The following is a 41,033-nucleotide window of genomic DNA, read 5'->3' on the forward strand; positions in this document are numbered from 1 at the left end:
GTTTGACACACTATTTTGCAAAGCATTGACACTAGAGATGACTTTGCCATCTTTTATGGTAGCTTTCAAAACACCCCAATGCGCACCCGTAATCACCTCTCCATCTATCACGAGATTTTCACTAAATGCTTTTAGTCCAGATTCTACACTCGCCTTTTTGCTTGAATCATCACAGCCCACAAAAGGCACAAGGGCAAAGACTGCTAGTCCTTTCCCCATTGCTTGAAGTATTTGTCGTCTGCTAATATTACTCATCACACCCCTCCTTACTTATCTTTTGGCATATCTTTGGCATTTTTTTGCAAATATTGAGACACAAGATATTCTTGGTTACTATCATACCCCACGCGGCTTTTCATTGACTTTACAACGCTTGGCCACTGATTAGCATTAAACTCCTTTGGCGGGTGTAATGCGTGGCATACAGAGCAGTTTCCAAAAAGCTCTTGTGCTTCCTTATAGAGTGGCTCTACACTCTCCACCAAATCCGCATTTTCACTCCATAGCTCAACACTCGCCTTCACCCACTCTTGCTTACTTTCACTCTCTTTAAAAGACTCGGTAATCTTAAATTCCACATCTGCATTTTTAGAAAATCCAGCATTTAAGATTCTGCGATTTGAGACATAATATAAAGCCACTTGTTTATCAGCCTGTGCGTAGCCTTCAATCCTTAAAAGCACCTTATCACCCTTTTGCTCTAGCACTTCCACTTGAGCTGTTGGTAGCAACCGCCCCACAACCTTATCACTCCCATCTTTGTAAAGGGATTTTACCTTAGAAGCATACTTCACATCACCCGCATACGAATATGCAAATACCATACTTACAAGTATCATCACTCTTGCAAATACTCTCATTTACCCTCCTTGACTTTTGGTATTATTCACTTAAGGAATGTTTTGATTTTAGTCAAAGTTTATTAAAATCAACTGAAAAAGCGTTATTTTAAGAAGTGTGTTTTAGTGGCTATGTAGCCTTTTGTATCGTGGAATAATCGTTATTTATAAAAAAGCCTATCGTTTATCTTGGGCTTGAGATTCTGTATTTTGTTCTTTATCAGCAGGGTTTTCATTTATGGAAGAATCTTTAGTGGAAGATTCATTAGTAGGATTTTCATTTGTAATAGAATCTTGCGTATCTTGTGTGGGCTCTTGGTCTAATTCTTGGCTTGCTTCATTCTCTTGCAAATCTCCTGTCTGCGTAGAATCTTGCGTGTTAGAATCTTGGCTTGACTTAGAATCACTTTTTTGTTTCAAGCGGTTTGGTTCTACTTGGCGGATTTGCGATGTGATTTTAGCTGCTTTTTGAGTATCCATTTTGCCTAGAATCTTTGTCATATCTTTCACTTCCATTTGTGAGAGAATCTCCACGGCTTCAGATTCTGGCATATCAGCCAGAATAGCTGCTGCCTTAGCTTCTTTCAAGCCTTTATAAGCTTTGACTATTTTATCATCTTTAGCCTGTTTAATTTGGGCCAGAATCTCCTCATTTCGCGTAATTAAATCTTGCAATTCCTGCTCTCTTTGCTCTAGCTCTTGGCTATTTTTCTCTTTCAAACTCGCTAATTCCACCTTTGCCTTCTCTTGCTCTTCAGCAAAAATAACGATTTTTTCATCAATCTCTTTTTGCTTATCTTGGAGCTGTCGCTCTTTCTCATCAAGTAGCACTTGCGTAGCATTTTGCAATACTTGCAGGGCTTGTTGCCGCTCATCTATCTCATCAAGTTGGGCTTTTATCTCGTTTTTACGCGTTTCAAAAATAATACTGCAATCAAGCAACTGCGAGTTTTCAGCAAAGCTCTGCACCCACACACATAAGCACAATACACCATAGAAAAAAGAAGCCCTCATATCACTCTGCCTCCTATTGTCTTATCTCCAGCGTTATTATAAAGCATAAGTGCGATTTCATCACTTTGAATCTTCTCTTGCGTTTTTAGCTTTTGTAGCACAGAATCTTGCTCTTTTTTTTCCAAAAACTTTACCTTTTCATATTCAATATGCGATTTTTTATACTGCTCTTGCAAAAGGGCTTTATTTGCTTGTAAAGATTCTAACTCCGCACAATGCAAGGCGATATGGGCTAAAAGCATATTTTTTGTTTCTTCAAATGCCCTAAAAGCATAAAATGCCCCGCCACTTGGCATTTTAAGCCCTAAAAATTCTTCTTGCAACGCCGCTATTTGACTTTGCTTGCTGGCGATTTTATTTTCATTTTGCATAATGCCACGCTCAATCCTTTGCATATCATTTTTGCGAAGATTCACAATCGCACCGAACTTTGTTTTCATTCTTCTTAAAGCCTAATCGTATCTTCTCGTTCAGCACTTGTAGAAATCATAGAGATTTTCACACCTATGAGCTTTTCAAGCTCTTTGATATAGATTTGTGCATTTTTTGGTAGGGCGTTAAAATCGCGGATTCCACAAGTTTTGTCCCAGCCTTCAAACTCTCTGTAAATAGGCTTCACACATTCATAATCTGTTGGGATATAATCTATCTCCCTGCTCTCATATTCATAGCCCACACAGACTTTGATACGCCTAAATCCATCAAGTACATCAAGCTTCATAATACTCAAACTCTCACAACCATTCAACGCACACGCATACCGCACCGCCACAGCATCAAACCACCCACATCGCCTAGCCCTGCCTGTTGTCGTGCCAAACTCACCTCCAGATTCTCTTAGTCTCTCTCCTGTCTCGCCTAGCTCTTCGGTTGGGAACACGCCATTGCCTACTCTCGTGCAGTATGCCTTAGCAATGCCAATGACCTTTTGTATATCTCGTGGGGCAAGTCCGCTACCACTACAAGCCCCTGCAGCAATGGTGCTAGAGCTTGTTACATACGGATATGTGCCGTGATCAATATCTAGCATACTGCCCTGCGCCCCCTCGCATAGAATCTTCTCGCCCCTTTTTTGAGCCTCCCATAAAAGCTGTGTCGTATCTGTGATAAAAGGCAGAATCTGCTCCCTTAAAGATTCTAAATGCGAAACCACATTTTCCACACTTGGTAGCTCCACACCATAGAGACTTGCTGCGTATTTGGCTTGTTGATAGATAGATTCTATTTTTGTTTTTAAGATTTGAGGGTGCTTTAAATCCATTAGTCGCACACCATTGCGTGAAACCTTATCGCCATAGCAAGGTCCTATACCCTTGCCTGTCGTGCCAATGGCACTTGTATTTTTACTCTTTTCTTTTGCCTTGTCTAAAATCTCGTGGTATGGCAGAATGATATGTGCCTTATCACTCACAAACAATCGCCCCTGCAAATTTTCAAACGCACTCATCTCTTTTAACAATGCCTCAAGGTTAATCACAACGCCATTGCCGATGACATTTTTGCACTGCGGATACAAGATTCCAGAGGGAAGCAAATGCAAAGCAATTTTTTTAGAATCCACCACGATTGTATGCCCTGCGTTATGTCCCCCTTGGTAACGCACCACATAGTCATACCCACTCGCAAGTAAATCAACAATCTTTCCCTTGCCCTCATCGCCCCACTGAATCCCCACAATCAAATCAGCCATATTTAATCTCCTTAAAAATATAGAATCTCAAAATTTACGCCAAAAGGCTTTCAACCACTTCATCAGTGTATATAGCAAACCCACACGAGCTTACACTCTCTACCCCATCTTCAAACACGCTATATTTGCCCCCTTGAAGTAAAGTCGCATTCCCTAAAAACATTCTAAAAAATAAATCGCCATAATACGAGCTAGGCGCATACGCAAGGGGAGAGAAAATGCTATTTTCATACTCGCAATAACTCGCACACTCTAGCAGTCTTTCAAGCTCCCCTTTTAAAAACACAGGTGAATCTGCTATGGCTGCAATCAAATCTTGCTTTGTTTTTACGCGTGTGAGATTAGCGATGTATGAAGGCATTTGCAAAAGTTGCTCCACATTATTTGAAGCAAAGACTTCAAGATTCACGCCACTATGTTTAGCACATAAAAGCGGAATCTTCATATTTGAGATTTGTAAAAATGGCTTTAGTCCAAGCTCGGCTAAGATTCCAATACCTAGGCACATTACCGGCGACAGACTTTCTCCGCCTAAATGCTCTGCCCCAATCTGGTGAATTTCAGTCGTAGGATAGCTAAATACCGGCTGGATATAAAACCACTTCTTATGCTCACTGCTACGCATTATCCGCTTTGTAACAATACGCACAGCATCAAGTGTTGTGTCATACCTTAGCCCAATTTGATGATTGCTTTCACTGCTTAATCGCACAAGCTCACGATTAAAAATATCGCCCTGATGTTCTAAAAAGCTAAAAGTAGGCGTTACAATCTCTTTGTAATCATTCTCATAAAACGCCCTAATGGCACAAGATTCTATATCTCGTTTTAACTTTGCTGCAGTATCAAAATATAACTTGCTCCCTTGTGGTAGCTCGTGCTCTAAAACCACCTTTGCACCCCTATTTTTCACCTAAAATCGCATATAAAAAGGCTAGATTATAGCATAAAATCGTTTTTATGCGATTTACATAACTTTTACTTGCAAATGCTACACTCGCCATTTTTTTAATCCAAAACTATAAGAAACACAAAGGATTTTCAATGAAAAAAGTAGCATTACTTATGAGTGGGGGCGTAGATAGCTCCTATTGTGTTCATTTGCTTTTATCTCAAGGATATGAAGTTATAGGCTTGTATCTCAAGCTCCACGATAAAGAAAAAAAGCACGAGATTTATATCAAAAATTGCGAACAAGTCGCCAGTCAGCTTGGAATCCGCTTCGAAGTAGTAGATTTGCGTGAGGAATTTAAAAAGAATGTTTATGACGCATTTGTGAAGTCTTACAAAGCAGGGCAGACGCCAAATCCTTGTGCAGTGTGTAATCCGCTAATGAAATTTGGCTTAGGGCTACAAAAGGCTGATGAGCTAGGCTGCGAGTTTATCGCTACGGGGCATTACGCACAGATTAAAGAGATAAATGGCATTAAACGCATAGCAAAAGCAGTTGATGACACAAAGGATCAAAGCTATTTTCTCTACGCTCTCCCACAAAGTGCGATAGATAGAATTATCTTTCCACTTGGGGGATTTACCAAAGAAGAAGTAAAAAAGACCGCCCTTAAACTCCTGCCTTTCCTTGGGACATTAGAGACTTATAAAGAATCTCAAGAGATTTGCTTTGTAGAAGATAGCTATATTGATATTTTAAAACTCCACGAAAAGGTGGATATGGAGGGCGTTGTAAGAGATAGCAATGGTAAAGCCGTTGGCACACATAAGGGCTATATGCACTACACTATCGGCAAACGCAAGGGCTTTAGTGTCTTTGGCTCACACGAGCCGCATTATGTCAAAGCGATTAACCCACAAAAGAATGAAATCATTGTTGGCACAAAAGAAGAGCTTGCCATAGATTCTATACAAGCCCTCAATAAAAGTCTCCCACAAGCCTTTGATGGCGGAGTGTATGATATTAAGGTGCGGTATCGCAGTGTGCCTTTAAAAGCAGAAATCAACATACAAGGCGAATATATCCACGCAAAATTACTAGAATCTGCCTATGGTGTAGCTCAAGGACAAGCTTTAGTGCTTTATCAAGATGACTGCGTTTTGGGCGGAGGAGTTATCACTCAAGCGAACTAAGGGATTTGATAATCCGTGTCAAATAAATCTTTAACAATAAAACCCTATGTCTCTCAAGCTTGGATCTAGCTCAAGCCCCAATTTTATCTAGGATCTAAAAATCCTAGCTCTTTTCCACATTTGACATAATGTAAGAGTTTATGAAAACTCTTATTATTTTTATCTTTTTATTTGCCGAGTTGTTTATTAAGATTCTAAAATACCTGAAACAAACCTATCTCCATTCTCATTTTGGTTTATCTTTAAAAATTTGATAATTATTCCTATAATTAAATTATATTTTAAGCTGATTTATATTATTCTCGCACTTTCACACATAATTCACACAAAGGAGTAAAATGAAAACGATAAGCAGAATTTTAACGAGTGGCAAAATCTTAACAACAGGAGGGGCAGTTTGTCTTTTTGGCTCATTTGCCCTAGCTGATACACTAAGCCAAAACTCCACACAAGCAGAATCTCAAGTAGATTCAGCCTCTCGCAATGTCAGGCTTAACAAATCTGTTGTTACCGCCGCATCAGGGAGCGAAAAGCTTGTCAAAGACGCTCCGGCTTCCACTACCGTGATTAGCCAAGAAGAGTTGCAAACTATGCCCTATCGTGATTTAGCCGAAGCAGTAAGAAATGTCCCGGGCGTTGAGATTGATGCAAGTGCGGGGAAGCTTGGAGGATTCTCATTCCTTATACGCGGTATGCCAGCAGACTATACGCTTTTACTTGTAGATGGCAGACGCACCAAGCCCGGAGGACAAATCGCCACAAATAATAATGGTATGGAATCTATGTATAATGCCTTTATGCCCCCTTTAAGTGCGATTGAAAAGATAGAGGTTATACGCGGACCTATGAGCACACTCTATGGCAGTGATGCAATGGGTGGTATGGTGAATATCGTAACGAAAAAAATCCCAGAAAAATGGGGAGCGACATTAAGCCTTGAGGCAAATATTCCTGAATCTAAAGCTTATCGATCCACCTATCAAGCCTCGTTTTACGCCGCAGGGGCATTAAGCAAAAGTGTAGGTATGAATTTTAGATTACGAGATCTCTATCGCACTGAAGCGGGAAATACCTTTAAAACAAATGATGGCAATACAACTACAAGCTTCTTTGGCGCTCAAAGCAATGCTTATAATATCGGCACAAGGCTAAACTATACGCCAGATTCTAAGAATACCTTTATCTTTGATGTGGATTATACAAAAATCACTTTTGACAATCGCAAGGCACAAATTGGACGCCATACCGCACCAAATGAAAAAAGTGATGGGCTGACAGGTGGATATACTGATTATATGAATGTTTCTAAGCTTGTGGGGTTACTTGGACACGATGGGGATTATAGCTTTGGGAAATGGAAAACTTCACTACAATATATGGATACGCGGAATCTTGGACGCAAGGTTGTGGGCAAATACACCGCCGATCCTGATGTGGGCAAAAGTCGCGATATTATAGGACAGGATATTTATCTAGATTCACGCTTGTTGCTCCCATTAGGAGATTATAACAATCTCAATGTTGGGGCAGAGTATCGCAGTGAGCAAATGCACGATAGAGCGGCAAATCCAAATAGATTTGGCTTCCACACTATAAGTGCGTTTGTAGAAGATGAGTGGAATATTTTTGAGCCTTTTACAATTACACTTGGATTGCGAGATACTTATAATACAAAGTTTGGCAATCACATCTCGCCTAGAATCTATGGTGTGCTTGATATAACAGATAGCCTAACGCTCAAAGGTGGTGTATCCACAGGGTATAAAACCCCTTATACCAACCAGCTTGTAAGCGGTGTGTATGGCTATGGGAGTCAAGGGGCTTTGGGCTTTTTAGGGAATCCGGACTTAAAGCCAGAGACTTCAATCAACTACGAGCTAGGCTTAGTATTTGATAATGACTATGTGGATTTTAGTGTTACAGGCTTTAGGAATAATTTTTCAAACAAAATCACTTCGCAAAGTATAACTTCAGGGGCGGTATTTGACACTCATTGTAGTGGTGTATATGACAGAGGTTGCAATCAACTCTATAACGCCGATACTGCCTACACACAAGGGGTTGAAAGCACCTTTGGGATTAAGCCCATTTATGGTGTAGGCTTTGATATAAGCTATGTTTGGACAGACACAGAAGTAACTTCAGGCAAGACAAAAGGGCAGAAACTCTCCTTTATCCCCGAGCATTCACTCAATGCAAAGCTTAGCTATGTGTATAAAGACTTCAGTGCTTATTTACGCACAGAATACAAAGCAAAAACGCCAAATAATAGTTTTTACAGCAACACAAACAAAGTTGCTTACAAAGAATACTACAAAGACTATGTCGTGCTTACCCTTGGCGCACAATATAGGATTAATGACTTTGTTCGCCTAAATGCTGGAATCTACAATCTCTTAAATCATACTTTTATTGACTTTGATAATGTCGCTATAAATGGCAATGCTGCTACATACGCCAACAACTACCGCTTTATCCTTGATGGCAGACGATATTGGCTTAATGTAACACTTGATTTTTAAATTAAGAGCATTGAAAAAATAGAATCTAGGTAAATCCGCAATGTGTGAGCCAAAAATTTAGGGGTTTCATTATTCTAAGTTTTGGCTATAAGATTCTAATGTTTTTAAAGGATTTGTAAAAAATATCTCACTTATCTTAAAACAATGTAAAAAATTATAGCTTTTAGATTCTTTTCAGTCTCTAAGGCATAGAATCATAGCCGAAGTTATCATAATGTAATAACACCATCTCACCCAAAGGAGTTTATTATGGGAAAACGCGTAGAACACGATTTTATAGGCGAACTAGAAATTGCTGATGATGTGTATTATGGAGTGCAAACTTTTAGAGCTTTGCAAAACTTCAACATCACAGGTGATAAGCTTAGTAGCTACCCAAGCTTTATTAAGGCTTTCGCACAGGTAAAAAAGGCAGCGGCTCTAGCAAATAATGAGCTAAAACTACTTGATGATAAGAAAAAAGAAGCGATTTGTAAGGCTTGTGATAGGCTTATCGCTGGGGAATTACGCGATCAATTTGTCGTAGATATGATTCAAGGCGGGGCTGGAACTAGCACAAATATGAATACAAATGAAGTGGTAGCAAACCTTGCTTTAGAGATTATGGGGCATAAAAAGGGCGATTATCAGCACTGCCACCCAAACGACCACGTGAATCTCTCTCAATCTACAAACGACTCTTACCCAACAGCTATCCACGTAGCCCTTTATGATGAGTTATCCGCCCTTGCTAAAGATATGGAAGTGCTTAAAAAATCCTTTGAAAATAAATCAAAAGAGTTTAAAGATGTGCTAAAAATGGGACGCACACAACTTCAAGATGCCGTGCCTATGACTTTAGGGCAAGAGTTTCATACATTTGCGGTGATGATGGGCGAAGATATTGCTAGAGTGCTTGAGGCAAGAAGCCTTGTAACTGAAATCAATATGGGCGGAACAGCGATAGGAACAGGCATAAACTCACACCCTGATTATCCTAAAATTGTCCAAAAAAAGCTTTGCGAAGTTACAGGACACCCATTTAAAACTGCAGATGACCTTATTGAGGCTACACAAGATACAGGTGCGTATGTGCAAGTGAGCGGAGTGCTCAAAAGAGTAGCAGTGAAACTCTCTAAAGTCTGCAATGACTTGCGATTACTTAGCTCTGGACCAAGAGCAGGATTAAATGAAATCAATCTCCCCAAAATGCAGCCCGGAAGCTCTATTATGCCCGGCAAAGTCAATCCTGTAATCCCTGAAGTTGTGAATCAAGTATGCTACGCAGTTATAGGCAATGATGTAACAGTGAGCTTTGCAAGCGAAGGTGGGCAGCTTCAGCTTAATGTATTTGAACCTGTGATTGCCTATGGGCTCTTTAACTCTATCTCTATGATGAGAAATGCTATGCTTACTCTTGCAAGCAAATGTATTGATGGTATCACTGCAAATGAAAAAGTATGTAGTGATTTTGTGTATAATAGCATTGGCATCGTTACGGCGCTTAATCCTTATATCGGCTATGAAAATTCTGCATCAATCGCTAAAGAATCTTTACAAACAGGCAAACCTGTCAAAGACATTGCACTAGAGAGAAAACTCCTTAGCGAAGAGCAACTCAATGAGATATTCCAACCTAAAAATATGCTTAATCCTCATATGAGTGCGGAAGATAAAGCGAAGTTTCAAAAAAATTCGCCATTTGCGTAAGTAGCTTAGGTTAGGTTTAGTGTTTATAGAATCTGGATTCTGCGTTGTCTCTTTGTCGCTTTTAGCGGATTGTTCGCTCAAGGCTCGGTCATTACCTTTAGGTAACTTCCTTCGCCTTTCGCTCCAAAACCGCTAAAATCACTCAAAGATACTTCCGCAGTATTCCTTATTTAGTATCTCTGTGCAAGTTCCAAATCCCTTGTAAGTAATTTACGCTTAAGGCACGCCCTTAAGCGTGTTAAAATTAATCGCACGCAGTGCCACCTCTTAAAGCGTCGTAGGGGTGGGGGATTTTTAAGGGGGAGGGAGCGACTTCGCGTGCAGACGAAGTCAAACCCGTTTTACCGCAAATTCAAGCCCCTCCCCCTTAAAAAAGACTTTGGTGCAGATTAACTTAAGAAGCTATGGATTATCACAACTTCCTAGCGGAAGTTTCGCAATGACAAGAACTACATTGCACCTAAGACAATGAGCAGAATCTAGATTCTAAAATTGAAATACAAAACAAAGGATTACAATGGAAATGTTAGTGCTTATACTTCAAGTTGCCGTGCTGCTTGGAGCTATTTTTATCGGTATTCGGCTTGGCGGTATGGCGATAGGCTATGCCGGTGGATTTGGTGTCGTTGTGCTTTGTCTCTTTTTGGGTATGAAGCCCGGGGCTATTCCTTGGGATGTTATCCTTATCATTATGTCAGTTATTGCGGCGATTGCGGCAATGCAGCTTGCTGGTGGGCTAGACTATATGGTGCAGGTGGCTGAAAAGATTCTAAGAAAGAATCCAAAATATATTAACTACCTTGCCCCCACCGTTACCTACTTTTTGACATTTTTAGCAGGGACTGGACATACTGCGTTTTCTATGATACCTGTGATTGTGGAAGTGGCAAAAGAGCAAAATATTAAGCCCTCCGCCCCCCTTTCAATCGCTGTTGTCTCTAGTCAAATCGCCATTACCGCAAGTCCTGTAAGTGCGGCGGTAGTGTATATGACCGGTGTGCTAGAGCCGCTTGGCTGGAGCTATCCTACCTTGCTTTTAGTGTGGCTTATCACAACTTTTAGTGCGTGTATGCTGACTGCCTTTGTGGTGAGTAAGTTTTTCCCGCTTGATTTGAGTAAAGACCCTGTGTATCAAGAGCGACTAAAGGCTGGGCTTGTGAAATCAACAAATGGTGCAGCACACATTGAGCTAAAAAAGGGAGCAAAGCTAAGTGTTGGGATCTTCCTTGCGGGTGTGCTTTGCGTGGTGATTTATGCGACTTCAATATCTGATGTCGTGCGTAAGCCTATGCTAGATTCTGTTAGCAAAAATATCCCGGTTTATGTGGATAATGAGCTAGATTCTATAAAGAAAGAAGCAACTTCACTTTTAGCATTCAAAGATAGCGAACAAGCAAAGCTAGAAAAGCAAAATCTTATCGCACCGCTAGAATCTTTGAAGAAAGCTTATGTAGATTCTATCCCCGCCATTAAGGCAAATCCAAATGAAGTGCAGAATCTTCAAAATGCCTTTGCCACTGCAAAAAGCGAGATAGATTCTATTGCTAAAAATGAGCAGAATGAAAAAGCCATTGCATTAATAGAATCTAAGCTAGATTCATTAAGTAATGAGCTAGATTCTATCCTACCCGACTTCGCACAAAAAGATGGAATGCTAGCAAACTTATCAGCAATGGTGAAAAGCTATATTGACCCTGTGCGATTGCCACGCGATGGGGCGATTATGAGCTTTATGCTGATGATTGCGACTTTGATTGTGATTTTCTGCAAGGTAGAAACGGGCAAACTGCTTGATGCAAGCACATTTAAGGCGGGAATGACAGCTTGTGTGTGCGTTTTAGGTGTGGCTTGGCTTGGCAATACTTTTGTTGATGGCTACAAAGCAGAAATCGGCGATTTAGCTGGCAAACTTGTGGGCGATTATCCCGCACTTTTGGCAGTAGCCCTTTTCTTTGCGAGTATGTTGCTTTACTCACAAGCGGCTACGGCTAAGGCGATTATGCCGGTTGTGATTGCTGCACTCGGTATCACCGCTACAAATGCGGATTCTGCGTATATTTTGGTAGCAAGTTTTGCGGCTGTATCAGCGTTATTTGTGCTTCCTACTTATCCTACGCTACTTGGTGCGGTGCAAATGGACGACACCGGCTCTACACGCATTGGCAAGTTTGTTTTCAATCATAGCTTCATACTTCCGGGTATTATAGCTATCGTGTTTGCCGTAGCCCTTGGCTTTGCCATCGCTCCGCTATTCTAAAAGCCACAACATAGAATCTTTTTAGATTCTATGTTGCGTTTTTTATCCTTTTACTTAGTCTTACGCCAAAACTATTATTTTGCCTACCTTTCTTTTGGCTCTAAATTTTGTAGCTCCCTGATATGCTTATGCAAATCTTCAACAATCTCATCATATTTAAAACTTAGCAACACACGCTTATAAAGCTCTGGCTTATGCTTTCGCCAATTTCTCAAAGTCTTTGGTGTAACATCAATAATACGCGCCATATCCTGCTGTGTGTATTTCATTATGTCCCTTAGATTCTTTTGGGTTAGAATCTACACAAAAAGTTTTTTAAATCAAATTAGGTAAATATTTTCTAAATAAATATTATTTTAAGTATTTTTTACCTAGAATCTCGCACTCGCCAAGAGAAAATACAAAAACAGGGAGAAAAAAATGAATACAAAAATTGTATCTCATACGCATAAAGTCGTTATAGGAGCAACCTTAGCTTTGTTTATGGCAGGTTGTTTTGGACCAACCGTGCCTTATGTGCCAAAAGAGCTTGAAAAACAAGCAAGAAGTGTAACTGTCGCCAAAAGCACACCTTATAACTGCAGACTTTTAGGCGAAGTGGAAGGACAAGATGATGCTGAGGGTAAAATTGGACCTTCTTATGAGAAAATAAGAGAAGGGGCATTGAATGACCTACGAAACACAGCTGCTGATGTAGCACACGGCAAAAGAGCATTAGTTGCACCTACACACGAAAAATTAATGTGTAGTTCCGTTGGTTTCTTTGGTGGTAGAAGCACACCTTTTGAATGCAAACCCAATGCACTAGGCAAAAAAGTAGTTGCTCAAAGTTATAGAATCCACGCTCAAGTTTTTGATTGCGGGGAAAAATAAACTTACTTTTTACACTGAAAGCTTTCAAACAAAGGGGATTGTATTGCAAAATCCCCTTTTTTAGAATCCCACACAAACGCACAAGCAACCTAGCCACAATATAAAATACTCAATGTCTCACACTCCGCACCCTAGAATCCCAAGCAATTTTGCTTCATTTTTTCAAATGCGTTATTTGCCTTTTGGACAAGATTAGGCTCAAAACTAAAAAGCAGGGTTTCAAAGTTATTTTCAAAAGCGTTTCTGCTCCAATTTGCCGAGCCAAGCACTAAAATCTCATCATCAATAATCGCCATTTTTTGGTGCATTATCCCATAATACTTGCCATTTCTAGCCTTCACCCCGCTTAGCAGACACACGGAAATATTATTATATTTTGCTAGATAGCCAATGACTGAACTTTTATTCTCCATATTACTTTCTTTATCAAAGATAATCTCCACGCTCACGCCCCTTTTTGCCACATCTCTTAGAATCTTAGCAATATCATTATTTGTAAAGCTATAAATGCTGATTTTTATCTCACGCTTTGCATTTCTTAACGCCTCCTGCAACGCACCCAAAGCTTGTTTTTGCTCATAGGGCAGTATATAAAGCGTATCATTTGGAGCAGAAAACGCAAATGAAGCAAGTAAAAAAGTGTGAATTATCCCCACAAACACATAATTCTTACATTTTCTCAATATTTTTGCCATTTTTACCTGCATTTTATTCCTTTGTGCTGTGGATTTAGTTATAATCATAGGTTATTATTACACAAAAAGCAATAAAAGCGGGGAATGTATATGAAATTTCTACTCATCAATACCAATCAAATCGTTCAAAAACTCGTTGAAATCACAGCCAAAAAAGCTGGGGCAGATCTCACCACAATCACAGAATCTAGCCAACTTACTAACCTAGAGCAGTATGATTATATCCTTGTTGATGATGATTGCTTTGGGCTAGATTCACAAGCCTATACAGAAGCACTCAAAGACAAACGCAAATGCCTTATTTACAACAAGCAAGGCAAAAGGATTGAAGGGTTTGATGACTATGTGCAAAAGCCCTTTTTGCCAACAAGCATTTTGGATATTTTCACCGCACAGCTTAGCAAACAAGCCCCCGCACAAAACCCTGAAAAAACGCCTTTGGATTCGGTAGATTCAGCACTTGGAGCAGAGCTTGATGCGGCATTAAATGGGGAAAGTTTAGACAACGCAGGAAATGCTCCTATTGAGCTTGATAACCTAAATGAAGGGCTAGAAGAGATTGATAACTTGCTTGATGATAACCTTGAAAGTTCTAGCAGTGGGGATTCTAATGTAGATTCTAGCAATGTAATAAAGCAAGAATCTATCCAAGCAGAAAGTGATGATAGCGGGGATTCTCAAGCAGAAAATACTGAAAGTGAAGAAATGGCAAAAGAAGTAGCACTTGAAGAGCCAACACTTGATATAGAACAAGCGACCGATGAGCTAAACCCTGAAGCGACTTTAGATGAGGGGCTAGATATTAATCTTGATTTGAGCGGACTTGATGAGCTTGATGGTTTTAGTGATGATGAAAATACTGAATCTATGACAGATTCAGTAGAGACGGAAGAAAAAGCAGAGGCAGTAAGTGAAGCGGGGGATATGGCGGATTTGGATAATTTGGATAGTTTGGGAGATTTGGGGGATCTAAGCGATTTAGATGACTTGACACAAGATGAAAGCTTGACTGAAAGCACTGCAGATTCTACAACTGAAGAGAATTCTACCGACACACAAGATGAAACAGAATCTTTAAGCTTAGATGATGAGCTAGATTTGGCAGATGAGACAAAAGAAGATTCTAAAGATTCAGAACAAGAAAGTATAGAGACAGAATCTCAAGGCTTAGATGATTTGGGGGATTTGGACGATGAGATGGCACATTTAGATTCTGCACAAGAAATTGCAGAAACACAAAGTGCCGAATCTACACAAGATGAGCTGGGTGGTTTAGATGATTTGGAAACTCTCAATGATGACGCAGGGGAAAATGACAATCTAGGGGAAACAAAACAAACACAAAACGCTGATGATTTGGGCGAGTTAGATAACTTAGATGATTTGGATAGTTTGGGAGATTTGGCAGGGCTTGAAAATGAGCTAGGACAAACAGAGTTAGACGACATAGAATCTCAAAACGAAATGGAACACAATATAGAATCTACAGATTCTGCTGATGAAAACTTAGGTGGAGAATCTTTGAATGAAGAGAATGAAGAAAACTTGGAAGCAGAAAATACAGAATCTTTAAGCGATTTAGGCGATGAAGCACTTAGCCTTGATGGGCTAGATGAGCTAGATTCCCTTGATACAAATGATGAAACACAACAGGACACCACACAAGAGGCTACAGATTCACATATACCGCTTGATGATGAGTTTTCAAGTGAAGGTTTACTAGAAAATGACTTGCTTGATAATGTGGAAAAAGTGAGCTTAGATGAGCCTGTGCTTGACAAGGAGCAAGTAAATGAAGTCAGCAAAGCCCTTCAAGCTATTGATGAAGAGAGTGCTGATTTTACTTCGCTTAAAGAGCCACAAATCGCAGAAGCACTCGGCGAGAAACTCCCTGAAGAGTTGTTATCCCTTGATGAAAGCCTTGAAAATATGTCCCTAGATTCACAAGATATGACAGAATCTGCTTTGGCACAAAATAGCCACGAGCAAAGCACCCAGCAGGATACACAGTCCCAAGAGATTGTCAAAAATATGATAGCAAACTCCGTGCAAAGTAGCATTTCAAGCTTGAGTTCCAACAATCTCAAATCAATGCTTGATGGGCTTGAAGTAACCATAAACATTAGCTTTAAGGATAAGAGCAAATGAGCAGAGAAGCTCTAGAGCAAAAAGGAGCGGTGCTTATCATATCTGGACCAAGCGGTTGTGGTAAAAGCACACTTACAAAGGCAATTATGGATTCTATCCCTGATGTGTATTTTTCAATCTCCACCACCACGCGTCCTATCCGCGATGGTGAGATTGATGGGGTGCATTATCATTTTGTTGATAAAGATAAATTTTTAGCTGATATAAAAAACAATGTCTTTTTGGAATGGGCGGAGGTGCATACAAACTTTTATGGCACTTCATTAGAGCCTGTTAAAACCGCCTTAGCACAAGATAAAATCGTGCTTTTTGATGTAGATGTGCAAGGACATCACAGCATTAAGGAATATTTTGGCGATTTTGCAAAATCTGTGTTTATTACCACAAAAAATAAAGAGATTCTAAAACAAAGGCTTGTGGCTAGGCAAACTGATGACTTGCAAACCATTGAGTTTCGCTTGATACAAGCACATAATGAAATGCAGCATATTGATGATTTTGACTATCTTATTATTAATGATGATATACATACCGCCAAAGAGGCTATGCTTGCCATTGCGCGTTCGCTTAAATATCAGCAGATTGAGCGTTTTTCACATATTATCCAAAAGTGGCAAGACTAATGGCAAGATTCGGTATAATATCTCAATTTAACACAAAGGAGTTCCTATGACACCACCTGGTATGTGGCAGATTGTTTTAATTTTAGTTATTGTGTTGTTACTTTTTGGTGGCAAGAAGATTCCAGAGCTTGCTAAAGGCTTAGGCAGTGGGATAAAAAACTTTAAAAAAGCAGTCAAAGAAGATGATGAAAGCACAACAAGCAAAGAAGAAATCTCGCAAGTAGGGGAAGCTTCACAAATCAAGCAAACCCAAGCTACTGAATCTACCACACAAAATAAAGCAGATTCTCAAAAGCAAGAAGTCTAATGTATCGGCACATTAAAGCTATTTTAGCTCAAGCTTGTGGGCTTGAGAATGAAAGCGAGATTGTTTTAGAAAAGCCTAAAAATAAGGATTTGGGGCATTTAGCCACACCTCTTGCTTTTAGTCTTGCGAAAATAAAAAGGCAAAATCCCAAGCTTTTAGCTGAAGAGCTTTCAGTATCCCTAGCCCAAAATCCTGCCTTCAGCAAGGTAGAAGCACTCAATGGCTTTATTAATTTAACCCTTTCTACCGATTTTCTTTTTGATGTAAGCAAAGCAGAATCTACCGCACCACAAAGTAAGCAAAACAAAGAAAGCATTTTGCTTGAGTTTGTCAGTGCTAACCCAACGGGACCTTTGCATATAGGACACGCACGGGGAGCTGTGTATGGTGATGTATTATCGCGTGTGGGTAGGCATTTGGGCTATGAGATTACCACGGAGTATTATATCAATGACGCGGGTTCGCAGATTCAAATGCTAGGACTATCTCTACTTCTTGCAGGGCAGGAGCATATTTTAAAGCGTGAAGTGGAATATCCAGAGAGCTATTATCGCGGAGAATATATCATAGATTTAGCAAAAGAATGTCAAAAGCACTTTGGGAAAAGCATTTTTGAGAGTGAAGATTCTATCCCCGCACTTGCAGATTTTGGCAAAAATGCAATGCTCCAAGAGATTAAGGATAATCTTTCACAAGTTGGCATTAGCTTTGATAATTTTGTGAGTGAAAAGGCTTTGTATGAACGCTGGGATAGCACACTGCAAACTTTAAAGCAAAATAATGGAATCTACACGCAAGATTCTAAAGTGTGGATTGCCTCTTCAAAGCTTAATGATGAAAAAGACCGCGTGATTGTGCGTGAGAGCGGTGAGCCAACTTATTTAGCAGGGGATATTATCTATCATCAGGATAAGTTTCAGCGTGGCTTTGAACGCTATATTAATATTTGGGGAGCTGATCATCACGGCTATATCCAAAGAGTAAAGGCGGCGATACACTTTCTAGGCTATGATGAGAATAAGCTTGAGGTGCTACTCTCTCAAATGGTAAGTCTCCTTAAAGGTGGGCAGCCCTATAAGATGAGTAAAAGGGCGGGAAATTTTATCCTTATGAAAGATGTGGCTAGTGAGATCGGCAGTGATGCCTTGCGATTTATCTTTCTCTCTAAAAAGCCTGATACGCACCTTGAATTTGATGTAGATGAGCTAAAAAAACAAGATTCAAGCAATCCTATCTACTATATCAACTACGCTAATGCAAGAATCCATACGCTTTTTGAAAAAGCAGGTGTGAATATGCAGGATTTGGAAAAAAATATCCAAAGCTTGAGTTTTGATTCTAACTCTAAAGATTCTGCTACACATTTGCTTTTTGAATCTTTGTGTCTTTCACATATCTTAGAATCAAGCTTCCGCGATAGAGAAATGCAAAAAATATGCGAGTATCTTAAAAATCTCGCCGCAAGTCTGCATAGCTTCTACAACACACATAAAATCCTGCAAACTCCAAATCAAAATGATATTTTATATGTGTTAAAAGTTATTAGCCAAACACTCACACGCGGATTAGCCCTACTTGGCATTACAGCAAAAACAAGAATGTAGCAATGCCTAAAAATGCCTTAAATGTATTGTGGGCGTTAAAAGACGCTTTTCCACATACTATTCCTATTTTGCTTGGCTATGTGTTTATGGGTATGGTGTTTGGAATCTTGCTTCAAAAGGCGGGATATGGGGCGTTATGGGCGTTTGTTATGGCGATAGTTATTTATGGTGGGACGACACAATTTATCGCTGTTGGACTTATGGCAAGTGGAGCTGGGCTGTGGGAATCCTTCGTGCTTGTTTCAATGATTAATGCAAGGCAGATTTTTTACTCTATCAGTATGCTGGAGCGTTTTAAGCAAATGGGCAAAAAGTCTTACTATATGATTTACTCACTCACTGATGAAACCCTAGCCCTGCTTAATCTCAAAAGCCCAAAGCCACATATTGATAAGCATTGGTTTGATTTTTTTATCGCGTTATTAAATCATAGCTATTGGATTATAGGCTGCACACTTGGGGCGATTGTGGGGAGTTTTGCAGACTTTGAGCCAAAGGGGCTTGATTTTGTAATGAGTGCGATTTTTGTGGCGATTTTTATAGAACAATGGCGGAATAAAACAATGAGAACACCCGCGCTTATTGGAATTTTTGTTAGCCTTGTATGTTTGTATATTTTTAAAGCTGAGCATTTTTTACTCCCAGCCCTTGTTGGAATCTGTATCGTTCTTACACTACGGAGAAAGTCTCTTGAATCCTGAAATCTACCACTCTATGCTGCTTGTTGCACTCATTGCTATCAATACTTTTTTGAGTAGATTTTTACCCTTTATCATTTTTGCTAAATCCACACCTGCTTATATCGTCTTTTTGGGTAAAGTGCTGCCTAGTGCGATTATTGCAATGCTTATTGTGTATTGTTTGAAAGATACAAATTTTTCACAAACGCCTTATGGGCTGAATGAAATTATCGCTGTGTTTATCGTAAGTAGCACACATATTTTATTTAAGATTCCTGTTGTGAGTATTGTGTGCGGGACGATTAGCTATATGGCATTGGTGCAGAGTGAGATTCTTAGCTCCATAATAAACACGATGTAAAAAATTAAGATTCTAACGCCAAAGCAACCTTGGCGTTTTTAAGAGATTTAAGCAAAAGCGTTTTTTAGGCTATCAACCCACGCTGCAATTCTTTGCTCTGTGTTTTCTTCTTGATTGACTTCATCAATGACTAAGCCCACAAACTTACCATCAACTACCGCTTCACTATCATCAAAGGTATAACCATCTGTGCTTATTTGCCCTACGATTTTGCCTTGTTTTGAAACTTTTTTATAAATATGGGCTATCCCGTTGCAAAAAGTATCGCTATAAATATCCTGATCGCCTAGACCCAAAAGAGCAATTGTCTTGCCACTAAAGGCACTTTCATCAAGGTTAGGTAGGAAGCTATCCCAATCATCTTGTAAATCGCCAGAGCCATAAGTTGGCGTAGCAAGGATAAGATTTTCAAACCCAGCTAGATCTTCAGCCTTACTTGAAGCCACATCAAACATTTGGCAATCCCCAAGTTTATCTGCAACTCTCTGTGCGACTTCCTGTGTCGCCCCGCCATCACTTCCATAAAATAAACCGACTTTTTTCATAAATGCTCCTTATGATATGAAATAAAAATCCCTAGCTTATAGCACAAAAGATAACAAAAAGTAAAATATCAAAATAAGAATTATTTTTATAATAGTTTTAGAATCCTTATCCTATAATCCGCATTTTAATTTTGGAGCATCAATAATGAAAATAAATATTATTTATATAAAAGGATTTTTCTTCCCCTGTGCGATATGCTTTGTGAGTAATCTTAGCCTATACGCTACGCAAGATTCTAGCTCCACAGAGCAAAGCTCCCAGCACAGAAGTGTCAAATTTTCCACCTCTATCATCACTGCTACACCCACTACGACAACCTACAAAAGCGGTTCAAAACTCAATAAAACTATGCTAGATTCTACGCCAAGTGGTAATGGCGATATAACTTCAATATTAAAAATAATTCCTAATGTTCAGTTTGATAATGCTCAGCTCAAGTCCTCCACACCCGGCGAGATTGACCCAGCAAATATAAGCATTAGCGGTGGGCTTTTCTACCAAAATAACTTTCAGCTTGATGGCTTTAATATGAATAATGATTTAGATCCAAATGGCGGGGCTACAAATGGACCAAATGCGTTAAGAAGTGGGAGAAGTCAAGGTTTAGCGGTGGATACAAGCCTTCTAGAATCTATCCAAGTGCAAGATTCTAATATCTCGGCTGCTTATGGGGGATTTACCGGGGGAGTGGTGGAGGCAAATGTGCGAAAGCCACGAGCTGATAAGGGCGGTTTGTTTGGGTGGCACGGAGGAGTGAGCTATCAATTTACGAGTAGCGATTTGACACAATACTTTATAGATGAAAGCCAAGAGACAAACTTCATCACAAGCTCAAATGAAAACTATCAGCCAAATTTCACAAAGCATTTAATCCGTGCCAATCTTGAGGGCTATGCTACGCAGAATCTAGGCATTATCACAAGCTTTTCTACCACGCGGAGCTTTATCCCCCTTAAAGGTTATTCACTTGACATCGGCACAGAGGCAAATGCCACGAGAGAGCAACATCGCTACATTGATAACTACTATATTAAAACACATTATAATCCAAGCGAAAAGCTAACGCTTGAAGCAAGTCTCGCCTATATGCCTCAAGATAATACCTACTACAATAACGTAGCAAAACATAGCTTTTATAGTATGAAAAGTGGGGGGATTCAAAGTGGGCTTAAAGCCCTCTATGATAGTAACATAGGGCTATGGAGCAATACTTTGAGCTACTCTTTTATGCAGAACTCAAGGGAGAGTGAGAAAAACTACTTTATGTCGTGGTATTATTCACAAGGCGATAAGGACTGGGCAGGGACAAATAGCAGAAGTCCAAGGGCAAGTGAGGGCGGATATGGCGATATGGAGCAGATTCAAAATACACTCAATTATAAGTCAAATATGAACTTTGAATCTTTGGATTTATGGAAAAGCGAGCATACGCTCAACATAGGCTTTGAGGCAAACTACACTCACGCTTATCGCAATCGTAAAAATCCCTACTATTCTTTTGGAAATCCTACTGAACTTAAAAACAAACCTTGTGGCACGGATAGTATGTTTGACTTTGCTACCTGCTCTAATACACAAACGCAAGGCGATGGTAAAACTCCAAACGCACCTTGGCAAGGACAATATTTTAATCAAGTTACAGAATCTAAGAGCGGTGAAATAGCCCTTGATAACCTTGCGTATGGAATCTATGCTGAAGATTCTATTTTGCTTGACTTGGAGCAAATAGGCAAGATTCAAACACGGCTAGGATTGCGACTAGATGGCGATACCTATATGCAAAAGCACACCTTAGCTCCACGATTTAGTCTTAACTACACTGCCCCTTGGGAAGAGTATAAAAGTGAGCTTATCTTTGGAGCAAATCGCTACTATGGACGGAATCTCTTAAGCTACCGCCTCTATGAGCTTGTAGCAAATAACACACAGAGTTACAGCAGAAATGATTCTCATTCCAGCTGGACTCCAACCACAACAACAGATGGCAAATCAAGCTATGACTTTCAAAGGCTCAATGTCCCTTATAGCGATGAACTTATGGGAGGCATAATGCAGAATCTTGGGCTTTTTAATCTCAGTGCTAAATACATCTATCGCCACGGACAAGATGAAGTAATGCAGAAAAGTATTAAGCAAAATAAAAGCTCCATAACCACTTGGACTAATGATGGGGAGAGCCAAAGCCATATCATTACCCTTAGCCTACAAAACACCAAGCCCTTAGAGATATATGGCGTGAAAAATCACATACTTTTTGCTTTTGATTATACAAAGGTAGCACGAAGCTACAATCTCTATTCTCCTGATGATGCTTATCTTAATAATGATGATATTATCTATGATGGTGTCCAAATCAAATATAAAGATCGTCCAGCAGAGAACTTCGCAAGACCCTTTACCTTGCGACTTTCTACAACACACACTTTTAAACTATGGAGGACAAGATGGCTTTTTAATAATTTCTTCCGCTATCGTGGCGGATATGATGCGATGGTGCTTTTAAATAAGGGAGCTGCAGGACATAATCCAAACTCAACTTTAAAGCAATATGGCAAAATGCACTTTGATGGAGCTTTTAGCTGGGATATGCGGCTAGGCTTTGAGATGAATGTATGGAGGGGTAATATTGTATTTGTGAATTTTGATATTTATAATATGCTAAATACTCGCAACAAAGCTGCCCTTAGCGGAACAAATGGTGCTATGATACCCGGTATCCCTTCAAGTGCATCTGTGGCGGTGTATGAGATAGGACGACAATTTTGGATTCAAGGGGGATATAAATTTTGAAAAACTTTTTACATAATAGCAGACACAAGACAATCGCAATCGCAATCGTTTGTGTGCTTGGCATAAGCTCAGCCTATGCTATGCCAAAAAACATACAAGCTTTGCGAAAAATGTATCTCTCTCCCAAATCTCAATGGCAAACGCCACAAGTAGATTCCAGCGTGTTATGGGAAGAGCTATCTGCCCTGCCAGATACACCGCCCTATCCAGAATCTAATCCCTATTCCTTAGCTAAAGCAAAGCTTGGGGAAAAGCTCTTTTTTGACCCTATCCTCTCTCAAAGCAAACAAATTGCCTGTGCCACTTGCCACGATAAAGAGCTAGGGTTTGCTGATGGGCGGAGTGTAAGTTATGGACATAACCGCCAGCTAGGCAAACGCAACGCACCAAGCATTGTGATGTCGGCATTTGGAAAGGAAAAGTTTTGGGACGGGAGGGCAAAAGACTTAGAATCTCAAGCCCTTTTTCCCATAGCTGACCCAAAGGAGATGGCGTATTCCCCACAAAAAGCAGTCAAAAGATTGGCTAAAGATGCTGGTTATAAAGCGATGTTTAAAGAGGCTTTTGGAAGTGATGAGATTACCACGGAGCGTTTAGCCCAAGCTATCGCCACTTATGAGCGAACGCTTATGCCAAAAAATAGCCGCTTTGATAAATTTATGAAAGGGCAATCTCAAGCCCTAAGCGATAAGGAGGTGTGGGGGTTACATCTCTTCCGCACCAAAGGTCGTTGTATGAACTGCCACTATGGAGCGAGTTTTAGTGATGATGGCTTTCATAATCTTGGACTTACTTATTATGGAAGAAAATATGAAGATTTGGGCTATTACCACACTACGGGCAACACAGAGGATATAGGCAAGTTTAAAACGCCAAGCCTTAGAAATGTAGTAAAAACAGCACCCTATATGCACAATGGGCTTTTTCCACATCTGCGTGGAGTGCTGAATGCCTACAATGGAGGAATGTTCCACCCAAAGCCAACACAAAATACAAAAGCAAATACAGGGGAAACAAAAGATAAAGTAAGGGAAAATCTCCCCTACCCCAAGACAGATTCACTTCTCAAGCCACTAGGCTTAAGTAGCGATGAGATTGAAGCACTTGAAGCATTTCTAAAAACGCTCTAGTTTTTGCTTAAGCTTTCAAGCAATGCCTCTGAAGCCTGCTCCAAACTGCTCACACTTTGAATAATCTCCGTAGAATTGCCCTGCGTAATTTCTTCACCAATAAATGAAGTTGCCTTGGCAGAATCTGTAGAAAGTCTTTGGGCTATCTCATCTGCCCTGCTTTGTGGTAAAAGTGTATGAATCACACTTTGTGTATCTTCATTATCAAGCAAACGAGAGATAGGATTAAGCGAGGCAAGATTCTCATTCTTTTCTTGCGTATTAAGACAGAGATAAAGATTTGATTTAAACAAAATATGATCAAGCTTTGTTACAGATAACACCAATTGCTTATAGAGCTGGGCAAATATCTCATCTAAAGACGCACTATTAGCCTCCATTTTGTCAAACACCTCATTAAATGTATGGAGCTTAGATTCAGACACAGAAGCAATTTTACTTACCTCATCACCACCCTCTTCAATACTCCCTACTTCTTGTTGCATACTTTGGATAGAGATGGAAATCTCATTTGTAGCTTTTTGCGTATTTTCAGCAAGTTTTCTTACCTCATCAGCAACAACCGCAAAGCCTCTTCCGTGTTCTCCAGCACGAGCAGCTTCAATAGCAGCATTCAATGCTAAAAGATTAGTTTGATTAGCTATATCATCAATAAGTGCGACAATATTACCAATATCGCGTGATTTTTCAGCAAGACTTTGGATAGATTGATTATTTCTCTCAATCAATGAAAGCAACTCGCTAATAGATTCTGTCAAATTACTCACATCTTCGCGACTTTCAATTGACGCATCGCGGATATCGCGGATATTTAAATCCACCTTCTTCATATAAACAATATCGTCATTCAGTGTATTTGCTATGCTATCAAGATTTGCATTTTGACTTTTTAGACTAAGATTCATCAAATTTTTAGACAATGCGTTGCGAATAGAATCTTTAGCATTTTCTTCAATCGCACTTAGAGCCTTATTAATCCCCGCGATATTTTGTGCTAATGTGCCATTAAGACCACCAGCAAAGCCTTTGCGATAATATCGCCCTTCTTGCGAACTTTCAATAGAGCTTTTCACTTCACGCAAAAAAGCTTCCAGATGATCAGCAAAATCATTTAAATGCTCACAAATCTCTACAACAGCACCGCTTCCTTTAATATGTGTAATGCGTGAATCAAACTTACCTAAAGCATACTCTTTTGTCGTATGAGCCAAAGTTTTGAAAAGTCGCTCATCGTGCCTTGCCATATAGAATCTCACACACACAATTCCAGCAAGGAGTGCAAAAATAAGACTTGCTAAACTAAATCCATTACAATAACCATCAACACCAATGCCCACCAAAAGAAGCAATAAGGAAACAATATCAATCTTACTCATAATCCCCCCCTACGCTTTATCTTGCATTGTCAAAATCAGCTGATTGTAATTCATCTTGCTTTCATCTAAAATCTTATGAAGCACGGCTAAACTCGCCTCCATAGATTGAGATTCTGCATTTTTCATCTCTCTATATACTTCAGCGATTTTTTCAACCGCCTTTGCATTTGGCTTCCGTCGCACAGAATAATACCCCACAATTTGATTATTTGTATCAAACGATGGGGTAACATTAGCAAACACCCAATAATGTCCGCCACTTTTAGTTTTATTTTTCACAAAAGCAAAGATTTCCTCTCCCCTTTGCACATAATCCCACAAAAGCTTAAAAACCGCTCTAGGCATATCGCTATGTCGCACAATACTATGAGGTTTGCCAAAAATCTCTTCTTCTTTATAGCCGCTGTATTGGATAAAATCCTTATTACAATACACGACCTTGCCTTTTAAATCTGTCTTGGAAGTTATCAATGTAGAACTGCTCAGTTCCTTACCTAAATCAATCATTCCCTATCCTTGAAATTGCTATGTTATATATCTATTGAAATAAGGGTGGTATCTTGCAGAATCTACAAAAGATTCTGCAATGTTCTAAAATGCGGGAACTATTTCCCCTTTGTATTGTGTTTGGATAAAATCCTTTACCTTTTGACTTTGCAGTGCATTTTTAAGCTTTTGCAATGCCTCATCATTCACCCTAGATTCCTGCACGACAAGGATATTGGCATAAGGAGATTCTTTGCCCTCTAGCACCAACGCATCGCCGCTTTTAAGCCCAGCTTGCAACGCGTAGTTGCCATTGATTACAGCGGCATCAACATCATCAAGTGTGCGAGGCAAGAGTGCAGCCTCAACGGGCTTAATTTTAATATCTTTAGCATTTTCCACAATATCAAGTTCTGTTGAAGTGAGATTGCTAGAATCTTTAAGCTTAATCAAACCCTTTGCCTCAAGCAACAATAATGCTCTGCCACCATTGCTTGGATCATTTGGAATAGCTATACTAGCCCCTTGCGGCAATTCATCAAGGCTTTTTATCTTAGTAGAATACACTCCAAGTGGCTCAAGGTGGATTGCTGCAATAGATTCTAGTTTTAAGCCCTTATCTGCTTTAAGGGCATCTAAAAATGGCTTGTGCTGATGAAAATTCGCATCAAGCGAACCATCATTAAGACTAATATTAGGCAAAACATAATCTGTAAAAGATACCACTTGCAGGTCAATGCCCTGCTCTGCCAAATCAGGCTTTACAAACTCCAAAATCTCCGCGTGTGGCACAGGCGTAGCACCGACTTTTAGCACGACTTTTTCCTGCTCTTGTGTCTTTTTAGAATCTGTTCCCTTATCCTTATCATCGCCACAGCCAACAAAGGCTAAACCTGCTACAAAAACTAAAGCAAGTAACTTTTTCATTTTTTCTCCTTTTCTTAAAGTTTTAGAATCTTAAGATTCACCTATTGTGCTTCACTCACGGGGATAATCTCGCCCTTATATTTTGAAAGGATAAACTCACGCGTTTCCTTGCTCAAAAGCGCTTCTTTGAGTTTAGCTATACGCTCATCTTCCTTGTTATCTTCCCTTGCCACAAGCACATTCACATACGCACTCTTATCATTTTCGTGGAAAATGGCAGATTTTAAGCTCATTTTTGCCTGCAAAGCATAATTTGCATTAATCACCGCACCATCAACGCTATCAAGCACTAGTGGCAAAGACGCTGCCTCCATAGGCTTAAACACGATTTTTTTAGGATTTTCTATGACATCAAGCTCGGTTGTATTGAGATTGCTAGGATCTTTGATTTTTATCACACCATTATCGTGGAGCAAAATAAATGCCCTTGCCATATTTGACGCATCGCCGGGAATGGCAATACTCGCCCCTTGTGGAATCTCATCAACACTTTTTATCTTTTGTGAATAAAAGCCCAAAGGCACAACATACACAGGTGCAATTGCTGTAAGCTTATAGCCTTTTTCTTCATTAGTCTTATCCATAAAGGGCTTATGCTGATACAAGTTTGCATCACTGCTTCCCTCTGCCAAAGAAGTATTAGGCACAACATAATCAGTAAAGTTTTGAATCTGAATCTCCACGCCCTTTGCTTGAAGTTGCGGTTTAATAAACTCCAAAATCTCCGCAGCTGGCACAGGTGTCGCCCCTACTCTCAAGGGAGCAGACTTACTCACTTCATCTTTGCTTGATTGAGCCTTTTCATCTCCACAAGCTACAAATCCTACACTTAAGGCCATCACAAAAGCCAAGCTCACAATTTTTTTCATTCACTATCTCCTTTTTATGGTTTAAATGTCTATATTCTAACGATATTGACGCAAACGCTTGACAAACAAGTCGCCACTTGATTGAATGCATTGCACCATAACGATGATACATATAACCGCATAGGTCAAAACATCAGGCTTAAAAGACTGAAAGCCAATGCGATAGGCTAAATCCCCTAGCCCACCAGCCCCCACAACACCAGCCATTGCAGAAAAGCCAACAAGGCTAACTGAAGTAATTGTGATAGCATTAATAATGGAGGGTAAAGATTCAGAAATCATCATAAAAATCACCACTTTCTTACTTGCTCCCATACTTATTGTAGCTTCCACTAGCCCCTTATCCACCTCATCAAACGCCCCTTCAAAAAGCCGTGCGATAAATGGGGTGGCAGCTATCACAAGAGGGATAATCGCCGCCGTGCTACCAATGCTCGTGCCGATAAGGAGTTTTGAAAGTGGCAACAGCAAAAAGATAAGCACGATAAAAGGAAAGGAACGCACCACATTGACAATCGCACTTAAGATTCTATATAAACTTGGAGTTGCCATAATGCCAGAAGGCTTAATCACACTTAAAAATACCCCTAAAGGCAGTCCAAAAATCACAGCAAAGAATGTAGAGAAAAGCACCATATAGAGTGTTTCACAACACGATTTAGCAAGGCTAAAGGCAATAGGATCTGTAAAAACATTTCCCAAAAATACCAAAAAATGCTTTTCCCACATATTCAAAAAATCAAGCATTGCCTCTCTCCTTTTGTAAATCTGCTAAAGATTCTATACTCACGCCTTGCTCTTGTAGCCATTTGAGCGAATCTTGCAGGACAGAATCTTGTGCGATAAATTTTAACACCAAATGCCCAACTTCCCCCGTGGCAAGCTCATCAATGTTGCCACTTAAAATATTCACATCAATATCAAACTTTCTTACCATTTGGCTAATAAGCGGTGATTGCGCATAAGGTCCTGTGAAGACAATTTTATACACATTGTCTTTATTTTGCAAATGCGAAATAACACGCTCTTCATCTTGGGGCAAAAACGAAATCAGCTCTTTTGTAATGGGGTGTTTTGGCGAAGCAAATACAGAATCTACGCTGCCCCGCTCCACAATCTCACCACCACTCACCACACACATCTTATTGCAAATCTCCCGCACCACTTCAATTTGATGTGTGATAAGCACCACACTTAAGCCCAGCTTTTGCTGTATATCACGCAAAAGGGAGAGAATGGACTTTGTTGTTTTTGTATCAAGTGCGGAAGTTGCCTCATCGCATAAAAGCACCTTTGGGTGATTAGCCAATGCCCTAGCAATCGCCACTCTCTGCTTTTGCCCTCCACTGAGCTGACTAGGATAGAATCCTGCTCTATCGCTTAATCCCACAAGCTCTAATAGCTCATTCACACGCGGCTTAATCTCACTACTTTTCCACTTAGCGATACGCAAGGCAAAGGCGACATTATCAAAGACATTTTTCGCACTCAAAAGATTAAAATGCTGAAAAATCATACCGATTTTTTGACGCTCCTTTTGCAATGCCTTTTCCCTAAGGTTTAAGAGATTCACACCATCAATATGAATCTCTCCACTTGTTGGCTCTTCAAGGCGATTGATAATGCGAATAAGAGTGCTTTTTCCCGCACCAGAATAGCCGATAATCCCCATAATATCGCCCTTTTCCACACTCAAATCTATATTTTTAAGTGCTACAAAGCCATTAGGATAAGTCTTATTAATGCCACGCAGCTTTATCACATACACTCCTTGTGTTATCTCATAAAGGCGGTATTATATCACTTTTTTTTAAAAATACAATATGTAATTAAAAATTTATGTTTAAATTTCTTAAGAATGTTTGACCTTAGAATCTCACAAACCATCAAGTCAAATTGATACTTATCTCTCTTTGCTTTATCTCAAAAAGTGTGTTTGAGAATTTGCGGAATGCTTTTAGGTGTTTTTGAATCTCCCAGCAGGGCTTGTTCTTTTAAAAATGTATGCAGACTCTTGTATTCTTCTTTTGTAAAATATCGCTTTTTGCCACAAGGAAGCGCATTAAGATTCACAAAGCCATAAGCTATACGGCGTAAGTCTAGCACTTCTCTGCCAAATGCTCCAAAAAACCGCCTTAACTCTCTATTTTTTCCCTCTGTTATACTTACTTTGAGCTTGGAGTATTTCTTATCATTTTTAAGAATCTCATAGTGTGTAAATGGGGCAAACTCCATTGCCACAATGCTACTTTTACTATGCCCTCCAGCCCTTGCATTCTCACTTACCAAGCCCTTTTCCATAGCCTCTATGATTTCTTTTGTAATCTCACCATTAATTTTTACAAGATAGGTCCGCTCTAAATGAGATTCCATTAACGCCTTAGCAACAGGTGTGCTATCAGTCAAAATAAGTAGCCCCTCACTTGCAAAGTCTAATCGCCCTACATACATAAAATGCTTAAAGCGACCTTCAAGACTATCATAAATCACCTTTCGCCCACGATCATCGCTTTTACTCACAAGCTCGCCTTTTTGCTTATGATAGACAATGCAAGTAAATTGCTCCTTTGGCACAATTCTTTTACCATCTATAAAAACACTCATACCCTCTTGTAATACACTTTGCAAACTCGCCTTGCTTTTTTCAATATTTACTCGCCCAGATTCTATGAGCTTATCCGCCTCTCTGCGAGAATATTTTGTGTGATGAGCGATATATTGATTAAGACGCATTACTTCAAGCCAAAGAAGTTATTATTCCCCGCACTTACACTCCCTCTTGTTCTCATAAGCGAATAGTTGTTGCAGCCAGATTCTATGCCATAATCACACGCCAAGCCAAAAAGCTCAATAGCCTTGCGTTTATCCTGCCTTACACCAAAGCCACCATCATATAGCACACCGAGATTATTACAGCTTTGTATATGTCCGCTATCACACGCAAGAGTAAAATATTTTGCCGCATTATAGTAGCTTTTTTCCGTTCCATTTGAGCCTGTGGCATACATCCAGCCCAGATTCCCACAGCCCACAATATCGCCCTGCTGACACGCTACATAGTTCATCTCCACATAGCTCATTTTATCCTTTGTCATACCATAGACATTATAGGTGTTACTCATAAGCCCAAGATTATAACAGCCTAAATCACTCCCTAGCTGACACGCACTATTATAATACGCCAACGCCTTTTGGTAGTCCTTTTTCACACCAACACCATTAGCATACATCCAGCCGATATTCGTGCAGCCCAGTGAATCTCCCCCTTGACACGCCACTTCATAGAGTTGTGCGGCTTGCTCCTTATCTTCTTTAACACCTTCTCCATTATCATACGCCATTGCCAAATTCGCACACGCCACCGCATCGCCACCCACACAAGCTTTATAATAATAATTCACCGCTTTTTGCGGATTAGGCACACCAGAGTTTGCCCCATACATATAGATAAGTCCCGAGCCAAAGCACCCTGCCGCATTGCCTTGATCACAAGATTGTGCAAAAAGCTGTAACGCACTCTCATAATCGCCCTGTTTTGCAAAGCTCATCGCCGATTTGAGCGCAGTATTTGATTCATTGACATTTTCAAGCATATCATCAAGTGGCGCACCTGTGATTTGATTAGCAGGGGTGAGAGGCTGTGAGCCTAGAAGTCCGCTAGGCGCATTCTCTTGCTGTGGCGGAGTTGGTGTATTGACATTAGGGGTAGAATCCTCTTGTGTGCTAGGAGCTTTACTTACTTCTCCAGCCGTCTCTTGTGGCTCTGCAAGTAGCACACTCATCGTTATTGCCATACAAAAAAGCATACAAAGTTTTTTCATCGTATATCCTAGACTAAAAAATTACCTAAAACATTCAAAGCAAAAATAATGCCATATTAAAGACAAGATTCCATCTCACTTGCCAGAATCCGATTCTGCGTCAGCTTTTTTTGCTAGAATCGGGGCTTTACGAGCCAAGTGCAAGGAGTTTATTAACATATGCGGTGGCAAATCCACACTTGCAAAATGACAAAGCACGAGACGAAGTAATCGCCGATTCTAGAATCTAAAAAACTCCACAATGTCTGCTGCGGAAGTATCTTGTGATGATTTTTTGGGTTGTGAAGCTTTTTTTGCGAGAAGCTACCTAAGCGGCAGTGCCAAAGCAAAAGAGCAAACTCCCAAAAAAGCGTGCAAGAGACGACGCAGATTAATGCAATGCACTATTGAGTTCAATCTTACGATTACTCCTAAAGGCTATCATTTTACCACTTTGAGAATCACATCTAAAGTGGATTCCGTGTTTGCCAGATAGCTCTTTGCCCTTATAGAGATTGCTCTCTTTGACAGCAAAAGTATCATTAATCTCTGCAATTTTCGCCGCCTCTTCAGGCTTAATGTAAAACACCCCACCAGCCAACACCGCGATACCGCCATCTACAATACAGCCATCACCTAGACTTATGCCTGTGGCACTATTCACACCTAACAGGCAGTTTTTACCAATGCTAATAGGCTCACTATTGCCCCCGCTTAACACGCCTAAGATACTAGCCCCTCCGCCAATATCCGTGCCTTCACCTATCACAACACTTGAGCTAATGCGTCCTTCATTCATACACGCTCCCATAGCCCCAGCGTTAAAATTCACATAACTCGCTCCGGGCATTTGCGTATAACCACCACTGCCAAGATACGCACCAAAGCGAGTTTTAGCAGAATCTAGTAAGCGGATATTATCATATTGTGGAATGACTTGCATTAAATAGCGTGGGAATTTATCCACAAAGTCAATATGTGGAAACTCGCCCTCCATTTTTAGAGCGATTTCATTCTCTCTAAGCCATTCTAGCTCATAGGGTTTATTTCCGCTCCAAGCGACATTTTGCAATAATCCAAAGATTCCATCAAGCTGCAAGGAACGCAATGGGGCTTTACCAAGTGAAAGGGCTAGAAGTTTAAGATACGCAGATTCTACACTCTCGCATTTCTCATCTTTATAAATCACGCAGAATCTATATCTCGCCCTACCGCCTTTTGTCTTTAGCTTACCTTTGTTGGCTTGTTTTTTAAGCTCTAATATTACTTGTATATTTTTGTGTGTTTGTGGATCACTTAAAGCCTCACTTAAAAACGGCTCATATAGCTCTAAAGCCTTATTAACAAACTCTTGATTAATGCCATACACCGCTTCATTTTCAGTTGCAGAGATTTGCTCTGCCTCCTTTGCACTTTGACATAGCACCGCATAAGTGCCGAGATTTTCACCTTTCCAATTCATTGTAGGATAAGTCGCACAAAGCACCGCTTTAGACTTTTTGCCAATCTCCACGCGTGAGATTCCAAAGCCTAGTGGCTCTTTGTATTCCTCACTTTTTTGATACTCATCAACAAACACCTTAAATCGCTCTACGCCCATAATCTACTCCTTCGTTTTTAGCTTATTTTAGCATTGTATAGAATCTAAACTACATTTTGGTATATTTATGGGCTTTTACCGCAAACATACCTAACCCCACAAGCACCACAAGTGCCACGCATAACCCCACAAAAAACCATAGAAGAGCAAAGAGCCTATAATGCAATAAAAACAAAATAAGCCCAGTAAAAATAATATATCCTAGCATTCTTAAAAGCGAAAAACTCATCTGTGTGCCAAGCACAAAGCGAGTAGAAAAGCTTGAATTCTCCTGCTTTGCTTGATTATGAGATTCTTTAGTTTCTTCTGCAAGTTGCGAATCTTGCGTAAGACTTTGTTGTATATCTAAATCCTGCCGTGAAGCCAAGGATATAGAATCTTGCTCCTGTGCTTTCACTCTTTTTAGCACCCCTGCAAACGATCCTCCCACAATAGACACAAAACCCAAAAATGCCACTTCAAAACTAAGCAACGCCTCCACACCAAAAAGCAACGCCACAAGCCCACCAATCAACGCTACCCCCAACACTACCCCTGTAATGCCTAGCCCAAGCTTGTAGGCATAATTTTTAGTAGTATTTACCATTTTCATCTTCATCATCGTCATCTTGAGCTTTTTTTGAATCCTGTGGCTTGTAGGCATAGCGTGGATTTTTAGCAAGTTCTTGTGCGTCTCTTTGCTGACGCTGATAAGCTTTGTAAATATTTAAAATCGCCGCTCCAATACCCCAAGCCACCCCAAGCCAAAAGCTCCATCTAGCCCCGCTTAGATATTCTAGCCCAATGCCTATGCCAATGCCTAAAGCCACCGCCACCACGATTGATATGCCTAAACTTAGCTCATTTGCACCGCTGACTACCGCACTTAAACGCGGTTTTTGCGATTTTTGCGTGGCTTTTTGTGTAGAATCTTGTATAGATTCTTGTGTGGATTCTAGGCTAGATACTTTTGAATCTTGTGAGGCTAAATCTAGCGTTGAGTGAGTTGCTTCAAGCTTAACAGAATCTAGATTCTGCTTTTTATCTATATTTTCCACTTTTTAGCCTTCAAAATGTATCTCTTTAAAACTCTCTCTTGCCTTTTGTATCACTTCTTCAATTATCGCTCCATTCATCGCAGAGCAAATAAAACCTGTCTCAAACTGCGAGCAGGCAAAATACACGCCCTTTTCTAGCATTTTTTGATGAAACTTCGCATACATCGCTACATCACTCTTTTTCGCATCATCAAAATTTTTTACCACCCCTGCGTTAAAGAAAAAGCCAAACATACTGCCACGATAATCCACCTGCAATGGAATCTCATACTCTTGTGCGGCATTTTGTAAGCCCTGTGTCAAAGTTTTTGCTAAAGATTCTAGCTCATCATATAAATGCGGTTTTGATTTGATAAGTGAGAGTGTGGCTATCCCTGCACTCACGGCAATGGGATTCCCGCTTAAAGTCCCGGCTTGATACACACCTCCAACGGGGGATAACATATCCATAATTTCAGCCCTCCCGCCAAAAGCCGCCAAAGGCAACCCACCGCCAATCACCTTACCATAAGTAACCAAATCCGCTTCAATATTGTAGATTCCTAATGCCCCATTCAACCCAGCCCTAAAGCCACTCATCACTTCATCTATGATGAAAAGGGCGTTATGCTCATCACATAGCTTTCTCAATGCGTAAAGAAACTCCCTATCAGCAGGGACAAAGCCCATATTCCCAGCCAAAGGCTCAATAATCACACACGCCACATTTTTACTTTGCTCAAAACACGCTTTCACAGAATCTATATCGTTATACCTTGCTACTAAAGTATGCTTTGAAATATCGCTTGGCACACCCGGTGAGCTAGGAGTCCCAAATGTCGCACAACCACTTCCAGCAGAAACTAGTAAGCTATCGCTATGCCCGTGATAGCAACCCTCAAACTTGATAATATCATCTTTATTAGTAAATGCCCGAGCCAGTCGCAACGCACTCATAGTAGCTTCCGTCCCCGAGCTTACAAGTCGCATTTTCTCCACACTATTTGCAAGTGAGATAATCTGCTTTACAAGTGTTGTTTCTTTCTCCGTTGGCGCACCAAAGCTAAGTCCATCTTTGAGGGCTAGAGTAAGGGCAGATTCTACAAACTCATCAGCGTGTCCAAATATCAGCGGTCCCCAGCTTTGCACAAAATCAATATAGGCATTATCATCTTCATCATAGATATACGCTCCCTTGCCCCTAGCGATAAATCGCGGTGTCCCGCCCACAGAACCAAACGCCCTAACAGGTGAATTTACCCCACCGGGAATAACCTGCTTTGCTTCATTAAAGTCATTAATACTATGTAAAATCTCCATACGCTTATCCTTTGTTTTGGGGAATTTTTGGGGCATTATAGCAAGATTCTAGCAACGACTATGCAACTAGCTAAGTTACTTCTTTACTCACTTTATGAAAAACCTAAACAAAATTACAAAATTATTTATAAAATTTTCATAAAATAGAATTGCAGAAAATCACAATTTCACAAGGAGACAAAAATGAAAAAAATCATTGCAGGACTAGCACTGATAGGTAGCATAGCGTGTGCGGCAAGTATTGACACAGAAAAAGCAGAAGTCAAATGGACAGCATTTAAAACACCTGCTAAGGTAGCTGTAAGTGGGGGATTTGATGATGTGAAGTTTAAGTTTGGCACACCCAATAAAGCCCAAAGCCTAGAATCACAGCTCAACAACGCCACAGCAACCATTGACATTATGAAAGTTAATCTTGGCGATCCACAAAAAAATGAGAATGTTACAACACATTTCTTTGGGAATTTTGCTAAAAAAGAGCCCATCAAAGTAACTTTCAAAGATGTGATTGAAGGCAAAGATAAAGGCACGATTCTAGCAAATGTGCGAATGAATGGCAAAAGTCAAAAAGTGCCGATGCAATATGAAGTGGCAAACAAAAAGCTAATAGCAAAGGGTGTGCTTGATTTAAGTGAGTTTGGACTTGAAAACGCACGAGCAAATTTGCAAAAAGCGGTAGCCGACTTGCACGAGAATCTGACTTGGTCGCAGGTAGAAATCGCCCTTGAAGCCCCACTAAAATAACTACCCCAAAACTTCAAAGGCTACTATTATGATTTTCAATGGTAGCCTTTAACTCAAATAAAAATATAAGCCCCATAAAAATCCACCAAATAACATTGATCTTAAAGTGTCTTTTTAATGCATAAAGTCATAGAATAGAAAAATGTATGGTGTCAAAGGGGGGACTTGAACCCCCGACCTCCGGCTTATGAGACCAGCGCTCTAAACCAGCTGAGCTACTTTGACCTCTAAATCAAGAATCTATAAAGATTAAGAATCTAACAAAAAGCATTGAAGAAACAAAAGTCGCAATTCTAAGCAAAAAGCAACAATAAGTCAAGCACTTTCCCACAAAAGCTACTTCACACGCTATCACACTTTGCTACAAATCCTTTTTTTCCACATAGCACTCAACACAAAAACTTCCAAATCTATCACAAAAAATCATTTGGCACAGCCCCTAAAACGCGTGAAGCATATTGAGATTCTAGCACTTTATCATAGGCATTTTTGTAGCGATTGATAAAATCTTCAATATTCTTCTGCTCCACGCCAAAAGCCCTTTGTGCTTGAATCTTTTGATTATCAAGCCCATTTTGCTCCATATTTTTAGAATCCTTACCCTGATAAAACTCTGTGAAGCGATACAGACTTTGAGCCATAAGCATTTTTTCCATTTCACTCATTCCTTCACTCGCCCATAAAAACGCCTTATATTCCTCATCACTCATTAACTCTAGCACCTTCAGCCCATAGGTAATGCGATTTTTATGCCCCTCTAAATCCTCCATTTTTGGGGCATTTGGCTCAATCTCGCTTGGTTGCTTTACTTCTTGTGTGGTGCTTTCACCCACATTTTGCGTGTCAATTTTAGCAGCCGTGCTTTTTTGACTATCCTCTTTTGTTTTTTCTTCTTTTAAAGATTTAGAATCTGTGGCATAAGATTCATTATTGCTGATACTAAAGTTATCTTTATTCCTTACATAGCTTGTGTTTATGGGTGTTTGAGTGTGGTTGAGATTCTGAATCTGCATTAAAATCCTTTGGTGTTCTGTGGCGTATTTCGCACAAAGCATTAGCAAAAATCGCTCCACATATCGCAAAAAATTTAAACTCTTAATGTAAAATCAACGCCTTTCATATTTTTAGCAAATGGGGGCAAGGTAATGGAATTTTCACATATACAAGGGCTTGATGAAGCATTTGTGCTGCACACTTATTCGCGTTTTAAAGTCGCTTTCGCACACGGAGAAAATGCTACACTCTATGACACACAAAATAAAGATTATATTGACTTTGGCTCGGGCATTGGCGTAGTGAGTGTGGGACATAATAATCCAAAGCTCACTCAAGCCATCACCAAACAAGCTACAAAGCTTTTGCACACTTCAAATCTCTACTATATTCAAAATCAAGCCGCCCTAGCTCACAATCTCATCACGCTTTATCGTGATAACGCCCCTTTGCCTATGCGTGCGTTTTTTGCCAACTCCGGAGCAGAAGCCAATGAATGTGCTATAAAAATTGCTAGAAAATATGGCAAACAACGCAATGCTTATAAAATTATCACGCTAGATTCTAGCTTCCACGGACGCACAATCACTTCGCTCAAAGCCACCGCACAGGAGAAAATGCACGAGCATTTTGGACCATTCCCTGATGGTTTTGTGTATGCAAAAGATGTGAGTGATATTTATAATCTCATAGATTCAAGCACTTGTGCGGTTTTGCTAGAACTCGTGCAAGGCGAAGGGGGTGTATGCCCCTTAGATAAATCCCAGATTCAAGCCCTTGCCTCGCATTTAAAGCAAAAGCAGATTCTGTTAATGATAGATGAAGTGCAAAGCGGAATCTACCGCTGCGGCGAGATTTTTGCCTCTAAAATCTATGGCATTAGCCCTGAAGTCATCACAACAGCCAAGGGCTTAGGCGGTGGTGTGCCTATCGGTGCAGTTTTAACCACACTCACTGATATTTTTGCCCCAAGCGATCACGGCTCAACTTTTGGGGGCAATGCTTTAAGCTGTGCGGCAGGGCTTTGTGTGCTTGAGATCCTAAGTCAAATGCACGAAAATGGGGCGTTGAAAGAAACCATAAACTATTTTAACGCAAAGCTAGATTCTCTTGTAGCGGCATTCCCGCAGATTTTTAGCCACAAAGTGGGCTTAGGGCTAATGTGTGGAATCCACACGCAAAACCCCGATTTGCTTCCCAAAATTGTAGAATCTGCCCTAAATCACGGCGTTTTAGTGCTGAAATCTGGCAAGGGTGTTTTGCGTTTGCTCCCACCTTTAAGTATAAATAAAGACGAGATTGACTTAGGATTCTCGCGGTTAGAATCTGCCCTAAAAACCTTGTGAAAGCAATGCTCCCTTTTAGCGAATTTATGTCCCAAAGCCTTTATGGAGAGAATGGCTATTACACAGATTCTAGCAAAGTCAGCAAAGCGGGGGATTTTTACACTTCTGTGAGTGTGAGTAAGTTTTTTGGTGGAGCGATCGCCTCTTATATCCTTTCACTTTTAGAATCTAATGCCCTAAGTCTGCCTTTAAGGATTGTAGAAATCGGGGCGGATAAGGGCTATCTGCTAGGCGATATTGCCTTATTCCTTGATGCGTTGGGTGAAGTTTTGCCCCAATGTGAGTTTATTATCATTGAGCCACTTCCTAGCCTAGCTAACGCACAAAAGGCATATTTGGGAGACTTAAAGTTTTCTTGTGTTTTGGACTTTAAGATTGTTGAAAGCTTTGAAGCACTCTCGCAAAATAAAGATTCAAGCCTTTTTATCATCAGCAATGAGCTTTTTGATAGCTTCCCTTGCGATGTGTTAGATTCTGGCAAAATGCTTTGTGTAAGCCAAGATTCTAAATGGTGTGGAATCTGGCAGAACTTGAGTGCCAAAAATCTCTCCACCCTTTTACCGCGACAAAGCCTTGAGATTTTAGACAAACTCAAATGCAATCCTTTGGAGTTTCGCGGACTCCTGCCACAATGGCAGGATTTTATTTGCAATCTCTCACGCTTTGCTAAAGCTCACAAAAATAGCCATTTTGTGAGCTTTGACTATGGCAGGGAGAATCTTAGCCAAACGCAGAATCCTAACGCCAAATACTACAATCCGCTACACAATAACCCAAGATTCTATAAATCCCATCAAGTGCTAAGTTTAAAAGATTTTTTAGAGCAAGATGGGGATTTTCACACACTTTATCAAAATGCAGATATAACCTACGATGTGGATTTTACACTGCTAGATTCCCTGCTGTGTGAAAATGGATTTCAAAAAATCTTTTGCGATACACAAGCAAAAGTTTTAATTGAAAAAATGCAGATTCTAGAATTATTACAGACTTTTTCACAACAATGCGGATATAATACTTATCTTAAAGAAATTCACAAGCTTAAAACGCTCTTGCACACGCTAGGAGAGCGGTTTTTAGGTATATGCTACACATTTTCTAAATAATCTCAAAACACGCAAAATATAAAGCAAAACTTAAACTTCAAAAAGATAGAATCCCGCCTTACAAAAATCTTACAAACAACAAACCTCAAGGAGATATGGAGATATTATGTTTCGTTCATTAAGTGGAAAGCTCACTATCGGGGCAGTGGCAATATTTTCTATCATTATCATCGTCATCAGTGCCTTTAACTTCAATAAGACAAAAAATGATGTAACAGACATCTACCAAGGCATTCAAGCACAAACACTAGAATCAGCCTATCGTAGCATAATGATAACAATGGGCGATGAAGCCCAAGAGCATTTAAGGGTATTAGCAAGAGATATTGTCAATACTGATAAAAGCAATGTGGTGCAGCAAAGAATTATTCTTAATTCAGCTTCATCGCTCATTAAATATCCTTTAATGTTTATCGTATATGAAGATGATGGCAAGGCGATTTTGCAGGATTATAACCAACACGGCACAGCCACTTTCTCTCCAAATTGGGAAGATGTGGGTGGTATCGATTTACGCAAACGCCCTTGGTATGTAGAAACAAAGGCAAAACAAGCTGGAATCATCACACCTGTATATGTCAGCGAAGTAGGTAAGCACAAGGGAGAATCTTTTGCTACTGCTACAATGCCTCTCATCAAAAATGGTAAGTTTGTTGGTGTTGTGGGATTTGACATCGGTGTAGATGATTTTCAGGCAAGATTTAGCTCCTTTAAGAATCCAGAGTTGCCCTCAATGAGTGTGTTTTTGACAGATTCAAGTGGAGCGATTTTCTCACACGAAGATATGGATTTTGTGAAAAGTGGCTTGTCAAAAGAAGTGGAAAATGCGCTTAAAGATGCACTTGCAAAAGATAAAAATGGCTTTATTGATTATGACTTAACCTTGAGAAATGGGCAGGTGGTTGATAAGTTTGGATATTATAAGCAATTTCCATTTGGCTGGACTATCGTTTCTACCGCCGATAAAGCTGACTACACAGAAGCTATCAATAAAAGTCTTGTAGAAACAATTATCTTAGCCACAGTGATGATCGTGCTAGGAGCAGTGGCGATTTTCTTCCTTATTAGATTTTTCACAAATCCTATTAATACGATTAAAGAATCTTTGGTGGCATTCTTTAGATACCTTAACCACGAAACTAAAACTGCCCCACAAGCCTTGAAAATCAACACACACGATGAAGTAGGCATTATGGCTCACGCTATTAACGAAAACATAGAAAAAACAAAACTAGGCTTAGAGCAAGATTCTAAAGCAGTAGAACAATCAGTTTTAACTGCAAAAACCATAGAATCTGGAGACTTTAGAGCAAGAATTACAGAAACTCCTCATAATCCTCAATTAAATGAATTAAAAAATGTGCTCAATCATATGCTTGATGATTTACAAAAGAAAATAGGAAGTGATACCAATGAAATAGCAAGAGTATTTGATAGCTATACAAGACTAGACTTCACCACAGAAGTAAAAGATGCAAGTGGTAGAGTAGAAGTAGTTACAAATACTCTAGGAGAAGAGATTAGAAAAATGCTGCATACAAGTTCTAACTTTGCTCAAAACCTAAGTGAAGAAGCAAAAGCATTAGCAGAAGCTGTA

General features: G+C 40.0%; 38 protein-coding genes, 1 tRNA gene and 2 pseudogenes (1 of these 41 only partly in view). 18 read left to right on the forward strand and 23 right to left on the reverse strand.

All coding sequences use genetic code 11. From position 1 onward, the window contains the following. The 6 genes from LS74_RS07070 to LS74_RS07095 form a co-directional block, all read right to left on the reverse strand. Positions 1-255: the start of a molybdopterin guanine dinucleotide-containing S/N-oxide reductase gene (locus tag LS74_RS07070; protein ID WP_138128953.1), read on the reverse strand. 2,232 nt of this gene lie to the left of the window's left edge; the window shows 255 of its 2,487 coding nt (coding positions 1-255); the start codon lies at positions 253-255; its stop codon lies beyond the left edge, outside the window. Between the two features lie 11 nt (positions 256-266). After that, on the reverse strand, positions 267-860 hold the full coding sequence (locus LS74_RS07075) for a heme-binding protein (RefSeq protein WP_034586053.1): 594 nt from the start codon (positions 858-860) through the stop codon (positions 267-269). A 156-nt stretch (positions 861-1,016) separates the two neighbouring features. Continuing rightward, a complete protein-coding gene (locus LS74_RS07080) occupies positions 1,017-1,853 on the reverse strand; it encodes a MotE family protein (RefSeq protein ID WP_034586050.1) in 837 nt (278 codons plus the stop codon). After that, positions 1,850-2,293, reverse strand: a complete 444-nt coding sequence (locus LS74_RS07085; RefSeq protein ID WP_034586047.1) for a flagellar export protein FliJ — start codon at positions 2,291-2,293, stop codon at positions 1,850-1,852. Before LS74_RS07085 ends, LS74_RS07080 begins: the two co-directional genes overlap by 4 nt. Before the next feature lie 5 nt (positions 2,294-2,298). Continuing rightward, positions 2,299-3,543 (reverse strand): adenylosuccinate synthase, encoded by a 1,245-nt coding sequence (locus tag LS74_RS07090; RefSeq protein WP_034586045.1) that lies wholly within the window; start codon positions 3,541-3,543, stop codon positions 2,299-2,301. Between the two features lie 34 nt (positions 3,544-3,577). Continuing rightward, a complete protein-coding gene (locus LS74_RS07095) occupies positions 3,578-4,435 on the reverse strand; it encodes an ATP phosphoribosyltransferase regulatory subunit (RefSeq protein WP_034586043.1) in 858 nt (285 codons plus the stop codon). A 152-nt stretch (positions 4,436-4,587) separates the two neighbouring features. Here LS74_RS07095 and mnmA point away from each other — a divergent pair, with 152 nt between their 5' ends. From mnmA to LS74_RS11675, 5 genes and pseudogenes are all read left to right on the forward strand, one after another. Continuing rightward, complete coding sequence (gene mnmA / locus LS74_RS07100) at positions 4,588-5,628, forward strand: tRNA 2-thiouridine(34) synthase MnmA (protein ID WP_034586040.1); 1,041 nt, start codon at positions 4,588-4,590, stop codon at positions 5,626-5,628. 338 nt (positions 5,629-5,966) lie between these two features. Further along, a complete protein-coding gene (locus LS74_RS07105) occupies positions 5,967-8,150 on the forward strand; it encodes a TonB-dependent receptor domain-containing protein (RefSeq protein WP_138128955.1) in 2,184 nt (727 codons plus the stop codon). Between the two features lie 249 nt (positions 8,151-8,399). Next, positions 8,400-9,839 (forward strand): aspartate ammonia-lyase, encoded by a 1,440-nt coding sequence (gene aspA / locus LS74_RS07110; protein ID WP_034586035.1) that lies wholly within the window; start codon positions 8,400-8,402, stop codon positions 9,837-9,839. A gap of 517 nt (positions 9,840-10,356) precedes the next feature. Beyond that, positions 10,357-11,121: pseudogene (locus LS74_RS11670) on the forward strand (anaerobic C4-dicarboxylate transporter family protein); the annotation flags it as partial. 402 nt (positions 11,122-11,523) lie between these two features. After that, a pseudogene (locus LS74_RS11675) lies at positions 11,524-12,096 on the forward strand (anaerobic C4-dicarboxylate transporter family protein); the annotation flags it as partial. Between the two features lie 83 nt (positions 12,097-12,179). On the opposite strand, the gene LS74_RS07120 reads toward LS74_RS11675, so the two are convergent. Continuing rightward, positions 12,180-12,365, reverse strand: coding sequence for a hypothetical protein (locus LS74_RS07120; RefSeq protein WP_034586030.1), 186 nt, complete (start codon positions 12,363-12,365; stop codon positions 12,180-12,182). 151 nt (positions 12,366-12,516) lie between these two features. Here LS74_RS07120 and LS74_RS07125 point away from each other — a divergent pair, with 151 nt between their 5' ends. Continuing rightward, entirely contained in the window at positions 12,517-12,969 is a 453-nt protein-coding gene (locus LS74_RS07125; RefSeq protein WP_034586028.1) for a DUF4156 domain-containing protein, read from the forward strand. Positions 12,970-13,100: 131 nt separating this feature from the next. Here the strand turns inward: LS74_RS07125 and LS74_RS07130 are convergent, their stop codons facing one another. Beyond that, a complete protein-coding gene (locus LS74_RS07130; protein ID WP_407920975.1) occupies positions 13,101-13,655 on the reverse strand; it encodes a phospholipase D-like domain-containing protein in 555 nt (184 codons plus the stop codon). A gap of 99 nt (positions 13,656-13,754) precedes the next feature. On the opposite strand from LS74_RS07130, the gene LS74_RS07135 reads away from it, so the two are divergent. Genes LS74_RS07135 through LS74_RS07160 form a run of 6 tightly spaced genes read left to right on the forward strand, consistent with a single transcriptional unit; the run spans position 13,755 to position 19,387 of the window. Beyond that, positions 13,755-15,812, forward strand: coding sequence for a midas domain-containing protein (locus LS74_RS07135; protein ID WP_167480472.1), 2,058 nt, complete (start codon positions 13,755-13,757; stop codon positions 15,810-15,812). Then, a complete protein-coding gene (gene gmk / locus LS74_RS07140; RefSeq protein ID WP_034586019.1) occupies positions 15,809-16,435 on the forward strand; it encodes a guanylate kinase in 627 nt (208 codons plus the stop codon). The genes LS74_RS07135 and gmk overlap by 4 nt, the downstream gene beginning before the upstream one ends. Before the next feature lie 46 nt (positions 16,436-16,481). After that, positions 16,482-16,742 carry a twin-arginine translocase TatA/TatE family subunit gene (tatA, locus tag LS74_RS07145; RefSeq protein ID WP_034586017.1) on the forward strand — a complete coding sequence of 87 codons (261 nt, stop codon included), beginning with the start codon at positions 16,482-16,484 and terminating at the stop codon, positions 16,740-16,742. Next, positions 16,742-18,346: an arginine--tRNA ligase gene (argS, locus tag LS74_RS07150; RefSeq protein WP_138128957.1), complete on the forward strand. Its 1,605-nt coding sequence runs from the start codon at positions 16,742-16,744 to the stop codon at positions 18,344-18,346. The genes tatA and argS overlap by 1 nt, the downstream gene beginning before the upstream one ends. Positions 18,347-18,348: 2 nt before the next feature. After that, positions 18,349-19,047, forward strand: a complete 699-nt coding sequence (locus LS74_RS07155; RefSeq protein ID WP_034585206.1) for an AzlC family ABC transporter permease — start codon at positions 18,349-18,351, stop codon at positions 19,045-19,047. Further along, positions 19,037-19,387, forward strand: coding sequence for a branched-chain amino acid transporter permease (locus tag LS74_RS07160; RefSeq protein WP_034585208.1), 351 nt, complete (start codon positions 19,037-19,039; stop codon positions 19,385-19,387). Before LS74_RS07155 ends, LS74_RS07160 begins: the two co-directional genes overlap by 11 nt. Positions 19,388-19,434: 47 nt before the next feature. On the opposite strand, the gene LS74_RS07165 is transcribed toward LS74_RS07160, so the two are convergent. Continuing rightward, complete coding sequence (locus LS74_RS07165) at positions 19,435-19,932, reverse strand: flavodoxin (protein WP_034585209.1); 498 nt, start codon at positions 19,930-19,932, stop codon at positions 19,435-19,437. 145 nt (positions 19,933-20,077) lie between these two features. Between LS74_RS07165 and LS74_RS07170 the strand changes: the two genes are divergently transcribed. Further along, positions 20,078-22,723 (forward strand): TonB-dependent receptor, encoded by a 2,646-nt coding sequence (locus LS74_RS07170; RefSeq protein ID WP_034585212.1) that lies wholly within the window; start codon positions 20,078-20,080, stop codon positions 22,721-22,723. Then, on the forward strand, positions 22,720-23,853 hold the full coding sequence (locus LS74_RS07175) for a cytochrome-c peroxidase (RefSeq protein WP_034585214.1): 1,134 nt from the start codon (positions 22,720-22,722) through the stop codon (positions 23,851-23,853). The genes LS74_RS07170 and LS74_RS07175 overlap by 4 nt, the downstream gene beginning before the upstream one ends. Here LS74_RS07175 and LS74_RS07180 read toward each other — a convergent pair. From LS74_RS07180 to hemL, 12 genes are all read right to left on the reverse strand, one after another. Next, on the reverse strand, positions 23,850-25,229 hold the full coding sequence (locus LS74_RS07180) for a methyl-accepting chemotaxis protein (RefSeq protein ID WP_034585217.1): 1,380 nt from the start codon (positions 25,227-25,229) through the stop codon (positions 23,850-23,852). The genes LS74_RS07175 and LS74_RS07180 overlap by 4 nt on opposite strands. A gap of 9 nt (positions 25,230-25,238) precedes the next feature. Beyond that, a complete protein-coding gene (locus tag LS74_RS07185) occupies positions 25,239-25,736 on the reverse strand; it encodes a PAS domain-containing protein (protein WP_034585220.1) in 498 nt (165 codons plus the stop codon). Between the two features lie 84 nt (positions 25,737-25,820). Further along, on the reverse strand, positions 25,821-26,642 hold the full coding sequence (locus tag LS74_RS07190; protein WP_034585222.1) for a MetQ/NlpA family ABC transporter substrate-binding protein: 822 nt from the start codon (positions 26,640-26,642) through the stop codon (positions 25,821-25,823). Positions 26,643-26,683: 41 nt separating this feature from the next. Next, on the reverse strand, positions 26,684-27,511 hold the full coding sequence (locus LS74_RS07195) for a MetQ/NlpA family ABC transporter substrate-binding protein (RefSeq protein WP_034585225.1): 828 nt from the start codon (positions 27,509-27,511) through the stop codon (positions 26,684-26,686). Between the two features lie 36 nt (positions 27,512-27,547). After that, on the reverse strand, positions 27,548-28,240 hold the full coding sequence (locus LS74_RS07200; protein WP_201274716.1) for a methionine ABC transporter permease: 693 nt from the start codon (positions 28,238-28,240) through the stop codon (positions 27,548-27,550). A 10-nt stretch (positions 28,241-28,250) separates the two neighbouring features. Continuing rightward, entirely contained in the window at positions 28,251-29,273 is a 1,023-nt protein-coding gene (locus tag LS74_RS07205) for a methionine ABC transporter ATP-binding protein (protein ID WP_034585232.1), read from the reverse strand. A gap of 161 nt (positions 29,274-29,434) precedes the next feature. After that, on the reverse strand, positions 29,435-30,244 hold the full coding sequence (locus tag LS74_RS07210) for a pseudouridine synthase (RefSeq protein WP_034585246.1): 810 nt from the start codon (positions 30,242-30,244) through the stop codon (positions 29,435-29,437). Then, on the reverse strand, positions 30,244-31,332 hold the full coding sequence (locus tag LS74_RS11680; protein WP_034585248.1) for a tetratricopeptide repeat protein: 1,089 nt from the start codon (positions 31,330-31,332) through the stop codon (positions 30,244-30,246). Before LS74_RS11680 ends, LS74_RS07210 begins: the two co-directional genes overlap by 1 nt. Before the next feature lie 370 nt (positions 31,333-31,702). After that, positions 31,703-32,911: a 2,3,4,5-tetrahydropyridine-2,6-carboxylate N-succinyltransferase gene (locus LS74_RS07220; protein ID WP_034585251.1), complete on the reverse strand. Its 1,209-nt coding sequence runs from the start codon at positions 32,909-32,911 to the stop codon at positions 31,703-31,705. A 49-nt stretch (positions 32,912-32,960) separates the two neighbouring features. Continuing rightward, positions 32,961-33,497 carry a hypothetical protein gene (locus LS74_RS07225; RefSeq protein WP_236096856.1) on the reverse strand — a complete coding sequence of 179 codons (537 nt, stop codon included), beginning with the start codon at positions 33,495-33,497 and terminating at the stop codon, positions 32,961-32,963. After that, on the reverse strand, positions 33,481-33,948 hold the full coding sequence (locus LS74_RS07230) for an AtpZ/AtpI family protein (protein ID WP_084584197.1): 468 nt from the start codon (positions 33,946-33,948) through the stop codon (positions 33,481-33,483). The genes LS74_RS07225 and LS74_RS07230 overlap by 17 nt, the downstream gene beginning before the upstream one ends. 3 nt (positions 33,949-33,951) lie before the next feature. Next, the gene (gene hemL, locus LS74_RS07235) at positions 33,952-35,247 is read right to left on the reverse strand and encodes a glutamate-1-semialdehyde 2,1-aminomutase (protein ID WP_034585253.1); all 1,296 of its coding nucleotides are present in this window, start codon (positions 35,245-35,247) and stop codon (positions 33,952-33,954) included. 183 nt (positions 35,248-35,430) lie between these two features. Between hemL and LS74_RS07240 the strand changes: the two genes are divergently transcribed. Continuing rightward, positions 35,431-35,991, forward strand: coding sequence for a YceI family protein (locus LS74_RS07240; RefSeq protein ID WP_034585255.1), 561 nt, complete (start codon positions 35,431-35,433; stop codon positions 35,989-35,991). Between the two features lie 147 nt (positions 35,992-36,138). On the opposite strand, the gene LS74_RS07245 is transcribed toward LS74_RS07240, so the two are convergent. Both LS74_RS07245 and LS74_RS07250 read right to left on the reverse strand, forming a co-directional pair. Then, positions 36,139-36,216: transfer RNA gene (locus tag LS74_RS07245), tRNA-Met, on the reverse strand. A 188-nt stretch (positions 36,217-36,404) separates the two neighbouring features. Continuing rightward, a complete protein-coding gene (locus LS74_RS07250; protein WP_167480473.1) occupies positions 36,405-37,052 on the reverse strand; it encodes a hypothetical protein in 648 nt (215 codons plus the stop codon). Between the two features lie 84 nt (positions 37,053-37,136). Between LS74_RS07250 and LS74_RS07255 the strand changes: the two genes are divergently transcribed. The 3 genes from LS74_RS07255 to LS74_RS07265 all read left to right on the forward strand — a co-directional run. Then, on the forward strand, positions 37,137-38,330 hold the full coding sequence (locus LS74_RS07255) for an aspartate aminotransferase family protein (protein ID WP_034585257.1): 1,194 nt from the start codon (positions 37,137-37,139) through the stop codon (positions 38,328-38,330). 5 nt (positions 38,331-38,335) lie between these two features. After that, on the forward strand, positions 38,336-39,436 hold the full coding sequence (locus tag LS74_RS07260) for an SAM-dependent methyltransferase (protein WP_034585270.1): 1,101 nt from the start codon (positions 38,336-38,338) through the stop codon (positions 39,434-39,436). Between the two features lie 106 nt (positions 39,437-39,542). After that, the coding region (locus LS74_RS07265) for a HAMP domain-containing protein (RefSeq protein ID WP_236096857.1) at positions 39,543-41,033 on the forward strand (1,491 nt) is incomplete at its 3' end.

It is taken from the genome of Helicobacter magdeburgensis (assembly GCF_000765825.2).
Lineage (GTDB): Bacteria > Campylobacterota > Campylobacteria > Campylobacterales > Helicobacteraceae > Helicobacter_C > Helicobacter_C magdeburgensis.

What these genes read in the sequence shown, in the direction of transcription:
- LS74_RS07075 (WP_034586053.1), bottom strand. Translation starts at nt 860, where the DNA reads ATGAGAGTATTTGCAAGAGTGATGATACTTGTAAGTATGGTATTTGCA.
- LS74_RS07080 (WP_034586050.1), bottom strand. Translation starts at nt 1,853, where the DNA reads ATGAGGGCTTCTTTTTTCTATGGTGTATTGTGCTTATGTGTGTGGGTG.
- LS74_RS07085 (WP_034586047.1), bottom strand. Translation starts at nt 2,293, where the DNA reads ATGAAAACAAAGTTCGGTGCGATTGTGAATCTTCGCAAAAATGATATG.
- LS74_RS07090 (WP_034586045.1), bottom strand. Translation starts at nt 3,543, where the DNA reads ATGGCTGATTTGATTGTGGGGATTCAGTGGGGCGATGAGGGCAAGGGA.
- mnmA (WP_034586040.1), top strand. Translation starts at nt 4,588, where the DNA reads ATGAAAAAAGTAGCATTACTTATGAGTGGGGGCGTAGATAGCTCCTAT.
- LS74_RS07105 (WP_138128955.1), top strand. Translation starts at nt 5,967, where the DNA reads ATGAAAACGATAAGCAGAATTTTAACGAGTGGCAAAATCTTAACAACA.
- aspA (WP_034586035.1), top strand. Translation starts at nt 8,400, where the DNA reads ATGGGAAAACGCGTAGAACACGATTTTATAGGCGAACTAGAAATTGCT.
- LS74_RS07120 (WP_034586030.1), bottom strand. Translation starts at nt 12,365, where the DNA reads ATGAAATACACACAGCAGGATATGGCGCGTATTATTGATGTTACACCA.
- LS74_RS07125 (WP_034586028.1), top strand. Translation starts at nt 12,517, where the DNA reads ATGAATACAAAAATTGTATCTCATACGCATAAAGTCGTTATAGGAGCA.
- LS74_RS07135 (WP_167480472.1), top strand. Translation starts at nt 13,755, where the DNA reads ATGAAATTTCTACTCATCAATACCAATCAAATCGTTCAAAAACTCGTT.
- gmk (WP_034586019.1), top strand. Translation starts at nt 15,809, where the DNA reads ATGAGCAGAGAAGCTCTAGAGCAAAAAGGAGCGGTGCTTATCATATCT.
- tatA (WP_034586017.1), top strand. Translation starts at nt 16,482, where the DNA reads ATGACACCACCTGGTATGTGGCAGATTGTTTTAATTTTAGTTATTGTG.
- argS (WP_138128957.1), top strand. Translation starts at nt 16,742, where the DNA reads ATGTATCGGCACATTAAAGCTATTTTAGCTCAAGCTTGTGGGCTTGAG.
- LS74_RS07155 (WP_034585206.1), top strand. Translation starts at nt 18,349, where the DNA reads ATGCCTAAAAATGCCTTAAATGTATTGTGGGCGTTAAAAGACGCTTTT.
- LS74_RS07165 (WP_034585209.1), bottom strand. Translation starts at nt 19,932, where the DNA reads ATGAAAAAAGTCGGTTTATTTTATGGAAGTGATGGCGGGGCGACACAG.
- LS74_RS07170 (WP_034585212.1), top strand. Translation starts at nt 20,078, where the DNA reads ATGAAAATAAATATTATTTATATAAAAGGATTTTTCTTCCCCTGTGCG.
- LS74_RS07180 (WP_034585217.1), bottom strand. Translation starts at nt 25,229, where the DNA reads ATGAGTAAGATTGATATTGTTTCCTTATTGCTTCTTTTGGTGGGCATT.
- LS74_RS07185 (WP_034585220.1), bottom strand. Translation starts at nt 25,736, where the DNA reads ATGATTGATTTAGGTAAGGAACTGAGCAGTTCTACATTGATAACTTCC.
- LS74_RS07190 (WP_034585222.1), bottom strand. Translation starts at nt 26,642, where the DNA reads ATGAAAAAGTTACTTGCTTTAGTTTTTGTAGCAGGTTTAGCCTTTGTT.
- LS74_RS07195 (WP_034585225.1), bottom strand. Translation starts at nt 27,511, where the DNA reads ATGAAAAAAATTGTGAGCTTGGCTTTTGTGATGGCCTTAAGTGTAGGA.
- LS74_RS07200 (WP_201274716.1), bottom strand. Translation starts at nt 28,240, where the DNA reads ATGTGGGAAAAGCATTTTTTGGTATTTTTGGGAAATGTTTTTACAGAT.
- LS74_RS07210 (WP_034585246.1), bottom strand. Translation starts at nt 30,244, where the DNA reads ATGCGTCTTAATCAATATATCGCTCATCACACAAAATATTCTCGCAGA.
- LS74_RS11680 (WP_034585248.1), bottom strand. Translation starts at nt 31,332, where the DNA reads ATGAAAAAACTTTGTATGCTTTTTTGTATGGCAATAACGATGAGTGTG.
- LS74_RS07220 (WP_034585251.1), bottom strand. Translation starts at nt 32,911, where the DNA reads ATGGGCGTAGAGCGATTTAAGGTGTTTGTTGATGAGTATCAAAAAAGT.
- LS74_RS07225 (WP_236096856.1), bottom strand. Translation starts at nt 33,497, where the DNA reads ATGGTAAATACTACTAAAAATTATGCCTACAAGCTTGGGCTAGGCATT.
- hemL (WP_034585253.1), bottom strand. Translation starts at nt 35,247, where the DNA reads ATGGAGATTTTACATAGTATTAATGACTTTAATGAAGCAAAGCAGGTT.
- LS74_RS07240 (WP_034585255.1), top strand. Translation starts at nt 35,431, where the DNA reads ATGAAAAAAATCATTGCAGGACTAGCACTGATAGGTAGCATAGCGTGT.
- LS74_RS07255 (WP_034585257.1), top strand. Translation starts at nt 37,137, where the DNA reads ATGGAATTTTCACATATACAAGGGCTTGATGAAGCATTTGTGCTGCAC.
- LS74_RS07260 (WP_034585270.1), top strand. Translation starts at nt 38,336, where the DNA reads ATGCTCCCTTTTAGCGAATTTATGTCCCAAAGCCTTTATGGAGAGAAT.